General features: G+C 69.5%; 49 protein-coding genes, 5 pseudogenes and 1 riboswitch. Of the genes and pseudogenes, 26 read left to right on the top strand and 28 right to left on the bottom strand.

Annotated features, from left to right (window positions below; genetic code table 11):
• Positions 1–92 precede the first annotated feature (92 nt).
• The 3 genes and pseudogenes from ACZ6CZ_RS33760 to ACZ6CZ_RS33770 all read right to left on the bottom strand — a co-directional run.
• Entirely contained in the window at positions 93–1,091 is a 999-nt protein-coding gene (locus ACZ6CZ_RS33760) for a chymotrypsin family serine protease (protein WP_469029026.1), read from the bottom strand.
• An 85-nt stretch (positions 1,092–1,176) separates the two neighbouring features.
• The gene (locus ACZ6CZ_RS33765) at positions 1,177–1,581 is read right to left on the bottom strand and encodes a phosphatase domain-containing protein (RefSeq protein ID WP_469029184.1); all 405 of its coding nucleotides are present in this window, start codon (positions 1,579–1,581) and stop codon (positions 1,177–1,179) included.
• A 75-nt stretch (positions 1,582–1,656) separates the two neighbouring features.
• Positions 1,657–1,989: pseudogene (locus ACZ6CZ_RS33770) on the bottom strand (transposase family protein); the annotation flags it as partial.
• A 166-nt stretch (positions 1,990–2,155) separates the two neighbouring features.
• Between ACZ6CZ_RS33770 and ACZ6CZ_RS33775 the strand changes: the two are divergent.
• The 3 genes and pseudogenes from ACZ6CZ_RS33775 to ACZ6CZ_RS33785 form a co-directional block, all read left to right on the top strand.
• Positions 2,156–2,902 (top strand): hypothetical protein, encoded by a 747-nt coding sequence (locus ACZ6CZ_RS33775; protein WP_469029029.1) that lies wholly within the window; start codon positions 2,156–2,158, stop codon positions 2,900–2,902.
• Between the two features lie 231 nt (positions 2,903–3,133).
• A pseudogene (locus tag ACZ6CZ_RS33780) lies at positions 3,134–3,304 on the top strand (DUF6207 family protein); the annotation flags it as partial.
• A gap of 918 nt (positions 3,305–4,222) precedes the next feature.
• Positions 4,223–4,582 (top strand): annotated as a pseudogene (locus ACZ6CZ_RS33785) (SCO2400 family protein); the annotation flags it as partial.
• A gap of 101 nt (positions 4,583–4,683) precedes the next feature.
• Here the strand turns inward: ACZ6CZ_RS33785 and ACZ6CZ_RS33790 are convergent.
• Positions 4,684–5,037 (bottom strand): hypothetical protein, encoded by a 354-nt coding sequence (locus tag ACZ6CZ_RS33790; protein WP_469029186.1) that lies wholly within the window; start codon positions 5,035–5,037, stop codon positions 4,684–4,686.
• Positions 5,038–6,102: 1,065 nt separating this feature from the next.
• Here ACZ6CZ_RS33790 and ACZ6CZ_RS33795 point away from each other — a divergent pair.
• On the top strand, positions 6,103–7,104 hold the full coding sequence (locus ACZ6CZ_RS33795; RefSeq protein ID WP_469029032.1) for a YihY/virulence factor BrkB family protein: 1,002 nt from the start codon (positions 6,103–6,105) through the stop codon (positions 7,102–7,104).
• Between the two features lie 342 nt (positions 7,105–7,446).
• Here ACZ6CZ_RS33795 and ACZ6CZ_RS33800 read toward each other — a convergent pair whose 3' ends face one another.
• A complete protein-coding gene (locus ACZ6CZ_RS33800) occupies positions 7,447–7,893 on the bottom strand; it encodes an anthrone oxygenase family protein (protein ID WP_469029035.1) in 447 nt (148 codons plus the stop codon).
• A 91-nt stretch (positions 7,894–7,984) separates the two neighbouring features.
• On the opposite strand from ACZ6CZ_RS33800, the gene ACZ6CZ_RS33805 reads away from it, so the two are divergent.
• A complete protein-coding gene (locus ACZ6CZ_RS33805; protein WP_469029039.1) occupies positions 7,985–8,563 on the top strand; it encodes a TetR/AcrR family transcriptional regulator in 579 nt (192 codons plus the stop codon).
• A 401-nt stretch (positions 8,564–8,964) separates the two neighbouring features.
• Positions 8,965–9,170: pseudogene (locus ACZ6CZ_RS33810) on the top strand (IS5/IS1182 family transposase); the annotation flags it as partial.
• 24 nt (positions 9,171–9,194) lie between these two features.
• On the opposite strand, the gene ACZ6CZ_RS33815 reads toward ACZ6CZ_RS33810, so the two are convergent.
• A complete protein-coding gene (locus tag ACZ6CZ_RS33815; RefSeq protein ID WP_469029042.1) occupies positions 9,195–10,145 on the bottom strand; it encodes a GlxA family transcriptional regulator in 951 nt (316 codons plus the stop codon).
• Positions 10,146–10,677: 532 nt separating this feature from the next.
• Between ACZ6CZ_RS33815 and ACZ6CZ_RS33820 the strand changes: the two genes are divergently transcribed.
• From ACZ6CZ_RS33820 to ACZ6CZ_RS33840, 5 genes are all read left to right on the top strand, one after another.
• Positions 10,678–11,139: a hypothetical protein gene (locus ACZ6CZ_RS33820; protein ID WP_469029045.1), complete on the top strand. Its 462-nt coding sequence runs from the start codon at positions 10,678–10,680 to the stop codon at positions 11,137–11,139.
• Positions 11,136–11,438, top strand: a complete 303-nt coding sequence (locus ACZ6CZ_RS33825) for a DUF3817 domain-containing protein (RefSeq protein WP_469029047.1) — start codon at positions 11,136–11,138, stop codon at positions 11,436–11,438. The genes ACZ6CZ_RS33820 and ACZ6CZ_RS33825 overlap by 4 nt, the downstream gene beginning before the upstream one ends.
• Positions 11,435–11,875: a DUF6010 family protein gene (locus tag ACZ6CZ_RS33830; RefSeq protein WP_469029049.1), complete on the top strand. Its 441-nt coding sequence runs from the start codon at positions 11,435–11,437 to the stop codon at positions 11,873–11,875. Before ACZ6CZ_RS33825 ends, ACZ6CZ_RS33830 begins: the two co-directional genes overlap by 4 nt.
• 149 nt (positions 11,876–12,024) lie before the next feature.
• Positions 12,025–12,150, top strand: a complete 126-nt coding sequence (locus ACZ6CZ_RS33835; RefSeq protein ID WP_469029053.1) for a hypothetical protein — start codon at positions 12,025–12,027, stop codon at positions 12,148–12,150.
• A gap of 126 nt (positions 12,151–12,276) precedes the next feature.
• A riboswitch (guanidine-III (ykkC-III) riboswitch) is annotated at positions 12,277–12,344 on the top strand.
• A gap of 12 nt (positions 12,345–12,356) precedes the next feature.
• Positions 12,357–13,235, top strand: a complete 879-nt coding sequence (locus ACZ6CZ_RS33840) for an MBL fold metallo-hydrolase (protein ID WP_469029055.1) — start codon at positions 12,357–12,359, stop codon at positions 13,233–13,235.
• Positions 13,236–13,482: 247 nt separating this feature from the next.
• Here the strand turns inward: ACZ6CZ_RS33840 and ACZ6CZ_RS33845 are convergent, their stop codons facing one another.
• Together ACZ6CZ_RS33845 and ACZ6CZ_RS33850 are read right to left on the bottom strand one after the other, a co-directional pair.
• Positions 13,483–15,147 (bottom strand): ricin-type beta-trefoil lectin domain protein, encoded by a 1,665-nt coding sequence (locus tag ACZ6CZ_RS33845; protein ID WP_469029057.1) that lies wholly within the window; start codon positions 15,145–15,147, stop codon positions 13,483–13,485.
• Between the two features lie 101 nt (positions 15,148–15,248).
• The gene (locus ACZ6CZ_RS33850) at positions 15,249–15,854 is read right to left on the bottom strand and encodes a beta-1,3-glucanase family protein (protein ID WP_469029059.1); all 606 of its coding nucleotides are present in this window, start codon (positions 15,852–15,854) and stop codon (positions 15,249–15,251) included.
• A 735-nt stretch (positions 15,855–16,589) separates the two neighbouring features.
• Between ACZ6CZ_RS33850 and ACZ6CZ_RS33855 the strand changes: the two genes are divergently transcribed.
• Positions 16,590–19,091, top strand: a complete 2,502-nt coding sequence (locus ACZ6CZ_RS33855) for a glutaminase domain-containing protein (protein WP_469029062.1) — start codon at positions 16,590–16,592, stop codon at positions 19,089–19,091.
• Complete coding sequence (locus ACZ6CZ_RS33860; RefSeq protein ID WP_469029064.1) at positions 19,076–20,992, top strand: glycoside hydrolase family 76 protein; 1,917 nt, start codon at positions 19,076–19,078, stop codon at positions 20,990–20,992. Before ACZ6CZ_RS33855 ends, ACZ6CZ_RS33860 begins: the two co-directional genes overlap by 16 nt.
• A 340-nt stretch (positions 20,993–21,332) precedes the next feature.
• Here ACZ6CZ_RS33860 and ACZ6CZ_RS33865 read toward each other — a convergent pair whose 3' ends face one another.
• Complete coding sequence (locus tag ACZ6CZ_RS33865) at positions 21,333–21,785, bottom strand: VOC family protein (RefSeq protein WP_469029067.1); 453 nt, start codon at positions 21,783–21,785, stop codon at positions 21,333–21,335.
• Positions 21,786–21,906: 121 nt separating this feature from the next.
• Positions 21,907–22,839 (bottom strand): RNA polymerase sigma factor SigJ, encoded by a 933-nt coding sequence (gene sigJ / locus ACZ6CZ_RS33870; RefSeq protein ID WP_469029069.1) that lies wholly within the window; start codon positions 22,837–22,839, stop codon positions 21,907–21,909.
• A gap of 206 nt (positions 22,840–23,045) precedes the next feature.
• On the opposite strand from sigJ, the gene ACZ6CZ_RS33875 reads away from it, so the two are divergent.
• Together ACZ6CZ_RS33875 and ACZ6CZ_RS33880 are read left to right on the top strand one after the other, a co-directional pair.
• Entirely contained in the window at positions 23,046–23,624 is a 579-nt protein-coding gene (locus ACZ6CZ_RS33875) for an NADPH-dependent FMN reductase (protein WP_469029072.1), read from the top strand.
• A 52-nt stretch (positions 23,625–23,676) separates the two neighbouring features.
• Positions 23,677–24,522: a nuclear transport factor 2 family protein gene (locus ACZ6CZ_RS33880; protein WP_469029074.1), complete on the top strand. Its 846-nt coding sequence runs from the start codon at positions 23,677–23,679 to the stop codon at positions 24,520–24,522.
• 67 nt (positions 24,523–24,589) lie between these two features.
• On the opposite strand, the pseudogene ACZ6CZ_RS33885 reads toward ACZ6CZ_RS33880, so the two are convergent.
• Positions 24,590–25,307 (bottom strand): annotated as a pseudogene (locus tag ACZ6CZ_RS33885) (transposase family protein).
• Positions 25,308–25,480: 173 nt separating this feature from the next.
• On the opposite strand from ACZ6CZ_RS33885, the gene ACZ6CZ_RS33890 reads away from it, so the two are divergent.
• Complete coding sequence (locus tag ACZ6CZ_RS33890) at positions 25,481–26,197, top strand: helix-turn-helix domain-containing protein (protein WP_469029077.1); 717 nt, start codon at positions 25,481–25,483, stop codon at positions 26,195–26,197.
• Here ACZ6CZ_RS33890 and ACZ6CZ_RS33895 read toward each other — a convergent pair.
• Entirely contained in the window at positions 26,179–26,757 is a 579-nt protein-coding gene (locus tag ACZ6CZ_RS33895; protein ID WP_469029081.1) for a dihydrofolate reductase family protein, read from the bottom strand. The genes ACZ6CZ_RS33890 and ACZ6CZ_RS33895 overlap by 19 nt on opposite strands.
• Positions 26,758–27,170: 413 nt before the next feature.
• A complete protein-coding gene (locus ACZ6CZ_RS33900; RefSeq protein WP_469029083.1) occupies positions 27,171–27,647 on the bottom strand; it encodes a carboxymuconolactone decarboxylase family protein in 477 nt (158 codons plus the stop codon).
• A 70-nt stretch (positions 27,648–27,717) separates the two neighbouring features.
• Between ACZ6CZ_RS33900 and ACZ6CZ_RS33905 the strand changes: the two genes are divergently transcribed.
• Positions 27,718–28,602, top strand: coding sequence for a sigma-70 family RNA polymerase sigma factor (locus tag ACZ6CZ_RS33905; protein WP_469029086.1), 885 nt, complete (start codon positions 27,718–27,720; stop codon positions 28,600–28,602).
• Between the two features lie 34 nt (positions 28,603–28,636).
• Here the strand turns inward: ACZ6CZ_RS33905 and ACZ6CZ_RS33910 are convergent, their stop codons facing one another.
• The 5 genes from ACZ6CZ_RS33910 to ACZ6CZ_RS33930 form a co-directional block, all read right to left on the bottom strand.
• Entirely contained in the window at positions 28,637–29,329 is a 693-nt protein-coding gene (locus ACZ6CZ_RS33910) for a cytochrome b/b6 domain-containing protein (RefSeq protein WP_469029089.1), read from the bottom strand.
• Positions 29,277–29,999, bottom strand: a complete 723-nt coding sequence (locus tag ACZ6CZ_RS33915; protein WP_469029091.1) for a molybdopterin-dependent oxidoreductase — start codon at positions 29,997–29,999, stop codon at positions 29,277–29,279. The genes ACZ6CZ_RS33910 and ACZ6CZ_RS33915 overlap by 53 nt, the downstream gene beginning before the upstream one ends.
• A gap of 202 nt (positions 30,000–30,201) precedes the next feature.
• Positions 30,202–30,495 (bottom strand): hypothetical protein, encoded by a 294-nt coding sequence (locus ACZ6CZ_RS33920; protein WP_469029095.1) that lies wholly within the window; start codon positions 30,493–30,495, stop codon positions 30,202–30,204.
• Positions 30,496–30,805: 310 nt separating this feature from the next.
• Positions 30,806–31,114: a hypothetical protein gene (locus ACZ6CZ_RS33925; protein ID WP_469029097.1), complete on the bottom strand. Its 309-nt coding sequence runs from the start codon at positions 31,112–31,114 to the stop codon at positions 30,806–30,808.
• Between the two features lie 663 nt (positions 31,115–31,777).
• Positions 31,778–32,269, bottom strand: a complete 492-nt coding sequence (locus ACZ6CZ_RS33930) for a MarR family winged helix-turn-helix transcriptional regulator (RefSeq protein WP_469029099.1) — start codon at positions 32,267–32,269, stop codon at positions 31,778–31,780.
• 230 nt (positions 32,270–32,499) lie between these two features.
• On the opposite strand from ACZ6CZ_RS33930, the gene ACZ6CZ_RS33935 reads away from it, so the two are divergent.
• Entirely contained in the window at positions 32,500–33,345 is an 846-nt protein-coding gene (locus ACZ6CZ_RS33935) for an alpha/beta fold hydrolase (protein WP_469029102.1), read from the top strand.
• 152 nt (positions 33,346–33,497) lie between these two features.
• Here the strand turns inward: ACZ6CZ_RS33935 and ACZ6CZ_RS33940 are convergent, their stop codons facing one another.
• The 4 genes from ACZ6CZ_RS33940 to ACZ6CZ_RS33955 form a co-directional block, all read right to left on the bottom strand.
• Positions 33,498–34,145, bottom strand: coding sequence for a DsbA family oxidoreductase (locus ACZ6CZ_RS33940; RefSeq protein ID WP_469029105.1), 648 nt, complete (start codon positions 34,143–34,145; stop codon positions 33,498–33,500).
• A 226-nt stretch (positions 34,146–34,371) separates the two neighbouring features.
• Complete coding sequence (locus tag ACZ6CZ_RS33945; RefSeq protein WP_469029107.1) at positions 34,372–38,022, bottom strand: S8 family serine peptidase; 3,651 nt, start codon at positions 38,020–38,022, stop codon at positions 34,372–34,374.
• A gap of 796 nt (positions 38,023–38,818) precedes the next feature.
• Positions 38,819–39,940 carry an FAD-dependent oxidoreductase gene (locus ACZ6CZ_RS33950; RefSeq protein ID WP_469029112.1) on the bottom strand — a complete coding sequence of 374 codons (1,122 nt, stop codon included), beginning with the start codon at positions 39,938–39,940 and terminating at the stop codon, positions 38,819–38,821.
• Positions 39,941–40,502: 562 nt separating this feature from the next.
• Positions 40,503–41,321 carry an enoyl-CoA hydratase/isomerase family protein gene (locus ACZ6CZ_RS33955; RefSeq protein ID WP_469029115.1) on the bottom strand — a complete coding sequence of 273 codons (819 nt, stop codon included), beginning with the start codon at positions 41,319–41,321 and terminating at the stop codon, positions 40,503–40,505.
• A gap of 298 nt (positions 41,322–41,619) precedes the next feature.
• On the opposite strand from ACZ6CZ_RS33955, the gene ACZ6CZ_RS33960 reads away from it, so the two are divergent.
• Positions 41,620–42,081 carry a winged helix-turn-helix transcriptional regulator gene (locus ACZ6CZ_RS33960; protein ID WP_469029117.1) on the top strand — a complete coding sequence of 154 codons (462 nt, stop codon included), beginning with the start codon at positions 41,620–41,622 and terminating at the stop codon, positions 42,079–42,081.
• Positions 42,082–42,266: 185 nt separating this feature from the next.
• On the opposite strand, the gene ACZ6CZ_RS33965 is transcribed toward ACZ6CZ_RS33960, so the two are convergent.
• Both ACZ6CZ_RS33965 and ACZ6CZ_RS33970 read right to left on the bottom strand, forming a co-directional pair.
• Positions 42,267–42,845 carry an SsgA family sporulation/cell division regulator gene (locus ACZ6CZ_RS33965; RefSeq protein ID WP_469029120.1) on the bottom strand — a complete coding sequence of 193 codons (579 nt, stop codon included), beginning with the start codon at positions 42,843–42,845 and terminating at the stop codon, positions 42,267–42,269.
• 514 nt (positions 42,846–43,359) lie between these two features.
• Positions 43,360–43,944, bottom strand: coding sequence for a TetR/AcrR family transcriptional regulator (locus ACZ6CZ_RS33970; protein ID WP_469029121.1), 585 nt, complete (start codon positions 43,942–43,944; stop codon positions 43,360–43,362).
• A 178-nt stretch (positions 43,945–44,122) separates the two neighbouring features.
• On the opposite strand from ACZ6CZ_RS33970, the gene ACZ6CZ_RS33975 reads away from it, so the two are divergent.
• The 6 genes from ACZ6CZ_RS33975 to ACZ6CZ_RS34000 all read left to right on the top strand — a co-directional run bounded on the left by ACZ6CZ_RS33975 (position 44,123) and on the right by ACZ6CZ_RS34000 (position 50,349).
• On the top strand, positions 44,123–44,752 hold the full coding sequence (locus tag ACZ6CZ_RS33975; protein ID WP_469029123.1) for a cysteine hydrolase family protein: 630 nt from the start codon (positions 44,123–44,125) through the stop codon (positions 44,750–44,752).
• Positions 44,749–46,326, top strand: coding sequence for an aldehyde dehydrogenase (NADP(+)) (locus ACZ6CZ_RS33980; RefSeq protein ID WP_469029127.1), 1,578 nt, complete (start codon positions 44,749–44,751; stop codon positions 46,324–46,326). The genes ACZ6CZ_RS33975 and ACZ6CZ_RS33980 overlap by 4 nt, the downstream gene beginning before the upstream one ends.
• Before the next feature lie 62 nt (positions 46,327–46,388).
• Entirely contained in the window at positions 46,389–46,874 is a 486-nt protein-coding gene (locus ACZ6CZ_RS33985; RefSeq protein WP_469029130.1) for a lipocalin-like domain-containing protein, read from the top strand.
• 289 nt (positions 46,875–47,163) lie between these two features.
• Positions 47,164–47,724: an NADPH-dependent FMN reductase gene (locus ACZ6CZ_RS33990; protein ID WP_469029132.1), complete on the top strand. Its 561-nt coding sequence runs from the start codon at positions 47,164–47,166 to the stop codon at positions 47,722–47,724.
• A 772-nt stretch (positions 47,725–48,496) separates the two neighbouring features.
• Positions 48,497–48,865 (top strand): DoxX family protein, encoded by a 369-nt coding sequence (locus tag ACZ6CZ_RS33995; protein ID WP_469029135.1) that lies wholly within the window; start codon positions 48,497–48,499, stop codon positions 48,863–48,865.
• A gap of 371 nt (positions 48,866–49,236) precedes the next feature.
• Positions 49,237–50,349 carry an NAD(P)/FAD-dependent oxidoreductase gene (locus ACZ6CZ_RS34000; RefSeq protein WP_469029137.1) on the top strand — a complete coding sequence of 371 codons (1,113 nt, stop codon included), beginning with the start codon at positions 49,237–49,239 and terminating at the stop codon, positions 50,347–50,349.
• A gap of 445 nt (positions 50,350–50,794) precedes the next feature.
• On the opposite strand, the gene ACZ6CZ_RS34005 is transcribed toward ACZ6CZ_RS34000, so the two are convergent.
• The 4 genes from ACZ6CZ_RS34005 to ACZ6CZ_RS34020 all read right to left on the bottom strand — a co-directional run bounded on the left by ACZ6CZ_RS34005 (position 50,795) and on the right by ACZ6CZ_RS34020 (position 54,908).
• Entirely contained in the window at positions 50,795–51,493 is a 699-nt protein-coding gene (locus ACZ6CZ_RS34005; RefSeq protein ID WP_469029142.1) for a DedA family protein, read from the bottom strand.
• Positions 51,493–52,107: a hypothetical protein gene (locus ACZ6CZ_RS34010; protein ID WP_469029144.1), complete on the bottom strand. Its 615-nt coding sequence runs from the start codon at positions 52,105–52,107 to the stop codon at positions 51,493–51,495. Before ACZ6CZ_RS34010 ends, ACZ6CZ_RS34005 begins: the two co-directional genes overlap by 1 nt.
• A 369-nt stretch (positions 52,108–52,476) precedes the next feature.
• Positions 52,477–53,130 carry a mycothiol-dependent nitroreductase Rv2466c family protein gene (locus ACZ6CZ_RS34015; RefSeq protein WP_469029148.1) on the bottom strand — a complete coding sequence of 218 codons (654 nt, stop codon included), beginning with the start codon at positions 53,128–53,130 and terminating at the stop codon, positions 52,477–52,479.
• A 434-nt stretch (positions 53,131–53,564) separates the two neighbouring features.
• Positions 53,565–54,908, bottom strand: coding sequence for an epoxide hydrolase family protein (locus ACZ6CZ_RS34020; RefSeq protein WP_469029152.1), 1,344 nt, complete (start codon positions 54,906–54,908; stop codon positions 53,565–53,567).
• Positions 54,909–55,484: 576 nt separating this feature from the next.
• Here ACZ6CZ_RS34020 and ACZ6CZ_RS34025 point away from each other — a divergent pair.
• Positions 55,485–55,940 (top strand): MarR family winged helix-turn-helix transcriptional regulator, encoded by a 456-nt coding sequence (locus ACZ6CZ_RS34025; protein WP_469029155.1) that lies wholly within the window; start codon positions 55,485–55,487, stop codon positions 55,938–55,940.
• Positions 55,941–56,002: the final 62 nt, after the last annotated feature.

The following is a 56,002-nucleotide window of genomic DNA, read 5'->3' on the forward strand; positions in this document are numbered from 1 at the left end:
GATCCCACTCCGCATTCGTCAGGTCTCCGCGTCCCATGGAGTCAGCCTGCCCCCAACACCCCACCTAGGGAGAGAGATCCGAGAAACAGCGCCTAAGGCCACACCGTCGAGAACCCCAACTGGGCCTGGACGGTTTGGATTTCGGTGAAGTAGCCCGTTTTCCCGGCCGGCGCGAAGGCACTCTGTTTGTTGCGGCCCCAGAGCAGGCCCACCGCTGTCGGCCCCGTCTCCTCCAGGACCAGGGATCCGGAGTCGCCCTGATCGCAGAAGACGCCGTCACCCAGTACCGCGACCTGGTCGATCAGAAAGGCGTTGGGGCCGCCCGGCTCCCAGTTGACGGTCAGGAAGCGGTGGTAGGCCAGTCCGTTGGTAGGGCCGGTGGTGAATCCGCGTTTCCGTATGCGGTGCGGCAGCCAGCCGGGCGCGTTCAGGTCCGCCGTCGCGGTGACCGCCCCGACCAGGTTGGGCTGTCCCGGGCCCTGGTCGGCGATCGCCGGGGACGGGAGTCGTCCGGCCGCGGCGGCCACGTCGAGGTGGATCAGGGCCGCGTCGGACATCCCGGCCAGTATCGGGGAGAACGGCAAGGGGGTGGTCTGCGGGAAGTCGACCCGCTCCACCTCACCGAGATTGTCGTCCTTGACGATGCTGACTCCTACGGCGATCGGCGGGTTGTCGGGCTGCCAGATCGAGTGCGGGAACGCCTCGTGGGCGTCCCCGGTGACGTGGAAGCAGCTCAAGCCGAACCGCTCCAGGCTCTGCGCGTCCACCACCACCGCACCGAGCGTCCCCGTCCCCACGTGCGGTTTCCTGATCGCGATGCCGCCCCGCACGTCGGGATAGCGGGCGACGTCGGGGAAGCCGCAGGGCTCGACCGACCTCTCGACGATGCACACGCCCACATCGCCGATCCGTTCCGGAAGGCCGTCCGGCACCTGCGCCATGTCCTCGACGTAGATGACGACGGAAAGCTCGTCGAACAACTCGCCGTTCTCCTCGCGCATGCCGAGCCCCACCGCGTTCACCCCGGGCAGGGCGAGCAGGCCGAATTCCACGGCTCTCTTCGCCTCGACGAGTTCTGGAGGGATGTCCATGACGCCTCCTCTTGCCGAAGTGCCGGGTCTGACACTTCCAGGGAAACGCGCCGGTCCCCCTGCCGCGAATCGGGGCGGACGGCCCTCAGCGGTCCCCGGGGCCGAAGCGGCGTACGTACCGCTTCTGCCAGGGCGTCTCGACGGCGCGGCTGTCGCAGTGCCGGCGCACGTACGCCACCGCGTCCTCCGTGGGGACGCCGTCCAGGACCGCCAGGCAGGCCAGCGCCGTGCCTGTCCTTCCCCGGCCTCCGCCGCAGGCGAGCTCGACGCGTTCGGTGGCGGACCGCTCCCACGCCTCGCGCAGGACGGACCGGGTCTCGCGGTCGTCCGCGGGCAGCCGGAAGTCGGGCCAGCGCAGCCAGCGCGCCTCCCAGGGGACTTGGGGAGGCCGCCTGCCCAGCAGGTGGACGGCGAAGGCCGGTTCGGGACCGGTGGGGAGAGGGCGGCGCAGGCCGCGACCACGGACGAGGCGACCGGAGGGCAGCTTCATGACGCCGGGCGCGCCGTCGTCCCAGGTTTCGCTCACGTGTGCACCCTAAGGGCTGTCCGGCGGATCACTCACGGATCACAGCCGGATCGCGGCGACAGCGACCGTCCCGTGAGAGACGAACGCTCTCTTGTCGTACCGGGTCGCCCCGGCCCGGAAGCCCTTGAGCGCGTTGATCGTCCGCTCAACTTCGTTCCCGCGGGTATGGAGCGCCCGGTCGAACCCAGCGGGCCGACCGCCCCGGCTTCCGCGCCGCTGCCGGTTGGCCCGCTGGTCCCTGCGTTCCGGGATGGTGTGCTGGATCTGCCGTCGCCGCAGGTAGCAGCGGTTGCGACGGGAGCTGTACGCCTTATCGCCGCACAGATGGCCAGGGCGAGTGCGCGGGTGCCCGCCCGCCGGGCGTGGGACACGAGTGCCTCCTGAGCGTCGGTGCAGATGTCGTAATCCACACCAGAGATCGCCGAACTCGTCAACATTCCGCCGGCAGGCCGTGGACCAGGGCGAGTTGACCGGCTTGCCTGCGCGCCGCTATTGCTTTCGTCGGCCGCAGCTGTGCCGTCGCGAGAGGGGAGTACGCATGATCCTGATCGGGTGGGTCGTCGCCGTGGCGGCGCTCGCAGTGGGGTGGACGCTGTGGCGGCTCGTGCGCTATCCGGGCGGATGGGGATACGCCTTCCACGAGGAGCACCGTGCGGCGCGCGGGGCGCTGGAGGAGGCGCGCAGTGCCGTGCGCGAGCTGAGCGGGGCCGCCCGCCGCGAGCGGTGGCAGGCACTGGCCGGGGTGAAGCGGGCCGAGTGGGGTTACCGGCGTCGGATCAGACAGGCCGAGGCGGAGCTGGAGCGGCTGCGCATTCCGCACCGTGGGTCATGGGTCGGACAGCTGGGCGACATCAGCCTGTACGAGCACGCCGTCGTCGTCCGCGAGGATGAGATACCGCTCACGGGCCTTCGGATCCGCTTCGAGCTCGCCCGCTCGGCGCACCGCTCGTACGTGTACCTCACCCAGCCCGACGGGCGTGAACGGATGGAGAGCTACGAGGACCAGGCATACGCCGAGGACGCGGTGCGCCAGTTCGCGGTACAGATCCAGAACGCGGCCGCGGCGACGAACCGGCTGCAGCAGCGGCGCGCCGAGGAGATCCGTGCGTACGAAGCCGAACTGCGCGAGGCACAGGAGGCGACGGCACCGGTCGAGGCGGCCCGCAAAAGGCTGGAGGAGATCCACGCCCGTCACGACGCCGACGTCGAGCTGCCGCACGCACGGGCAGCCCTCGATGACGCCCGGACCGCATGGGCCGATCTGACCGGCCGCCGCCCGCTGTGAGCGGCTGGAAACTGAAAGCACCCTCCCACCCCCAGCCCTGACCGCGCCCGTCAGCAACCACCGGCAGTCGTCACTCGCTCTGGTGGTCTCCCGCCGTCCTCACAACCGGTCCGGCCAGGGTGTCGTCCGGGCGGGTGTGGAGCCCTGCAACGGCGCGCATGTGGCACGGCCGGGTCTGATCGTGTGGGACATGGCGGTCGGCCATGAACAGTCTCTCCGGCGTTCCAGGAGGCGATCGCCACCATGTGGGCCACCTCGACGAGCGAACACGTCATCCGTGATCCGGGTCAGTCCGGGATGAGGCTGCGCTGCTGTCTGGACCTGCACCAGCTCCTCACCACCGCACAACCGGCACCCCGGCCCTCTGACCCGGTGACGCCCTGCCCCGCACGTCTGCGCTGACGGCCGGGACCCTGGCGAGGCAGTCGGTGGTTCCCAGCAGAGGGGCGCGGCCGGCTGCGAGGGCCGGGGCCCCGTCTGCCGCGTCGCTGAGATGGCTGAGGGCCGCAGGGGAAGGCGTGCACGGCGACGTGGACGCTGCCGCAGCCCATGCTGAGCACTCCCCCGCCGAGCCCTGCCCCGCGGCCGGGCTGGGCGGCAGAGCAGGAGTGGGACGGCTTCAGGCAGGCCTGTCCATTCGGACGGCGGCCAGGTGGTGCTGCGCTCGAGGCAGGGCACCGAGATGGCGTTCCCGGAGATCGCCGCAGCAGCCACGCAGCTCCCGGTCGCATGCGCGTTGCACGGCGAGCTGGTCGTGTGGGATGCCGCGGGGCGGCCGGCGTTCGAGCGGCTGCAGAACCGGCTCACCCGGCGCGGCACCCGAGCAGCCCAGGCCGCGCGGGAGTGCCCGGCTCAGTTCGTCACTGGAGTTCACGCGGGTTCCTCGAGACGTACCGCAGTCGGTCCGTATGAGTGAGCAGGTCAGCAGCCTGCACCGGGCGAATCAGCGAGCGCCGAGGCTCTCGCACTCACGGGCAGATGTCGAGAGCGGATGACCTGGACCTCGGCCGGCATCGAAGGCGTCGTCCTCAAAAGGCTGGAGGGCGCCGCTCGCCCGCTGGCGAGAGGCTGGCCAGAAGTGCGAGGTCCCCGAGGCGACCGGAACGATCGTCGGCGCGGACCGGCTCCCTCTCGCCCTCAAGTTCCGGTGACCGTGATCACAGTCACGGACTCGCACGTCACCTGAAGTTTCGTGCACTGAGGCGGGGAATCCGCACAGGAGCGCCACATCGGCCCCACACGGTCTTTCGAAGGCGCCGTTAGCGTTACCTGCTCGATCCCACACTCGATCCCTCGTGCGAAACCGTCAGGAAGAAGCGGATGGACTACTGCTCCTCGTGCCGTCGGCACCTCAATGGAGCCCTGGTGTGCCCGGGTTGCGGCGCTTACGCCCCCGACATAGCGCCAGTGACCTCGGGCGGCCGCACCGTCCCGGCCCCGGCCGCCACAGCGCTCTGGCCGGAGGTGGCGGCGACAGCGGGAGCCGACGCGTACGGCGCTTACGACGACGCCCGCAGTGTTTTCGAGGACGTCGGCGGTGATGTCGAGGGCGCCGACAGTGAGACCGAGGTGCCCTCACCCTCACCGCAGGGGCGGGCGGGCCGGCGCCGACAGCGGGCCCGCTGGAAGAAGAACCAGCGTCGAGCCGTGGTCGCGACCGCCGTCGCGCTCGTCGGCGGCGGTCTGACCGCGGCATCGATGGAGGGCGGTTCCGGCCACCGCGCCCAGGCGTCGAGGGCCGACAACCTCCCGAGCATGGGGACCGACGAGCAGTCGGTGGATCAGACCGCCGAGCTCCCGCCGGCCGGCACGGGCAAGCACCGCAAGCCGTCCTCCACGAGCCTGCGGTCCTCCACGACCGGCACCTCGCAGCGGCGTTCCGAGGCCGTCGCGACCCACACGGACTCGGCGAGGGCGCGGCAGCCGCTGGCAGCCGCCTCACAGGCGAGGTCGGGGGCTGCCGCACAGCCGGCCGCGTCCGTACCGTCCGCCCACACCCGTTCCGCCGCAGACACGACGACTGCCGGCACCGGTACGTCGGCGGCCCAGTCGCCCGAGCCGGCGGCCACCGGCGGCACGGGGTCAGGAACCTCGGCGACTTCAGGCGGTTCGGGAACTTCGGGCACGTCGAGCACGTCGGATGCGTCGTCCTCAGGATCCTCGGGGACGTCCCAGTCGAACTCCGCACCGGCGGCGACCTCCCCGTCGGGGATCTGTGTGCTCGGGCTGATCTGCGTGAGCTGATCCCCTCCCAGGTCAACTGCTCACTCCCGCACGAACCGGCCCGGGCAGTGAGCGGGCGTCGTCCCGCGCACTGTCCAGCCCCAACGACTCCCAGCGAACGGTGGCGCAAGCATCCCACCGGGCGACGGTCGCAGCACCACCCCGCCCAGGCGGCCGGCCATACGGTCGGTGGCCCGCTCACCACGGCGCAGTGGGCGCGGGCGCGGCGGCGTCTCCGCCCGGTCCTGGCCCGCCCCCCCGGGCGCGGCTTCGCGTGTACGTGCCACCGAGGAGATCCGCGTCAGGCGCGGGACCGGTGACGGTCCCCCGGCCTCGACCTGTGTGCAGCCCACCCCTGTGCGGCCCATTCCGTGGCCAGGCCCATTGGCCGACGGCCGTGCACGGCTCATGAGACGAGCCGCGACCCGATCCTGGGCATTCGTGCAGTTTCACATGCCATAGCACGGATACTCGCAAGGTTCCTGAATGTGAACGCAGGTGCAAGGCGTGATGAGGCATCGCACCGGGCCGAGAACCGTGGCCGAGGGTGCGTGACGCTCACGCACGGTCTCTCACCCAAGCCGGGAATTGTCCACCTCGACCGAGCACACTGCCCGGAAGCGGGTACCGGCCACGGCCTGCCGAGGTCGGCCGAGCCGCCGACGCGGTGGCGGATACCGCGCCAGACAGGCAAGGTCGGTGAGCCGGTGGACAGACGGTGCGGCGGAGCCGGGAGGCATCTCGCCGGACGACTCCCCCGGCCCCGGAGTCTGCCGCCGCCTGGTGACACTGGCGGTCACCGGGCGGCGGAGGAGCAAGTGAATAGCCAGGCCGGGCGGGTCACGGGGAAGGCCAGTCCAGCCGGCAGGTAGCCGAAGAGGCCGGCAGCGACCCATCGGACCTCGTCTGCACCATCAGCGGCCGCTGCCCCGCCGCGTTCCTCCGGGGTGTGGCGGCACCGATCGGAAGGGGTGGCCATGCCCCGCCACCGCACAGACCGCGAAGACCGCACAGACCGCACAGACCGCGGAGAAACCTCCCGCGAGGAACGGCAGACGGACCAACCGGCGAAGAAGCCGACCGACCTGTCGAAGGGTTCCTGGGGAAGCGTCCTCAAACGCACCCTGAAGGAATTCAAGGAAGACAACCTCACCGACTGGGCGGCCGCCCTGACCTACTACGGCATCCTGGCGATCTTCCCCGCCCTGCTCGCCCTGGTCTCGATTCTCGGCCTGCTGGGCAGCTCGGCGCTCAAACCGATGATCGACAACCTCGGCAGCGTCGCCCCCGGCGCCGCTCGGACCATCCTCAACAACGTCCTCAAGCAGCTGCAGGCGAACCAGGGCGGAGCAAGCATCGCGTTCATCATCGGAATCGCGCTGGCCCTGTGGTCGGCCTCCGGCTACATCGCCGCCTTCATGCGCGCCTCCAACGCCGTCTACGACATCGGCGAAGGCCGTCCCGTCTGGAAGACCATCCCCACTCGCCTGGCCATCACCCTCGTCGTCGTGGTGCTGCTCGCCGCCATGGCCATCGGCGTGGTCTTCACCGGCACTCTGGCCAAGAAGACCGGCCAGGTCCTCGGCCTGGGCAACACCTTCGTCACGGTCTGGAGCATCGCCAAATGGCCCGTCATGATCCTGCTCTTCGCCGCGATCATCGCCCTCTTGTACTGGGCGGCCCCCAACGTCAAGCGCAAGCTCCGCTGGGTCAGCCCCGGCAGCCTTCTCGCCATCGTCATCTGGCTCATCGCCTCCGCCGCGTTCGCCTTCTATGTCGCGAACTTCAGCAGCTACAACAAGACCTACGGCAGCATGGCCGCGATCATCATCTTCCTGGTCTGGCTGTGGATCTCCAACATAGCCATCCTGCTCGGCCTGGAATTCAATGCCGAACTCGAGCGCGCCCGGGCCATTGACAGCGGCCACCCGCCCGGCGAAGAGCCCTACGTCGAACCCCGCGACACCCGCAAGCTCTGACGCGCCCCCGGGGCGCCGTGCCGATCGGGGAGGCGGTCCTCGGCCGTTCGCGTCCGCTACGTGGGCAGGGAGGCGATCCCGATCCGGCAGTGACCCGACGAGCGGCCAAGAGGCCGGTCGGCATACCGGCCGCGCGTCCGGTCTCGTCCGAGCAGGTGGTGGCGACCACGTTGTCCCTCGGGTTGCCCGCGTCCCACGTGCTCTGTCCGTCACGGTCAGTGCAGTCGAAGGTGATGTCGATGTCGGCCTCGACCTTGGCGTACTCGAGGACCTTCGCCGTGTGTGCGCCGACCTGGTCGTCCATGCCGCGGTTGTTGCTGCTTCCGGTGCCGGCCCGCGGGCTCAGGCGAGGGCGGCCGCCAGGCAGGCGAAGGCGGCGATGATGACGGCGACGCGGACGTAGTGGTAGCGGTCCCAGCGGCTCATCTGCCCCTTCCAGTCCTCGGGCCGGTTGTCGGGGGTCCACGTCTTGCCCCGGTTGTTGATCGGGACGAGCAGCAGGATCGACGCGATCACGCTGAGGGTCAGCAGTGCGCCGGCGGTGACGACGAGGCCGGTGCCGTGGTGGTGCCATCCGACGATGGCCCAGACCGTGACGAGGACGAGCGAGGTGATGTACCAGACCGGCATCACGGCGCCGAGCATCCGGCCCCCGTGGGCGCGGCCGAGTTGGCCGCTGTCTTCCGGGAGGGCGTTGAGGATCGGGTTGATGACGAAGGCGACGGAGAACTCCACCCCCACCATCACGCCGACGACCACGGTGGTGAACACCTCGAGTGTGTTGAGCATGCGACCCCTCCTAAAAATCTAGTGGCGCTAGAAGATGAGGCAACGCTAGTACTGCTGCCGCTCGATTGTCTAGCGATGCTAGGATCGGGTCATGTCGGTACAGGAACGCAAGCAGCGCGAACGGGCGGAGCGCGAACGCCTCATCGTGGCGACAGCCCGCGAACTCGCCGAGCAGCAGGGCTGGGACGCGGTCACCACCCGCCGACTCGCCGAGCGCATCGAATACAGCCAGCCCGTCCTTTACAGCCACTTCCGCGGCAAACGCGAGATCATCGGCGCCGTCGCCCTCGAAGGCGCCACCGAGATGGCCGCGGCGCTGCGGGCCACGACCTCCGCCGCAGACGACCCCCGCACCCGCGTCACCGCCCTCGCCCGCACCTACCTCGACTTCGCCGCACGCAACCCGGCGGTCTACGACGCCCTGTTCCAGCTCGACGGCGGACTGGCCTTCGCGAACGAGGACACCCCCGGGCCTCTGAAGGACGCCTTCGCCGCCCTGCTGGAAAGCCTCGGCGAGGTCGCCGGGGACGGCGTCCACCCGGGACTGTTCACCGAGGTGTTCTGGGCAGCCCTGCACGGACTGGCCACCCTGACCCGGGCGCGACGGCTCCCGCCGGAGGACACCGAGCGCAGGGTGGAGCTGCTGGTGGACCGGCTCGCCATGGTCTGACACGCCGCCCCGGCGGACACGCAGCCGGGGTTCCCGGACCCGCTGCCTGCCTGCGGCATCGCTTCCGGTCGCACGCCCGCACGGCGCCACCGCGGACCGCCGGGCCCCGTACCCCAGACGCCGCCGAAGCGGTCCTTGTGCTCGCCGGTGAACGCTACGAGCGTGTGGCGATCGGGGACTACGCGGACTGGGGCGAGTGATGTGGGGCCGGTCCCGGATTCGGTCAGCCGTCCAAGGTCAAGCGCAGGTAGGCCGGTCGCAGGGATGCAGCCGTCGGCGAGGTCAGGGCGGTACTGGTTCTGGTTCCGTTGCTTGCCGTCGGCGAGGTGACGGTTGCGGCCACCGTCACTCCGGCGTCCGTCTCCGGGGAGTGGGCCCACGGCGACGTCGAAACCCCGATCACCTGGGCGCACCGGGAGTCAGGCGGGATGACGTCGGCAGCGGACGCCGATGACGACCTCGACTGGACGGTGTCGGTGGATTCACCCGTCGCGCGGGCTCATCGGCACGGTGCCGGAGCGGCCCCGCCGGGGAGAGCCCGCTGATCACGCGCTGGGACACTCCCCGCGGCGGGCTGAGCACCAAGGTCCACACGTGCCACCCCGGACGGCCACCGCTCGATCCCTGGCCTTCACCGTCGAACCTGACTGAACGTACGCCGGTAGGTCCGCGGACTGACGCCGGTGGTGCGCTTGAAACGGTCACGGAAGGCGGTGGGGGAACCGAAACCGACCTGGGCGCCTACGCGTTCGACGGAGTGGTCGGTGGTCTCCAGCAGGTGCTGTGCCTGACGGACACGAGCCCGGTGGAGCCACTGGAGCGGGGTGGTGCCGGTGTGATCGCGGAACCGCCGGATCAGGGTTCGGGTGCTGGTTCCGGACCGGGCGGCGATGTCCGCCAGGGTGAGGTCGCGGTCCAGGTTGTCGCGCAACCAGGCGAGCAGCGCGTCGAGTTCCGATCCCTGTGGAACAGGCGCGTGGTCGTGCACGATGAACTGGGCCTGCCCGCCTTCGCGTTCGAGGGGCATCACGGACAGACGGGCGGCGTCGGCGGCGACCGCCGACCCGTGGTCGCGGCGGATCATGTGCAGACACAGGTCCATGCCGGCCGCCGCGCCGGCCGACGTGAGGAACTGGCCGTTGTCGACGTAGAGCACGTCCGGGTCGACGTGAACGCGCGGGTGCGTGGCGGCCAGCAGCCCTGCCGCGATCCAATGGGTGGTCACCCGCATCCCGTCGAGGAGGCCCGTGGCGGCGAGCGGGAAGGTGCCCGTGCAGATGGAGGCGATCCGTGTGCCCGCGGCGGCCGCCGACCGGAGCGCGTCGCGCACGCGCACGGGAAGCGGCGCCATGAGGTCGGCGACGCCCGGCACGACGATCGTGTCCGCGCTCTCCAGTCCCTCCAGGCCGAAGGGGGCGCGCAGGGTGAAGGCCCCGGCGTCCACCTCCTCCCGCTCGGCGCACACCCGTATCCGATAGGCGGGCCGGCCGTCGGGCAGCCGGGTGCGGGAGAAAATCTCGATCGGGGTGGACAGGTCGAACGGGATCACCCTGTCCAGTGCGAGTACGGCGACGGTGTGCATGGCGGGAACCTATCCCTTCACCGGTCCGGCAGCCACGGTCCGGCAGCCGGAGAACCCCATGTCACCAGCGCCTTGTGCCGTCCGACAGGGTCCTGGCAATATCCCGTCGAAGTCTGTCACTCGTGCCACTGGGGGATCACGTCCGGGACCGGTTGACTTCTGGGCGTCCAACGAGCCGACCCCGGAAGGCGCCATCCATGCACACCCAGACCGTCCCGCCGGACGGCCTCGACCCGCTGACCGGAGACATCGGCATGTCGGTCGAGGACGAGCGGGACACGTCCGTCACCGAACCCGCCGGACACGCCACACCCGCCGGTGGGCGGTTCACCGGGAAGCGGGCCCTCGCCGGCCTCCCGGAACCGCACTCGGCCCCCGACGTGACACCCGAACGCACCACGCCGACGGGAGACTCCGGAGCCGACCGGTGCCCGGCGTTCGTAGGACCCGACACGCGCCGGCGGACGAGGGGTACACGCTCCGGGCGACAGATGCGGTGCGCGGAGCCGGGGAGCACCCCGGAGCGCCGGTCGTGACCGAACTCCTGCTCTCGCTGCACGTCCTGGCCGCCATCATGGCCGTCGGCCCGGTCGCCGTCGCGGCGAGCATGTTCCCCGCGACGCTGCGCCGCGCCATCGGCGCTCGGGCGGGCGACGCCCTGCCGACCCTGCGGACGCTGCACCGCGTCTGCCGTGTCTACGCGGGCGTCGGCATCGCCGTCCCCCTGTTCGGCCTCGCCACGGCCGCCGAACTGGGCGTGCTCGGCGACACGTGGGTGGTCGGCTCCATCGTGCTGACCGCTGCCGCCGCAGGCATCCTGGCACTGCTCATCCTGCCCGCTCAGGAAAGACTCCTGACCGAGACGCAGAAGACGGGCCAGGCCCCGGTTCCGCCATCGCACCGTCTCGCGATGCTGACCGGCATCTTCAACCTGCTGTGGGCCACGGTCACCCTTGTGATGATCATCCGTCCCGGCTCCACGACGGGGGTATGACCATGTATCCGCGCCCACCGCGCCACCTGCGCGCCGCGGCCCACGCCGAACTGGTCTCGCTCGTCGTGCTGCTGTCCAACCTGTCGACCGTCCACCTGAAGCCGATCTCCTCCTTGATGGGACCGGCACACGGCTGCGCCTACCTGTTCGTCGTGATCGCGACCTGGCGCCTCGGCACTGCCACGACCGCCGCCAAGGTCCTGGCCGTCGTTCCGGGAGCCGGTGGGCTGCTCGCGCTGCGGCGGATCAACCGCCCCGACACCGTGCGGCACGAGACGGGAAGGGCCGCCGCTTCATGAGCCATGTGTCACCGGTCGTCGTCGGCGTCGTCTACTGCCTGCTCATGTCCCCGATCAAGGAGCCGCACCGGCGGCATTTCAACGCGATCATGGTCGGGGGTGCCGGTGCGGCGTACCTGAGCGGGGGCGGCGTCGGTCCGTGGGAACTGCCGTTCGTCGCGCTCATGGCCTACGTCGCCTACCGGGGCCTGGAGTCCTGGACGTTCATCGGCGTCGGCTGGCTGCTGCACACCACGTGGGACGCGGTCCATCACCTCACCGGCGATCCCATCCTGCCCTTCCTGCCCGACTCCTCGTTCGCGTGTGCCGTCTGCGACCCCGTGATCGCCCTGTGGTGCTTCTGCGGAGGGCCTCCGCTGATCGCGCTCCTCCGCGACCGGTTCGGGCGCCACCGCAGGGAGCACCAGGCGCACGATCAGCCGTCCGTGCCGACCTGACGGGACGCGGTGACCGCTCCCGCCGGCGGGGCGCCGGGCGGCCTCCCTGGCTGCGGCTGCGGAGTCCGGAGCCCCTGTCGCTCAGTTGTAGTCCGCGACCTTGTTCTCGGCACGGATCCCGCCTGCACCGCCTGAGCATCGTCCGCTCGATGATCGACGAACCGGACATCCTCTTCCTCGACGAGCCCGGCGGGCACTTCGCCGCCCGCGAGCACCCCGCAGTACCTCCGCTCGCCCCGACTTCGCGGCGGTTGGGCGACGTCTGCAGGCCATAGGCGAGGGCGGTGGGGACGTTCGCCCGCTGCATCCGTCGTACGAGTCGTCCCGGCGGGTGACACCCGTATCTGTTTCCTGGCTGCGACGGCCACCTGAAGCGACCCACTGCTCGTGTTACCGTCGCGGTGGAGGCTCGTATGTGCCTGCCCCGGACGAGATGTGCGCCGTACCCGGCTCGCCAAGACGACGCACTCCAGGAGCTGTCATGGGCGCGCGTACCTGCATGATCGACTTCACCGGACAGGCCCCCTGCACTCATGGACTGGACGTCCGGTGGATCCACGGCTCGCCCTCCGCCAAGCACAACACCGACCCGGACATACAAGTCCACGCCTACGACGAGCACACGTTCATCCTGCGGCAGAACATGGCGATCGACTATGAGGCGCCGTTCCTCTTCCTGCTCTTCGGCAATGCCCGGGCGGTGCTGATCGACACCGGGGCCACCGCATCGCCCGAGTTCTTCCCTCTACGCCAGGTGGTCGACGAGCTCATCGACTCCTGGCTCGCTCGTCACCCCCGGCACGGGTACCACCTGCTGGTGCTGCACACCCATCCGCACAGTGACCACATCGCGGGTGACGGCCAATTCACCGATCGTCCGAACACCACGGTGATCAGCGCGGAGCTGGCAACCGCCTGGCCGTACTACGGATTCGTCGACCACCCCGATGCCGTGGCCCGGATCGACCTGGCCGGCCGGGTTGTGGAGTGTCTGGCCACCCCGGGCCACCACGAAGCCGCTGTCACGTTCTACGACTCGTGGACCGGGTTCCTCCTGACGGGCGACACGGTCTACCCCGGCCGCCTCTACATCACGGACTGGCAGGCATTCAGCCGGACGATCGATCGCCTGATCGACTTCTGCGACCGCCGGACAGTCACCCACGTACTCGGCTGCCACATCGAGATGACCCGGCAACCGGGCGTGGACTACCCGATCCGCACCGTCTACCAGCCCGACGAGCCCCCACTGCAGATGACCACCGGCCACCTGCGCGACATCCGTGAGGCGCTGAAGGAGATCGGCGACCGGCCCACCCGTCGGGCCTTCCCACTGTTCGTCCTGTGCCCCGAGGCATGAGCAGCACGGACAGGACCACCTCATGTCCCGGCTCTGCGACGGCGAGGACAGCGAGCCGACTGCCAGTGTCGGGCAGAGGCCGTCGGGCAGGGCGGAGCCACAACCATCGGCGCCCGCAGGTGCGAGCATCGTTCATCGGATGTCGTCCGCGTGATGCCGTCAACGGGGAGGGTGGCAGCGCGGCAGAACGTGCGAGCTGCAATGGAGCGGGCAGGTACAGGTTCTGCCGACTGCCGGTCCTCCTTTCTCACGCCAGGGCGAACTTCTGGGCGTCCGCGCCGTTGCAGTCCCAGATCTGCAGGCGTGTGCCGTTCGCGGTGGCACCTGACGGCGAGTCGATGCACCGGCCGGTGGCCGGGTTGGACATCGAGCCATTGGCGTTGGCCACCCAGTTCTGGTAGGCGCCGCCGTTGCAGGTGGCCAGCTGGAGCTTCGTGCCGGCCGCGTTGAGACCGCCCGCGATGTCCAGACACCTGCCCAGCGTGCGGAGGGTCTGGCCGTCCCAGGTCCACTTCTGGTCCAGCGAGGTCGCCTGCTGGCAGTCCCACAGTTGGACCGCGGTGCCGTCACCGCCGGTGTCGTCGCCCGCCACGTCGACGCACTTGCCGCCCGGGCCGTAGATCGGGGTACCGATGGCGAACTTCTGGGCGTCCGCGCCGTTGCAGTCCCAGATCTGCAGGCGTGTGCCGTTCGCGGTGGCACCCGACGGTGAGTCGATGCACCGGCCGCTGGCCGGGTTGCGCAGCGAGCCGTTGCTCTGTCTCACCCATGCCTGGTAGCCGCCGCTGTTGCACGTGGCGAGCTGCAACTTCGTACCCCCGGCGCTGTTTCCGCCGGCGACGTCCAGGCACTTGCCGAGGGTCTGGAGGGTCTGGCCGCTCCAGGTCCAGTGCTGGTCCTTGGCTGCCGACTGGCAGTCCCACAGTTGCACCGCGGTGCCGTCACCACCGGTGTCGTCACCCGACACGTCCACGCACTTGCCGCCCGGTCCGGTGATCGTCTGGCCGGTCACCGAACCACCACCACCGCCACCGCCGCCGGATCCGGGATCCCTGTTGTAGACGGCGACCGAGTCGATGACCAGTTTGCCGCCGGAGACCGTGGCCGCGTTCGGGCCTCCGCCGAAGGCGTCCGGGAAGCCTCCGCCGATCGCCAGGTCGTAGATGATGAAGAAGGGGTGGTCGACCGCGTCGGACCAGGTCGCCGCGTCCACCTGGTTGGCGCTGACGGTGAAGAAGTTGTTCCCGTCGAGGTAGAACCTGATCTGCTCCGGCGACACCGAGCGGTCGATCTCCTCCGCGTAGCTGTGGAAGCCGGTCTGGCAACCTGGACAGGGGCGTTCACCCGAGCCGATGCCGGTCGGCTCGTTGCATGGCCCGCCTGGGTTCACGCCGCAGTGAAGGGTGCTGAAGTGGGAGCTGCGGCCGTTGATGTCTTCCATGATGTCGATCTCGCCGGACTTCGGCCAGGGCACGCCGTTGCGCAGCGGTGCGCCGAGCGTCCAGAACGCCGGCCAGTAGCCCGCGCCGTTGGCGGTCGTGACATCGGGCTGCTGGAGGACGGACTCGATGCGTACGACTCCGCCGGCCGGGGCGCCGAAGGACGCCGACTGAGTCTCTACCCGCCCGGACGTCCAGCCCCCTCGCGGGTCGGAACCGGAGTGATGAGCCTGGAGCACCAGATGCCCTTGGCCGTCGTAGTAGACGTTGGAGGTGCTGCTGGTCATGGTCTCGATCTCACCGGTGCCGAAATTGCTGCCCGGCCCCGTGTCGTACTTCCACAGGCTCTGGTCGATGCCTGCGCCGGACGCACCGTTGAAGTCGTCACTCCAGGTGAGCGTGAACCCGGACGGCGCGGGGGGCACCGCCGCATGAGCGTTCAGTGTCGCGGTGACGGTGGCTGCCACCGTCATCGCGACCACGGGAACCAGGGCGAGCGCTCTCTTCCACGCACCACGCCGTGGCCTTGCATGAGTTGTTCGCATCTGTCTGACCTCCCAAGAGGGGGTATCCGCTACGGAGCCGCTGGTGATCTCGACCAAGGCGTGAGCGGTACCGGAGCCTTGCGTCTCTGTATGACGGTGAACAGCCGACGTGCGGCATCGGGACTGCTCTGACAGGTAGACCCGGTCCGCCGGACCTTTGTCCCTGGGCAACGGGTGCACCATGGGCGGCGTCGTCCAGGACCAGTAGCCTGACCACGCGGTGCTCGGACGACAAGGTTTCGACGAGCGGGCGAGCGCGCCCGGCCTCGTGGTCTTACAGGAACTGCCACAGGTGGTCGGCGGTGCCGTTGTGGCGCCCAGGGTGACGCTCCATGAGGTGGGTGCTCCGTCCTGGATGTGTCCGTCGACGGGACCGAGCCGGTGGGACCGACGTCGTCGTAGGGGAAGGCGCAGCCGATGCCGGCGTACTCGTGGACGAGCCGCGCGTAGTGCTTGGTGATCGGGTCCTGGTAGTGCTGCGAGGCGTCACACCGTCGGGTTGGTTGTTCCCGCCCGGGACCAGGAGCGAGCTGCGGTTGAGCGCGGCGGCGAGCCGGGCCGCTATCACCCCGCGGGCGTCCGGCCCGGAGTTGTGGAGAGAGGGCCGGAGGCGCAGCCGAAGATGTGGACGGCACTCGGCTACCCGAGATGTACGCATAGACGCTGTCGTGTCAGGAGTTGTTCGCCAGCTTCACGGGAAGGGTCCCCCCGCAGCCGCGGCAACGGAGGCACGAGGTGAGAACAGGCTGAGCGTGGCCGCGGTGGTGGCGCCGACCGCGGTCAGGGAGGAACGACGGGATACCACAGGGGACCTCCCGGATGGATTGCCGCCTCGTCAACACGGTGACGGGCAGGGGGTGTTGAGCCATGTGGGGTTCTGTGCGGGGCTGACGATATTGGACTGTACCAATGTGGTCAAGAAGTTGCGCGCCCACAGTCAGGAAGTTGCGCACCGACCACGGCTTGGAAGCTTGGCCGCATGACTGGTCCTGGCCGGTGGATACGCGCGTCGGGCCGAAGCACCGCTCCTGTGCGTGATCATCGGCACGCGGTGCGGGAGTCGCACCCCGGTCGGCCAATCCTGTCGCGGGCATAGACATGACGGATCGGTCGTGGTCTCATGCCGCCTGAGGACGCCCTTTCCAACGTTGAAACCCCACCCTCGGGAATCCCTGCGTGCGCCCGCTTCCCGTCGGTCACAGGCAACCCAGCGGTCACAGCCGGGCGTCGCCGCCGACCGAGCTTCGCCTCGGCCTCCGATGAACATGCGCAACGGATCTTCGCCGTGCTCACCACACAGAGAACCGGATGACATGTCAAATCCCCCCACACCTGGACCCAGCCGTCGCGCACTCCTGCGGTGGAGCGGCGTGCTGACCGCCGCCGCGGCCACCGGCGGGCTGCTACCCGCGGGTACCGCGCGGGCCGCCTCATCAGCCTTCAGTCCCCTGCGCCCGCCCGCCGTCCCGCTGGCCGTGCGCTCCCCCTACCTCTCGACCTGGTTGCCTGCTGACAACCTCGTCGGGAACTGGGCCACGTTCTGGACCGGTCACACCACCGCGCTGTGCGGCCTGGCCACCATCGACGGCGCGGCCTACGTCTTCGCGGGAGCTCCCGCCGTACCCGGGGGCCCCACCCTCAACGCGATGCAGCAGCTCTCGCTCCAGCTCACCGCCACCCGCTCCATCTACACACTCAGCGGCGGCGGGGTGACCATCACCGTCACCTTCTTCTCCCCGGTGGACCTCGGCAACCTCCAGCGGCAGTCGGTTCCCCTCAGCTACGTGACCGTGCAGGCGGCGAGCAACGACGGGCGTGCTCACAGCGTCCACGTCCACGTCGACGTCTCCGGCGAGTGGGTGCACGCCAACAGCGCGACGGCCATCACCTGGGCGCAGCAGCAGTCCAGCGGCATGACCATCCTGAGCGCCCAGCCGGCCTCCCCGGCGGTCCTCCAGGAGAACGGTGACCAGGCCGCCTGGGGGCGGCTGGTCCTCGCCGCGCCCGCCGGCACCGACACCAGCTGGCAGATCGGTCAGGACACCGTCGTCCGCTCCGCCTCGGCGAGCAGCGGGCATCTCGCCAACACCGTGGACAGCGCCCGGCCCAGGGCGATAAACGACCGCTGGCCGGTGCTGGGCTTCAACCGGGACCTCGGCACCGTCACCCCCGCCGCCCCCTCCCCCGCCTTCACCCTCACCCTCGGTCATGTCCGCACGCCGGCCGTGAGTTACCTCGGTACCCAGCTGCAGCCTTGGTGGACCCGCTACTGGGACTCATGGACCGACATGGTCAGCTGGTTCGACGCCGACCACACCGCCGCGCTCGCCGCCGCCACTGCCCTTGACCAGCGCATCCACAGTGACGCCGCATCGGCTGCCGGCGGGGGCACCACGGGTGAGCACTACGCCGCCGTCTGCGCCCTGGCGCTGCGCCAAGCCGTGGGCAGCGCCGAACTGGTGGACCGCGGCGGCAACCCGTGGGCGTTCCAGAAGGAGATCTCCTCGAGCGGCAACATGTCGACCGTGGATGTCATCTATCCGACGTTCCCGGTGTATCTCCACCTCTCTCCCGCCTATCTGCGGATGCTGCTGGAACCGCTGCTGGACTATCCGGAGCACGGGCGGTGGCCCAACACCTTCGCGGAGCACGATCTGGGCCGGCTCTACCCCAACGCGGACGGGCACGACGACGGCAATGAGGAGTCCATGCCGGTCGAGGAGTCGGCCAACATGCTCATCATGTCGGCTGCGGTCGTCCAGCGGCTGCCCGCCGCCGACGCCTCGGCCTTCGCCCGCGCGCACTACTCGATCCTGCGCCAGTGGGCCGAGTACCTGGTCGGCAACGCTCTGGACCCGGGTTACCAGAACCAGACCGACGACTTCACCGGCTTCATCGGCCACAGCTCCAACCTGGCACTGAAGGGCATCATCGGCATCGGAGCCATGAGCGTCGTCGCCGGCGCGACGGGCAACACCGGCGACACGGCCCGCTACTCCGCACTGGCCCGCAGTTACATCAGCCGATGGACGACCCTCTCCGAGGACTCCTCGGGCAAGCACCTCAAGCTCGCCTACGACCAGGACGGGACCTGGAGCCTGAAGTACAACGGCTTCCCCGACCGACTGCTCGGGCTGGACCTGGTGCCGCTGGGCACCGCCGCCCGCGAAGCGTCCTGGTACTCGGCGCGCACCGGCACGTACGGGATACTCCTGGACCCGCGCAACGACTACACCAAGGTCGACTGGGAGCTGTGGACAGCGGCTTGGCTCGCCGACCACACCGCCACCCGGGACGCTCTGGTGAACGGCGTCTACAACTTCGCCGACACCACCGCGCAACGGGCTCCTTTCACCGATTGGTACGTGGTCGGCACCGCCGCCCAGCGGGGCTTCGCGGACCGGGCCGTAGTCGGCGGAGCCTTCGCTCTCCTGCTGCCTGCCGCCGCATCCGGCACGGTCTGGCGCCGGATCCAGAACCGCAACTCGGGGAAGGTGCTCGCCGTTTCCGGGATGTCGCTGGCCGACAGCGCCGAGGTCACCCAGTACGCGGACAACGGCACCGCCGACCATGTGTGGACACTGATCGACAACGGGGACGGCACCGTGCGCATCGTGAACCGCAACAGTGGCAAGGCCCTGGCGGTGCACAACCAGAGCCTGGACAACGGCGCCCACGTGCAGCAGTACCAGGACAACGGCACCCCCGACCACATCTGGCGCATCGTCGACAACGGCGACGGCTGGTCGAAGATCGTCAACGTCCGCTCGGGAAAGCTCCTCGCCGTCGACGGAATGTCCACCGCGGACGCCGCCCAGGTCACGCAGTGGGAGGACAACGGCACCATCGACCACTTGTGGCGGTTCCTGTGATCCCCCGGCCGGCGGAGGCGGACGCCGGTGAGTTGATCAGGCCGCTACCGCGCACGCCCCTGCGTCTGCTGCTGGTGCCGGCACTGATCATGCTGCTGCTCGCGGCGAGCCAGGCTCGCGCCGGAGCGGCGGCCCCGGACCGGCCATCGGCCTCGGCGACCGTCTGCGCGCTCTTCTGCGACACCCTCGACCCCTCGCAGGCGGCACAGGAGGCCTTCCCCGTGGCGACCATCTACCTCAATGGCCGAGCCCTGCGGTTGCACGTCGACGACACTGACGGCATGGCCTGGGCCAGCATCGACGACGGCCGAACCGGTGACGCCGTGTGGCTGGACCGGTCCTGGGACGGCGGCGCCACCTGGGACGGCCTGCTGGGCAAGGCCGCCGTTCCCGCCACCTGGACCGGCACCCGCACCCTCATGTACAACCTCTACGATCCCGGCAACCACCGTCGCGGCCTGCTGCGCGCCTGCGGTGACGCCCAAGGCGTGACCTGCACGGCGTGGGCTCACACCACGATCTGCGCCCCGGTGTGCGACGGCGGCGGCACCGCCGGCGGCGACACCCAGCCGGTCGCCTCCACCAGTCTCGCCGGGCGCATCATCGCCCTGCACAACGACAGCACGGGCAGGAGCTGGGCCACGCTGCGGGGCGGCCGGGCAGGCGACGAGGTATGGCTGGACCGGTCCTGGAACGGCGGCGTCAGCTGGCCCGACGGGTCCTCCCTCGGGCGGCTCGCGGTGCCCACCGGGGCGAGCGGTGTGGGCACCGCCCGATACAGCACCACCGACAGCCTCGGGCACCTCTACGGCGGTACGGTGCGGGCGTGCGGCCGGTCCGTGGAAGGCCAGAACGGCAGCTGCACCGCCTGGGCCCGGCCCGTGACGACCCGCACCGCCGGCGCGGCCGATGCGCTCATGTACTCCTACGATCCGGACTCGGCCTACTGGCCTCACAGTTGGTGGAACTCAGCGGTGACACTGACCACCATCATCGACTACCTGCGGCAGAGTGGCGACACCCGGTACACGTGGATCATCGACCGGACCTTCCGGGTCAACCGGGGCACCTTTCCCGCCGGGACACGCAGCTCCGACCCCATCGAGGGGCACTTCATCAGCCGTTCCACGGACGACGCCGAGTGGTGGGCGCTGGCCTGGATCGACGCCTACGACCTCACCCGCGACCGCCGCTACCTCGACGAGGCTGTCACCATCACCCAGTACGTCGGCACGCTCTGGGACGACGGCAGTTGCGGTGGCGGCGTGTGGTGGGACCGCGAACGCACCTACAAGAACGCCGTCACCAACGGCCTGTACGTGCGCCTCACCGCAGCTCTGCACAACCGGATTCCCGGAGACACGGTCTGGCTGGACCGCACCACCACGGCCTGGAACTGGTTCCTCGGCAGCGGCCTGATCAACGCCTCCGGACTGGTCAACGACGGACTGACCAATGGCTGCGCCAACAACGGTCAGACCGTCTGGAGCTACAACCAAGGTCTGGCGATGGGCGCCGCGGTGGAGATCTGGCGGGCGACCGGAAGCGCCGCCGCGCTCACCACGGCCCGCCGCCTCGCCGACGCCGCCATCGGTTCACCTGCCCTCGTGCGAAACGGCATCCTCACCGAGAGCTGTGACGCCCCAGCCTCTGACTGCGATGACAACGCCGAACAGTTCAAGGGCATCTTCATGAGGTACCTCCAGGACCTGGACACCGCCACCGATGACGCCTACCTGCCCTTCGCCGCCCGGCAAGCCGAAAGCGTCTGGTCGACCGACCGCGACAGCCTCAACCGGTTCGGCGAACGCTGGGCCGGCGGCACCACCACAGCGCACCCCAACACGGTGGACTGGCGCACTCAGGCCTCAGCCCTCAGTGCGCTCCTGGCAGGTAACTGATGTCACGGTGAACCCGAACCCGGACCCGTCAGCTCGCACCTCGCCGTGACCAGGAGACGGATCGCGATCCCGCAGGCAGCGCTGCCATGCCTCACGAGGGGGATCGGGGCATGGACGTCCTGCACGAACGCTGCGACGGCGCGGGCATCAGTAAGAAGGACGCCAAGGCGTGCGTCCGCCGAGACCACCACCTGGACCTCAGTCTGTAGCTGGTCCTGGGGGCGCTGGGAGGACAACCGATGTCGCCCCGCCGGTTCGTGGCCATCGTCGGGCCAAGGAGTACTACCAGTCGGACTATGCGGCAGTGTCCCTCAAAAACGAGCCGCCGGCACCACAGCGTTCAGCCCGCGGTGAGGCCGGAGAATGCTTCGGTCGTGAGCTCCTGGAGCTCGGCGAGCGGGACGTCGCGGAGATGCTGCGTGAGCCCCCACCGATGACCGAAGGGGTCGAGCAGCTGACCTTCTCGCTCGCCCCAGAAGGTGTCGCTCAACGGGCGAATCACGGTGGCCCCGGCATCGACGGCCCGCTGCCAGGCGTCATCGACATCGTCGACATGCAGGTAGATGGCACCGTACGTGCCGCCGAAGTGCTGGGGCCCGACAGACTCCATCTCGGGGAACTCGTCGGCCAGCATCAGGGTGAGCGTCCCGATGCGGACCTGGACGTGGATCAGCCGGCCGCCGGGTACCACCAGCCTGGTGAGCTCCGTGGCTGCGAAGGCTTGTTGGTACCAGGCGGATGCCTCGTCCGTGCCGCGAGCGGTCAGGTGCAGGGTATGGGAGCTGAACGACATCGGTGCTTCCCTTCTGAGATCTGGGTGCGACCGGTTCGAGCACGGCATCAAAGCGCGCCGGCGGACCGACCGATCGACAGCCTGGCAACGGGAGTTGTCAGGCTCGAGGTCGACGCGCGCCTCAGCTGCCCCATGACTGCAGCTTGTCCGGGTTGCGAATCGCCCAGATACGTCGGATGTGGGACTCGTCGATGTCGAACGCGTACACGGTCAGCACCTCACGGCCGTTCACCGCGACGAGGCCCGGTTGGCCGTTGACGGTCCGCTCAAGGAGGTCGAGTCGGCCCGCGAGGCCCGCCAGGTGTACCAGGAACTCCGCAACCCGAAGCTGGCCCTGGACCGGCACCGGCGAGGCCATCGCGCGACCGCCACCGTCGGCGATGGCGACGACTGACGGGTCGAGGAGTCGTACCAGGGCATCAAAGTCCTTGGCCTGCCACGCCTGCCGGAACTCACCGACGAGGGCGGAACGCCGCCGCGTCCGTGCACCGCGGGTGCGGGCAGCAGCCACTCGTCGACGACCCGACGAGGCGAGTTCGCGGCAGGCACCCGGCGTGCGGCCGACGATCTCTGCGACCTCGTTGAACGGCACCCGGAAAACATCGTGCAGCATGAAGGCGACGCGCTCGGCGGGCGTCATCGAGTCGAGCACCACCAGGAACGCCATCTCGACGGACTCGTCCAACGTGATGTGGTCGGCGGGATCTGTCGCCGTCGATCCGTGGGACAGCGTGCTCCACTCGGCCCGCGCCGGCAGTGGCTCTGGAATCCACTCACCGACGTACCGCTCTCGGCGCATACGCGCCGAGCGGAGCTGGTCCATGCAGATTCGGCTCACGACAGTGGTCAGCCAGGCTGCGGGATTCGCGATAGCGGCCCGGCGCTCGACAGATTGCGCGAACCAACGGGTGTACGCCTCCTGGACGGCATCCTCCGCTTCGGTCAGCGAGCCGAGCAGTCGGTAGGCGATATTGGCGAGGTTGCGTCGCTCCGCCATGAGCGGGTCGTCCGCAATGCGCGCCGGAGCGTCTTCGTTTCCGCCTGTGATGTCCATTCGGTCAGAGCCTTTCGCTCGCCACGTATTGATCCTCCTGCGAGATACGACGGGTCAGGGCCCGCAAACGTCAGCGGGCGACCACGGCGGCCCGTCTCCTGACGATCGAGGCCACCACCGCGTCGGTGTGGGCGTTGGCACAGCGGTGGACCACAGCGGCGTCCGCGTGCCCATGGTTGCCCTAATTCGTGACAGGAGAACGCATCATGACCAAGATCGGCATCATCATCGGCAGTACGCGTCCGGGACGGCTCGGCACGCAGGTCGCCGGGTGGGTCCACGAAGCCGCGGCGCGGAGGTCCGACGCCGAGTTCGAGCTCGTCGATCTCGCCGAGTTCCGGCTTCCGCTCTTCGACCAGCCGGTTCCACCCGCCATGGGCGGAACCGGAGGCCCCGAGGCGCGAGCCTGGGTGCGCACGATCGACAGGCTCGACGGATTCGTGTTCGTCACGCCGGAGTACAACACCCAGCTCCCCGGCGCACTCAAGAACGCCATCGACTTCGTCTACGCCGGCTGGGCGAACAAGGCCGCCGGGATCGTCGCCTACGGCGTCGTGGGCGGCGCCGGATCCGCAGCCCAGTTGCGGCAGATCTGCGGTCTGCTCGGGCTCGCGGACGTGCCGGCCCAGGTCTCCCTTCACCTGGCCACGGACTTCGAGAAATTCACAGTGTTCACTCCTGGTGAGTCCGCGGCGCGCTCGCTGGAGGAACTGCTCGACCGTGTCGTCGCCTGGACCGCGGCACTCGAGCCCCTGCGAAGTGCCCGCGCGGCGTCCATCGCCTGAGCTGCCTCCTGTGAGGGACAACCGGTGGAGACCAGAAGGGAGAGGCCCGACCATGCCTCATCTCACCGTCCACGCTCTCGAGCCGCAGATCACCGGGCACGAGAACGACCTCATCGCCCGGCTCACGGACGCGGTCACCTCCGTCTACGGAGAGTGGGCTCGCAACCTCGTGGTCGTACAGCTCGCGGGACTCCCGGTCGGCCGCTGGGCCGTCGGCGGGGTAGCGCGCCCTGAGTTGGCGCCGACCGTGACGCTCGCCATCCGAGAAGAGGCGCTCAACCGGGCTGATGGGTCGCAGATCGCGGCCCGGCTCGTCGCAGCAGTGACGGACGCAGTCGCCGTGGCGCTCGGCGAGCACCATCGCGGCAGGACGGTCGTCGACCTGGTCGCCACACGCGACGACCGCACCGCCGTCGGCGGCCGGCTCATGAACGAGGCGGTGATGAGTGAACCGGACGCGCTGAGGGACCGCGTCGAGATCGAGGCGCTCCGCGCGGAGTTCACGGACGCGGCGATGATGAATGACCACGATCGACTTGCCTCACTCTTCATGCCAGACGGCGTTGTCCGAATCCCGGACGCCGGCATCGAGGCCGTCGGCCGCGACGGCATTCGGGGTCTCGGGCAGCAACGTGAGGCCGGCTTCGAGGTCTTCGTCCAGACGACCCACCCCGGGGTCATCTCACTCTCAGGAGACACCGCGACCGGCCGCGCCTATCTCTCCGAAGTCATCCGGATTCGTGGTGGCGCCTCGCACCTCAATCACGCGATCTACCACGATCGCTACCAGCGCACCCCAGACGGCTGGCGCTTCGCTGAACGCGCGTATGAGATCCGTTATCTGGACTCGACGCCACTCGCCGGGAGTCCTGGTGGCTCCGTCGCGGATCACGGATAGTCGCGTTCCGCGCAGGGTTCGTCACTGAGGGGTTGAGCGGCGAGGACTGGTCGGCTGGTCTGGCGTCTCATACGACGAAGGCGAGGTTGTGCATGCGGGCGACGGCCTGGACAGCGCAGTGAAGGCCGTCGCCACGTTGCCGGCAGTCACTGAGGATCTTGTAGTTCTTCATGCAGGAGAAGGCGTGCTCGACGCGGTCGCGGGCCTTGCGGTGGGCCGCGTTGTCCTCCTGCTCGCCCCTGAGCAGGGACCGTCCGGGGCGTTTGCGGTGCGGAACGATCAGGCCGGCGTTGACGTAGGCGCCGTCGCCGAGGACCGTCACGCCTTGGCCGTGTGTGGCCAGGCCGGAGTCCCGCCAGGCCTTGGCGTCCGCCGTGTTGCCAGGTACCGGCCGGGCCGCGGCCACCACCAGGCGGAACTCGGCATCCACGATGACTCGTACGTTCACCGAGAACCGGTAGCTTCGCGAGCACGCTCCGACCGCGCGGTCGCGGACCGGAATGAGGGTGCCGTCCACGATCCAGCCGCTCGACTGCTCCCCCGGAAGCACGGGCGGGCTCCAGCGCGAGCAACGGACCGAGCCTTTGGATCACCCGGCACACGGCCGCGGGCGAGACGCCGAACAACGGGGCGAGCTGCCGCATGGCGAGGTTCGTGCGGTAGTACACGGCCGCAACTCCGCAGACGGGCGCGAGCCGCGAACCGATGAGAGCGCGGACGTCACGGCCCGTGCCGACGAGTCCCCGCCCGCGAGGTCGCCGGGCTCGCTTGACGACCTTCGTCATGTGACCGGAGCAGCTTCGTCACCGGTACGGAACTCTTCGCCGACGGCGTCCCTCAAGCACATCCAAAGCGGGTGCGCGGCGAGGCGCCCGCCCTCGCCAACGCCTCGCGAACCCGCAGACACTGTCGCTCGGCCACCCCTATGCGGCCGTCCGACACGGCGTATCATCCGCCCATGGCACTGCGGTTCGAAACGCGCCGGTCCGACTCGCCGTGGCTGGACACCGTGTGGACCTGCACGAGCGAGCAGGTCGCGGTGATGACGTCTGTCGCAACGGTGCGCTGGGGCCTGGTGTTCTGGGAGCAGGACGGCCGAGCGTACGCGGGCATCACCGGCCCCGAGACGCGAACCGGCACGGCGCCGGTGCCGCAGGGCGCGACCTTCACGGGCATCGATTTCGCAGTGGGCACCTCGTTGCGGGACATGCCCACGCCGACGCTGGTCGACGGCGGCGTCGAACTCCCCGACACCACGCGCCGGACCTTCCGGCTGGACGGTGCACGCTGGGAGACGCCTGGCCCCGACGACGCCGAGGCCCTGGTCGAGCGTCTCGTCCGGGTCGGGATCGTCCTCCGGGACCCGCTCGTCGCCGAGGTGCTGCGGGGTCACCGCCCGGCCGTCTCGGGGCGCACCGTCGAACGTAGGTTCCGCGCCGCGACCGGGCTGACGCCGGGCGCCGTCCGGCAGATCGAGCGGGCTCGCACGGCGGCGGGGCTGCTGGCGGCCGGCGACTCGGCCGCCGACGTCGTCGCCAAGCTCGACTACTTCGACGAGCCGCACCTGGCCCGGGCGCTGCGGACCTACGTCGGACGCACTGCCAGACGGCTGCGCGAGGGCGTCGGCGGCGCGATCGCCCTGGATCTGGAGCTGGATCAGCGCTTGACCTCGTAGACCAGCTTCAGAACCCCGTTCGAGTAGCTCTCCGAATCCCGCAGTACCAGCATCTGTTTGTCGCGGTCGGCCCGGCCGAACAGGCCCTTCCCGGCACCGAGCAGCACGGGGAAGACGAGCAGGTTGTACTGGTCGATCAGGCCCGCGTCCGACAGCCGCCGGGCCAGCTCCGCGCTCCCGTGGATGAAGATCGCGCCGCCCTCACCCTCCTTGAGCGCAGCGACGTCCTCGGTCGACCGCAGGATCGTCGTCGGCCCCCACCCTTCGACGACGGCGTCGTCGGACAGCGTGGTCGACACCACGAACTTGGGCAGCTCCTTGTAGCCGGCGTGGTCCTCCGAGCCGGGCCAGACCGGCGCGAACGCCTCGTAGCTGCGGCGGCCGAACATCAGCGCCGTCGTGTCGGCGAGCTCCTCGCCCTTGAGCGACCAGGCTTCGGGTACGAACGCGAGGTCCTTGACCACCCATCCCCCGCTGCGGTGCTCCTCGCCCGGCCCACCGCCGGGCGAGTCCACGACGCCGTCGAGCGACATGAAACCGGTGTAGACCAAGGTACGCATTGTGCTGTCTCCTCATGGTCGGGCGAGCTACTGGGTCCACGCTAGATCACGGCCGCGGCGACCGTCTTGGACGGAAACGACAGCGGTCCACTGAGCGTTTCGTTATGGGTGATCTCTGGTGTGGGGGTTCAGCTCCGCGCCAGTCGAGGGTGGACGGCGGCGCAGGCGGCGCCGGCAGGCCGCGCCGCAACGGCTGACGGCCGGCAGGGCCCAGGGGCGTGCCGGCCGGGCTGCCGCGCCTCCTTGGTCCTTCGCCGTTTCCCGGACCATGACGCCGGTGCGGCTGCCCGGCCGCACCGTCGCGTGCTGCCGGGCCCGGTCCGTCATGCCGCGCGCCGAGGTCTGAGCGGGCGCTCCTACTCGCCGCCTCGGACGCGATGCGCTTCGCGCCCTGACCAGGTCAGCGGCGCAGGTCACCAGGTGGTGCCAGCGGGCTCCTCAATGGTGGTGTTGATGCGGTTGAAGAAGTTGGTCAAACCGATCATCAGGATGATCACGGAGAGCTGCTCCTCGTCGAAGTGTTCCGCGGCCTCGTCCCACACCTCATCGGGGACGGCCTTGCCGGAGCGGTCGGCGATCCGGGTGGCGGCTTCGGTCAGGGCCAGGGCCGCGCGCTCCTCGTCGGTGAAGAACGGCGCCTCGCGCCAGGCGGCCACGGCGTGCAGGCGTTCGTCGCTCTCGCCGCGCTTCTTCGCGCCTGCCACGCCGGCGAACACGCAGGCGCTGCAGCCGTTGATCTGGCTGCCCCGCAGATGGGCCAGTTCCAGGATCTGCGGGGAGACGCCGCCCTGGTGTATGGCCTGGTAGATGTTCTGGATGCCCTTCATGGCGTCCGGCAGGACCAGGGCGGGGTTCTTCATCCGGGCAGTGGCGGTGTACTCGCTGGTCATCTGATGCTCTCCTGGTGATCCGTTAACGTCTGTCACTGGACCGACGGATCCGGACACGGGGGTGTGACAGGTGAGCGGGAACTTTTTTCTGGCGGATCGTTTCGAGGCGGAGCGGCCCGCGCTGCGGGCGGTGGCCTACCGGATGCTGGGATCGCTGACCGAGGCGGAGGACGCCGTCCAGGAGGCATGGCTCAAGCTCAGTCGCACCGACGTGAGCGACGTGAAGAACCTGGGGGCCTGGTTCACCACGGTCGTGGGCCGGACATGCCTGGACATGCTGCGCTCGCGTACTTCGCGACGCGAGGACCCGCTGCCCGAGCAGGACGGGTCGGTCCGGCTGCCGGACCCGGTGGTCACCGCGCTGGCCCGCGCGGACCCCGAGCAGGAGATACTGATCGCGGACTCGATGGGCATCGCCCTCATGATCGTGTTGGAACTCCTCTCCCCGGACGAGCGACTCGCCTTCGTCCTTCATGACATGTTCGACGTCCCCTTCGACGACATCGCCCCCGTCCTCGGCCGGACCACGGTTTCCACCCGGCAGCTCGCAAGCCGCGCCCGCCGACGCGTTCAGGGCGCCGCCCCGGCGGCCGACACGGACAACGCCCGCAAACGCGATGTCGTCAACGCGTTCCTGACCGCCTCCCGTGGCGGTGACTTCGAAGCGCTCCTGGCCCTCCTCCACCCCGACGCGGTCGCTCGTTCCGACGGCGGCACGCTCGTCCCGAGCATCCTGCGACGCGGCGCGGGCGACGTGGCGTCCCAGGCGATCACCTTCGCCCGCTTCGCGGCGAACGCGCGTCTGGTGCTGGTCAATGGCACGCCCGGTGTTGTCTCGTTCGCCGGGGACCGGCCCTTGTCCATCATGTCGTTCACCATCCGGGCGGGCCGCATCACCGGGCTCGACATCCTCACCGACCCCGACCGCCTGACCGGGCTCGGGGTGACCGACTGAACGATGCCGGCCAAACGTACCGTCCGATGACGGGTCAGCCGCGACTCGGTTCGTCGGCGGCGGCATCCGTGCGTTCATCCGGCAGCCATCGGGAGTGGTGCCGCGCGGCCCAGGACCTGCTCACCCAGCCCGTACGCATCCCCAGCCGCGCCTCGGGGTCCTGGAACGCCTTGCGCATGTGCCCGATCACGACGATGGCGATGGCCCAGGCGAGGCAGTCGTGCACGAAGATGGCGCTGGTGCGCGAGATGAGCGGCAGGAATCCCATGAACCACATCAGCAGACCGGTGAACATCATCACCAGAACCGCGCCCGCGATCCACCCTGCGTAGAGTTTCTGTCCCGCGTTGAACTTGCCGGCAGGGCGTGCTGTCGGTCCTGTCCGCCGCCGGCGGACCGCCCTCAGCCACTGCCGGTCGTAGACCGCGAAGCGGTTGAGCCTGCGCAGGTCCGCCCGGAAACTCGGGGAGAGCAGCCCCAGCAGGGACGGAACCGGCAGACCGATGCCCGACCACTCGTGGACGGTGGCCACGATGTGACGGCGGCCGACCACCTCGGCCAGGGGGCTGAAGTAGAGGCAAGCGGCGGTGGCCAGACACAGCAGCATGAGCCAGCCGGTCGCCCGGTGAATCACCCGTTCCGCCCGGCTGAACCGGCGAACATGACCGGACCGCTCAGGCAGCTCCATCGCTCCGGTCGGCACCGTCGAGCCAGCCGTCGACCGCATAGCCACGCTCCTCCCAGAAACCGGGGATGACCTTGTCGGTCACCGTGATGCCGGACAGCCACTTGGCCGACTTGTAGAAGTACATCGGGGCCACGAAGAGGCGCACCGGTCCCCCGTGCTCATGGGTGATGGGTTTGTCCTGCATGTCGAGCGCGACGAGGACGTCCGAGCGGCGCGCCTGCCCGAGCGTCAGGCTCTCGGTATAGGCGCCGTCGAAGCAGGTGAACCGGATGGCCGCGCCTTCGGAGCGCACCCCGGCGGCGTCCAGGAGGTCCGCCAGCCGTACGCCTTCGAAGGGCGTACTGTCCACCCGCCACCCGTCCGTGCAGAGCACGTCGTGGACCACCCGTGTCTGGGGCAGGGCGCGCAGCTCGGGCAGCGTGTAGGTCCTCGGGCGGTCGACCAGGCCGTCGACGGTCAGCTCGTAGGTGGCGTCGTTCTTGCGTGGCACCGAGCCGACGACGCTGTAGTAGCGGAAGCCGCCTGGGTTGGGCAGCAGTCCGCTCAACCCCGTGGCGTCCACTTGGGAGGCGGCACCCAGGACGCCTTCCCAGCCGCGCTGCAGGTACGGAGCGGCGGCGAGGCCCGCGGCGCCCGCGCCGAGCATGCCCAGCAGCGCGCGTCTTCCCACAGGTGCGCCGTCGGCGCTCCGCCTCGGCTTCTCTGCCATGTTCAGTCCTTCTCGGAGAGTCGGTGACGTTCCGCTCCGGGGTGATCGACAGTGGTGGTGGCTCCGGGCGTCCTGGACGACGGCGACGGCGGCGACACCTCAGCGTCGATCCCGGCGCTGCGCCCGATCACCTTCGGGCGAGCACGCGCGTGCCCGGCGCCGACTATGCCGGACCACGTCGAATCGCCCACGGCCGGTACGGTCACAGCCCCAGATCCCACGCGAGGCAGGAGAAGTGGTTCCAGGAGGCCTCCGGATCGTATGAGGCCGCCTCCGCACCGCTCGGTCCCGCCTGCTTCTCCTCGACCATGTCATGGAAATGGATACGCTCCGGCAGTTTGCCGAATCGCGCGTGCCGCACCGCCGCCTCGACTTCTGTAGCGGACTCGTTTTCCATCACGGCCTCCCTTTCGTCGCGCCGGGTCGCTTCGTCCCATCCGGCGACCTCAAGACTGCACCCGAATGAGTAACCTGTCAAGGTGGTGACGACCGTCATGCGACCGGCTACGGTATGCGGTTCCACCTCGCAAGGAGAGCCGGCATCGAGCCACCCGATCGACACGTATGTCGGATGGCGATTGTTCGATCGTCCCACTCTGCCGCGATCCCGTCCTGCCGCACAGGTCATGTACCACCCGTGAGTCGACGGTACGGGTGTCTTCTTCCGGGGCTGGATGCGTATCGGCCTGCGACACCGGTCTCAAGACAGATCGTCGCCCTGATCACGTCGGGGCGCGGACGCCACGAGTTGCGGAAGGACCTCGCCCCACGGGTGCGGGGCGAGGTCCTTTCACGGCGTCATGACGTCACACGCTGGCCCAGTTACCGCACGCGTAGCCGGTCCCACCGTCGTAGACGCATATCGCGATCCTCCAGACGTCGAAGCTCGGCTCGGTGGTCGCCGTCTGACCGGCACCCAGGTAGAGCTTGTACTGAGTGCCGTTGTAGTCCTGGTACTTCACGTAGGCCTTGGCGTACGGGCTGTATCCCCAGACCCAGCTCGCGGCTCCGTCACCCGGGCTGTTGTCGAACTGCGCCCTGGCATCTCCGAAGTATGCCGTCACGACCGTGCCGGCGGGTGCGGCCTGAGCGGGAACGGAGGCTCCCAGGGTCACCCCAGCGAGTAGTGCGGTGCCTGCGGCAGCCCGGAGCACGTTCTTCATACGCATGATTGCGTTCATCCTTCTTTCGAGCAGGGAAACGCCCAAGGCGCGCGAGCGCGGGGCGTGAGGGAATGCCAAGGTCGGGACAGCGGTCCAACTACTTGTCGCATCAACCATACGGACGGACAGGAGTGATCGTCAACAACTGCAACCGGCACACACGTACCGTCGATGTCGGGCAGACGCGTGCGGACGTATCAAGGTCAAGGACACCGTCTGGTGTATACGTTGGGCCTGTCGGTTGCAGGGCGGCGGTGACTTGTCCTCAGCTCCGTCAGAGCCCGCTTGACACCCACCGAAGGCAGCCAAGTTGCTGGCACGTCCCGTCAGCGCGGCGTCGCGCGCGCGGTGCCGGGACCGCGTGGAACTGCCGGAGCACGGGGCAGCATCCGCGAGGCACGCGCCGTGACACCCACGCCGACATTCGGCCAACGCGACGGCCCCGAAACCCGCAACTCGCGGTCAAGCGCCATGACTCCTCGTCGACACCTCAGAGCCGGCGCCCGAGCAGCCCCGCACGGCCGAGTGAGCTGCGGTCCGGTCGCGACGGGTCCAGGTACACGCTTGCTGGACGGTGCGGGAACAGGGGTCCAGCCGGCGCAGGCGGCCGAGCGGTCAGGCCCTTCCGCTCGCCGGGGAGCCGGCGTTGTGACGGTTCACGTTGGCCGTCAGGCGGCGCACGAGGGTCTGGAGGGTGACGATCTCATCAGGCGTCAGCCCCACCGCGTCCCCGATGGCGGGCGGGACGCTGGAGAGGTGCCTGTGCACCGCGAGACCCTCAGCGGTGAGGGCGACGTGGACCACCCGCTCATCGTCCGCCTGACGCTGCCGCTTGAGCAGGCCGTTCGCCTCAAGCCGCTTGATCAGCGGGGTGACGGTCCCGTAGTCCAGTTGCAGGAGGGCCACCAATTCCTTGACGGTCACCGTGCGGTGCTCTCCGAGGACGACCAGCACCAAGTACTGCGGATAGGTGAGGCCGAGCGGCTCGAGCAGGGGCCGGTAGGCACTGGTGATCGCACGTGAGGCCGCGTACAGCGTGAAGCACAGGTGATCGTCCAGGAGTGGAACGGCGTCGCGCGGCTCGGTCGCGCTGCTGTGGTCACTCATCGTCGGCTCCTAGCTCTCCAGGGCGTCGTGCCGCCTGGCGTGACAGTGGCAATCCGGGACATTGCCTCACCTACTACAGGAACACTATACGCTGGCTCCCTTTTATCTTGCGCACAAGAGACTTGCGCACAAGATAAAAGCGGGCTAGGTTTCTGGTCATCCCCACCGGGCGGAAGACATCGTCCGGTGGCTGTCCCAGCCCACCGCCTCTCACCCCGAGGAGACCTGCCATGAACGTCTCGCCCGCCTTCCGCCCCACTCGCAAGCGCGTCGCCATCGCCGGGGCCCTGACCGGAGTGGCCGCCCTCTCCCTCGCCGCCGTGGCACCGGCGGACGCCACGGCCGGACACGACCCGTCGGACAAGCCCACCGTCGTCCTGGTGCACGGCGCCTTCGCCGACTCATCCAGCTGGAACGGCGTGATCGAGCGCCTGCGCCACGACGGCTATCCGGTGGTCGCCCCCGCCAACCCGCTGCGTGGCCTGACCAGCGACGCGGACTACCTCAAGAGCTTCCTCGAGAGCGTCGAGGGGCCCGTCGTGCTCGCGGGCCACTCCTACGGCGGCGCCGTCATCAGCGAAGCCGCTGCGGACAACCCGAACGTCAAGGCACTGGTCTACATCGCCGCCTTCGCTCCCGAGAAGGGCGAGACCGCACTGGGGCTGTCCAACAAGTTCCCCGGCAGCACGCTCGGATCGGTCCTGAACCCCGTGGCCTACCCGCTGCCCACGGGCGGAACCGGGACCGACCTCTACATCAAGACCGACAAGTTCCACCACCAGTTCGCCGCCGACGTCCCCAAGCGCGTCAGTGACCTGATGGCCGCCACGCAGCGCCCCGTCGCCGCATCCGCCCTGGAGGAAGAGGCGACCCGAGCCGCCTGGAAGACCATCCCCTCCTGGAACCTCGTCACCACCCAGGACCTCAACATCCCGGCCGCCGCACAGCGCTTCATGGCCCAGCGCGCCCACTCTCACACCACGGAGATCAAGGCCTCCCACGCCGTCTCGGTGTCCCGGCCGGGCGCAGTGACGCGCCTGATCGAGCAGGCCGCACGTTCCACCGCGGGCCGCTGACCCGGGGCCGTCCAGGCCGACCGCCAAGTTCCGTCCGGCGCGCCCAGCGCACCAGCGGACCCCGCGAACGAGGAGCTCGCCGTGCGGCCGGCGGGGATCACGGGACGACCCTTGGCCGAGCCCGGCCCGTCGGCCACCTCCGCGGAGGAGCGCTACGCAGCGGGGCGATCCGCCCACGCCTGCTCCAGCGCCCGGGTGAACGCCTCGGGCGGCTGGACACCGCTCATGCCGTAGCGCCGCTCCAGTACGAAGAACGGCACGCCGCTCGCGCCCATGTCGACCGCGAGTCGCTCGTCGGAGCGCACTTCCGCGGCGAAGGCGTCCGGATTCCCGAGCACCTCCCGCACCTCGGCCTCCTCCAGGCCGGCCGCTACGGCGAGACCGACCAGGGTCTCCTCGTCGTAGATCGAGGACTCGTCCGCGAAGTTGACGTGGAAGGCCTGGTCCAGTAGTTCGCCCTGTCGGCCGCGGGTCTTGGCGAAGTGGGCGAGACGGTGCACGTCGAAGGTGTTCCCGAAGACGCGTCCGCCGACGCGGAACTCCAGTCCCACGGCATTCGCCATGGCCCTGGCCTGTTCCTCCCTGGCGATCTGCTGTTCGCGGGTGCGTCCGTACTGCGCCGCGACCGCGTCGATGATCGGGACCGTACCGTTCTCCGCCTGGGGGTTCAGCTCGAAGGAACGGTGCACGACCTCCACCTGATCACGGTGCGCGAAGGCGGCAAGTCCCTCGGCGAAGTGTGCTCTGCCGACGTAGCACCACGGGCAGGCGACGTCCGTCCACATCTCGACTCGCATCATCTCGACCATCTCCATTCGCGATACCGGCGGCCTCGCCCACGAGGAAACGTCGGGGCTGCCGACCCAGTCGATCCCAATCTCCGCTGGGCGTTTCCTGAACAGTAGACGACCGATCGTCTATATCCAAAGTAGCAGGTCAGATGCTAGATAAGGCGAACGGGGTGCCAGGGGCAGACACCCCTGGCACCCCGCGCCTCAGCGCCGCGGTCCGCGGCGTGGACGGCGGCTACTCATGCGCTCCCGGGTGGAGATAGGCGCGCCGGACGGTCTGCCGGACGCGGTTGCCGGAGTCGTCGGTCGCGGTGATGCGCAGCGTGACATACGCGTCCTGGTGCACGTGGGCCGGCCGCTCGACAACGGCGGTGAAGCGGTTGCCGTGGCCGCACCGCGTGGTTCGTGCCGTATTCCAGGTGACGCCGTCGTCGTACGACGCCTCGGCCGTCACCGAGACCCCACGCGGGGCGGCCATGCCGTCCTGCATGCGGACGGACAGCCCGACCTCGTGCGTGCGGGACCGGCCCACCGCGTTCAGCGCATCGACCGGTATGTCGTAGTCGACCTGGAGCAGAGGCAGCAGTGTCGGGTGGGGCGTCGTGCCGGAGCGCAGCGTCCAGGACGTGTGCGTGCTGGTGCCGAAGTGCCATTCGTCCGCGGTACGCCCGGTCGACAGATCGAGCCGGTAGGTGGCGTTGCCCGCCGGGATCCTGAAGTCGCCCCACGCGCCGTTGTCGGACGTGGCGACCAGGGTGCCGTTCCGGTACAACTGCGCCGTGTCGAGATCCTTGACGCTGTCGAAGCTGCCGGACTCGGCGAACGACCAGTGGCCGGCACCCGAGTCGTTGAATTCCGGGACGTAGATCGACATGGTGTCGCCGTCACGTACCGACGGAAGGTGCTTTCCCTCGGGAATGGAGGGACGGACCACCGAGCCGAACCACCGCTCCGTGGTGTGCTGGTGGGGTCCGTAGGCGTGCGGGTCGTCGTGCATGCCACCCTGCAGCACCTGGTCGCTGGCTTCGATGACCCGGTACTGGACGACGTGCTGCCACTGAGTACCGACCTCGGCGCTCACGTACTCGGTGCGCTCGCCTCCCGTGGGTACGAGACGGTTCAACTGGTTCCAGGCGGTGTCCTGGTAGGGCCGCCAGGCGAAGCGCTGTTCGCTGGCCCACCCGGAGGTGCCGGTACGGTGGTAGGCGGCACGAACCACCGCGGTGTCCCGCTCGGAGACGGTATGGACCGGGTTCTTCGGAATGGCATCCCAGACGGCCATCACGTCGTACAGGTAAGGACTGCGCACCGTACCGCTGAACGACACCCTTCGCGTGCCGGTCGCCATGGCCTTCAACAGGGCGGCCCCGTCGGTCGAGGAAGTGCGGACGAAGGGCAGTGCCATGCGCTCACCGGTCGGCCACCAGTCGGTCCAGACGGGGAACCGTTCGGGCAGCACAAGGAGCACGCCCTTCGTCCCGGCGGCTCTCGCCGCACGGGCGAGCGCGTAACTGTCGTAGCCGTCGGAGCCGTCGTCACGCAGAACGGCCAGCCTCCCCCGCGCGGCGCGGAAGTCCGGTGCCTGGGCAGTGCCGGCGACCACCGCGGTCAACCGGGCACCGCGGTCCCCGAAGACCGGGGAGAACCTTTCGTAGTACGGCCGGAACGTCGCCGACCCGCCGGAGGTCTTCGCCTCCAGTTGCGGAGCGCGCAGCTGCGTGCGCAACGTGTATTCGAACTCGCCATCGGTGACGGGGGTGGTCGAGTTGGTGTACATCCGGTCGCCGCCGTACACCATGGTGGTCTGGAAGAGCTTCCTGCCGTCGATCTGGCGGTAGTACGTGGGGCTCATGATGCCGAAGCGCTCGGCCGGACGCGGCGTGCGTACCCTCACTTCGCGGGCCTCGGCCGCGTTCAGCGTGACCGTGGTGTCCTTGGTGACCTTCACCTCGGGAGCGATGACGTTGCCCGTCTCGGAGTAACCGTCGGCGGCGTAGTCGGTGAACGATCCGCTGACGTAGTACGTCCCCTCCTCCACCATCGCCACCCCGGCCTCGCGGTCCGTGTAGTCCGCGAAGCCGTCCGCACCGAAGATCGTCCCGAGCCAGCCCGGCTCGATCCGACCCTGACGGTTGCGGTAGACGACCTTCAGCTCGTGCTGGGGAGCGTGCACCACAAGGGAGACGATGGTGTGAACGGCCACCGTGCCGTCGGCGGCCACGGCGGTGAGGTATCCGTAGTACGTGCCTCGCGCAGCGCCCGCCGCGGAGTCCGTGCGCAGCGGTACCTCCGAGGTGGCACCGGGGGCGATCTCGACGGTACGGGACCCGACGCCGACCACCCCCTCGGTGAGTACCCGTCCGGTGTCGGTGGCCAGCTTGAGGGAGAGCGACAAGGTGACGGGGCGGTCACCGGTGTTGGTGTAGCGGACGGTGGTCTGCCGCTGTTCCCGTGACCCGCCGGTGGTCAGCGGGTCGAGCGTGACGGAACCGGTGGCGGTGACCGGACCTATGGCCGCGGCCAGGTCGACGCGCCCGCCGCCCTGCGCGGTCACATCCGTGCCGGGTACCGTGCGGGCGGTGCTGGTCAGGGTGTCCTTGAGCCGGCCGGCGCTCCAGTCCGGATGTTGCTGGGCCAGCAGTGCGGCGGCGCCGGCCACGTGCGGGGTGGCCATGGAGGTCCCGGACATCTCCGTGTAGTCGCTGTCGACCGGAGTGCCCAGGGCGGTACCCGCCGCGCGGGCGGCGACGATGCCGACGCCGGGCGCGGTCACGTCGGGCTTGACCGCGCCGTCGCCGAGGCGGGGCCCGCGGCTGGAGAAGGACGCGAGGGAGTCGTCCCGGTCGACGGCGCCCACGGTCAGGGCGGCGTCCGCGACTCCCGGTGCGTTCAGTGTGGTCCGGCCCGGGCCGGAGTTGCCGGCCGCGACGACGAACAGGGTGCCGCTCGACGCGGTCAGGGAGTTGACGGCCTGGCTCAAGGGGTCGGTGCCGTCGGACTGGCCGGTCGATCCGAGACTCATGTTGACGACCTTGGCGTGTTCGCCGACCGCCCACTCCATACCGTCGATGATGCCCGACTCCGAGCCGTAGCCGTCGTCACCGAGCACCTTCCCGATCAGCAGGTCCGCCTTGGGCGCCACGCCCCGCCGGGTGCCGCCGGACGCAGCACCGGTTCCACCCACGATGGCAGCGACGTGTGTGCCGTGCCCGAAGTGATCCTCGACGTTTCCGCTGCCGGAAAAGTCCTCCGCTGCCAGAATCCGGCCGGACAGATCGGGGTGGTGGGCGTCGGCGCCGGTGTCCAACACGGCCACCTTGACACCCTGCCCCTCATAACCGGCTTTCCAGGCGGCGGGAGCGTTGATCTGCGCCGTGCTGCGGTCGAGCAGTGCCGTGACCTTGCCGTCCAACGAGATCCGTGGGGTCCTCGCGGCCCGTGAGGCGTCCGGGTTTCTGCCGGGGGCGAGTGTCTTCCAGAACGTGCCCAGGTCCTTGTCGGCGACCAGCAGGGAGCGGGCGCCGATACTCATCAGGTCGCGGGACGGTGTGCCGGGTCTGTTCAGCACCATCAGCCGGTCGGCGGTCTCGGCGGCGGCTCTCGCCTCCCGCGCGCCGGCCCTGGCCCCGTCGCGTGACGGCTTCGGCGTCGTGGAGATGATCAGTGGCAGCCCCGAGCCGTGGGCCTCGTCGTATCCGTCGGCGATCAGTGCTGACACGTTGAACAACCGCCGGTCCAAGGTTCCGGCGAGGACGAGGGACTGGGCGTCGAACGGCACGACGTCGAGGGCCTTGTCGTCCTCCTCCGACGTCTGGAAGGAGATGTGCTCGCGCCCGGGTCCGGGCTGCACCGACACGGTGCGGCGCCCTCCGGGCAGCGACGTCACGGTCACACGGTCACCGGTGATCAGTCGTACGGTCGCGGAGTGGGGCCTGGGTGCGCCGTCGTTGCGGGCCGCGGTACTTCCAGCGGTCTGCGTAGCTCGCGACGCGAACGCGGCAGGCGTGACTCCGGTGACCAGAGCGATACCCGTTGTTATCGCCGCCATCATGCGAGTGTTCAGCATTACTCGCAACACCTCTCATGCGCCAAATGCGCAAACATAAAAACCGCCAAAGGGATGTGTGGATAACTAGTTACTTACCTCGTCAAGTTCTTCGAGAATGTATCCGACTCGAAAGGGTCTCTCAACACCCAATCGCCTGACGCCCCGTCACCACTCCCCCGCAAGCCGGTGGTTGCATCGTTCCGTAGGGGGACTAAACACCAGAAGATGCGCTTTTCCCGACGGGATCAGATGTCTTCCGTCCGGCGAATGGGCAAGGAAGGCGTCACAGACGGCCGGACGCGCGATGCTCGATAAGGGAGCTTTCGTGTCATCTGTCCCACACGGACCAGACGCTTGAGAAGTTCGGCCAGCTGCCGGTCAGTTCTTCCGCTCGACACTCGACAGCGGCCCGAACAGGTAGGCGCGGGCGGTCGCTCGGGGCTCCACCCACCCGAACCGGCCCGCGATCCGGGTCATGACCTGATCGAGCATCGCCCGCCGACGGACAGGTTCTATGCCATGGCCCGCGGCCACCGCACGATTTCAGGAGTCCACACAACCCCGGATGATCACGCGATGGCCGTTCCCGTTCCCCGCCGGGTCCGCGGCAAGGTCGCGAACCCGGACTGAGGTGTCAGGAGTGATCGAACAGAGTGACTACGCTCTGCGGTGCTTCCCGGCCGAAAAAGATCTCCAGGTTCTGCGCCGAGCGGCCGGCGGCGTCGCTACTACGCGGGAACAGCCGCTCTTCGTAGGCGGTGAGCGCGACCTCGACGTCGGGTTGCTCAACCAGCTTGCTGGCCAAGTCTGCGCCGTCGTACATGGCGAGGTTCGCGCCCTCGCCGGCGAAGGGCGACATCAGGTGCGCGGCGTCGCCGACGAGCGTCACGCCGGGCACCCTGTCCCATATGAGCCCGACGGGAAGGGCGTAGATGGGTCGGGGCCACGGTTCCGCGTCGCTCTCTGTCACGAAGGCGGTGAGCAACGGCGACCAGCCGTCGAACTCGACGGCAACGTGGCGGAGGCCGGCGGACGGGTCGCCGAAGTCGATCGACCTCATCCACTCCTCGGGCTTGTTCAGCGCCACGTATCCGCGCACGTGCCCGTCGGCGTAGCGATGGGCGATGATCCCTTTGCCCGGTGCGACCGCCATCAGCGTGCCGCTGCCGATCGCAGCCACGCTCGCCCGACAGTTGTGGCCGCCCGAGGTGAGAGCGATCTCGATGAAGCAGGTCCCGCTGTAGAGAGGCTTGGCGGGGGTGAGCAGAGGACGCACCTTCGACCAGGCACCGTCCGCGCCGATGACGATGTCGGCGCGCGTGGCGGAACCGTCCGCGAAGGTGAGGACGCAGCCGCCCTCCGGACGGTGCCGGACCGAGGCGAGCTTGTGACCCCACCTGATCGTCCCGGGCGCCAGCGAGTCGATGAGCAGGCGCCTGAGTTCGCCACGATCCACCTCAGGACGGGCCGAACCGGGGTCCGCAGGCATGTCGAACCGGATCGTGCCGTGGCGGTCGACCACACGCTTGGCGTCCTCGCCCGGGCGGACCAGAGTGAGGAACTCGTCGTACAGACCAGCTGCGCGAAGCGCGACCTGTCCGATCTCTTCATGGATGTCGAGCAGGCCGCCCTGCACACGGGTTGTCGCCGAAGCCTCACTCTCGTAGATCGTCGCGGCGACGCCGTGAGCCTGAAGCACCCGGGCGAGCGTCAGCCCGCCCAGTCCCGCTCCGACGATGGCGATGGTCTTCCGCATGCTGCGCTCCTCTGTAGCGCCGACACGCGTCGGCGATGGTCAGCGCCGTGAGCGGACGGGACGTCCGGTCTCGGCAGGAGACGCTCACCGACAAGAACCATCTGATCGATGTACGAGCGATGCCTGGCGGGTGGACCCGCGAGACACCGTTTTTCGCGACGCTGTGACTATAGCCCGGCATCCACCTCGCAGCGGCCGGGGCCGCTCACGCTGCGACGCACCGCGCCCGCCACGTTCATCTCCGACAGCCGCCTCGACCGGCTCGGCGGTGTCGTTGGGCGTGGTTGTCCGAGTGCTGCCGTGTCCACGGCCAGGCTGCTGCACTGGTCCATCTGGCGCCGACACCACCAGGGCGACAGCCCAGCGCAGCCACTACCGACGGCGCGGACGGGAGTGGGAGAGATGCGGCCGACGTGCACCCGGGCTCGCGCACACGGCTCCCGGAGCTCCGGCGCAGCCTCAGCCTGCCCTCGCACGGAACGTCCTCACCTCGTACGGGCGCTCGCGTGCCGGACGCCGGGGGGCGTGCGCGATGCCGAGCCTCGGCGAAGCCGTCGCCCGTTCACTCCGCCAGGCGACGGCCGAGGTCGAGTTCCACACCGTCGGGCCGCTGGAGGCCGCGGTCGAACAGAGAACGGACGCGGTCGGCGTTCTCCGGACGGCCCGACGTCTGGAAGAAGGCAAGGAGACTGGCGCCGTAGGACTGGTCCGTGGGAAGGGATTCCACGTCCACCAGCGCCTTGGTCCGGGTGACGGCCGTCTTGTCGAAGCCTGCGACGCGGCGGGCGAAGCCGTCGACGAACTGCTCCAGTTCGTTTCCCGGCACGACACGGTTGACGTAGCCGTACTCCGCCGCGAGGTCGGCGGGAAAGTCGTCGGCGCCGAGCAGGATCTCGAGTGCCCTCCCGCGGCCCACGAGATGAGGAAGCCGTCCGGTGGGGTTGCCGCCGGGGACTGATCCGACGCCCACCTCGAACTGGCCGAGGACGGCGCCGGGTCCGGCGAAGCGGATGTCCGTCGCGAGGACGAACTCACTGCCGGCACCGCGGGCGCGTCCGTCGATCTCACTGATCGTGACAGCGGGGACCTTACCGAGCCGGTACAGGTTGTCCGCGAAGGGATGCAGACCCGAGGCGGCCGGCTTCATGGCAGCGACGCGGGACCGGTCGGCAAGCATGTCCCAGTGCGCCATGAAGAAGTCGGGGTTGGCGCTGCGGAAGACGACCGCGGTCAGTGCGGGTGCCTCTTCGATGCGGGTGACCAGCTCGGCGAGCTGCTCGATGGTGTCGGGGTCGATCAGGTTGATCTCTCCGTTGGAGAAGGTCACCCTCCAGTAGGACGGGCTGACCTCGTCGACGGCGAACTGCTCGTTGGCGCTCATGAGTACTCCTTGTTGTGCTGCGGTGCGGTGGTTGCGGTGTGGTGGTGCGGTCCGAGGTCGCGGTGAAGCCGTCTCGTGGAGGGGAGAAGCGGCCGACGGGGCCGAGCAGGCGGTCGGCGATCCGCCGGAACCACCGAGGCAGGACGCACGGCCGACCTCGGCGTCCGTCCCGCCGGGCGGCCTCGTGACGGCACCCGGACGACCGATCCGGGCCTGAGTCCGTGCGCGACCGACCTGAAACCTGTTTTCCAATCTAGCACCTGGATTGGAAAAAGCGTCTCAGCGGTAGGCTGGCAGCATGCCGAAGCGAAGCCAGGGACCTTCTACAGGTGACACACGCTGTTCCATCGGCCGCGCGCTGGACGTGATCGGCGACCGCTGGAGCCTGCTGATAGTGCGCGAGGCACTCAACGGAGCGACCCGATACTCGGAGTTCAGGGACCGGTTGCCCGTGGCGAGCGACGTGCTCACCCAGAGGCTCGGGGGCCTGGTGGAGGCCGGGGTGCTCGACAAGCAGCCCTACCGCGACGCCGGAGCCCGGTCACGCATGGCCTACCACCTGACGCCCGCGGGCCGCGAACTCGTGGTCGTCTTCGGCGCCCTGCAGCAGTGGGGCGACCAGTACTGCCCGCACCCCGAGGGCCCGCTGGTCCGCCGCACCAGCAGGACGAGCGGCACCCCTCTGCGCGTGGCGTTCGTCAGCGCGGACGGCCACGAGACGCCACTCGGCGACGTCGACCTGGGTACACCGGTGGGCTGACCTCCGCTCGGCCCACCGCCCGGCCCACGTCTTCCCGCAGTGAGGGCACGACCGCCTCCTCGTCGGCGACACGTGCGGCGCGCCCGACAACGGGACGCTCACGCGACCGAGCCGCCTTCCCGGCCTGCGGAACCGCGCGTCGACGCTCTTGACGCCGAAGCCCGCGGACGGCGCAGGCCGGCATTTCAGAACGTGCCGCCCTCCGGCCGATCCGCGCCCACCCATGCAGTGAGGGACTCATCCAGACGGAGCCTGCCGCTCTCCGCTCCTGCCGCCACCTCGTGCAGCATCCGGTCGACGAAGACACGAAGCGGCCGGGCCGGCACATCCAGGTCGGTGGTCCCGTCGGGCGAGCTGATCCGTATGCGCACGGTACCCCCGCCGGCCTCCAGGTGATGCGCCCTGCGGGGGGCGGGCCAGATCTGCACGTCCCCGAGGCCGGCCGGTCTGTGCAGCCCGTCCGTCAGCAGATCGCGCGCGAAGACCCATTCCACCGGCGGCGTCGAACCCGTGTGCACCACCATGCGCACGCTGTAGGGCTCGTCGGCGGCGTAGTGGAAGGCCATCGTCACGGGCAGGGAGATCGGGTCGTCCAGCAGCACTGCCGCTTCACACCGGCAGCTCACGTTCGCGGCGGAGGAGGAGGACGGTCCTGCCCCGGAGGAAATCGGGTGGTTCATCGCGCTCGTTCGCTTCCGTTCGGCGCCAATGGAGCGGTCACAAGGCGATCGGCCCGCGACCTCGTCATGCGGAACGTCGCCCATCACTTCAGTAAACAAGACGATCGGTCCACTTATTCCGTTTCCCGTTGACCGCACCATATGCAGAACACGCCTCTCGGCTCGGGAACAGGCCGGGTTCACGGGGACCGCCTCGGCCCGATCGGGCCGAGGCTTGTCGACGAGCGGTCCCTTGCCTCCACGACCAGCAGGTCGCGCGCCCCGGCAGGCCGCGGCCGTCGGGAGCCGGGCCGGTCGAGCCCGAACGTGCGGAGCGCCTCGCCCCTCCCCCGCAGATCTCGGTTCGACACCTCGCACCTCCACCCTGACCAGCCCTGTCATCGCGCCGGGACGCGCCCGCTCCTCCAGCGTGGACCGGCGAGGTTCACAGGAGGACGGTCACTGGACGGCAACGAAGCGGCTGCGGGCCGGCAAAGGAAGGACCCTCCGCCCGTCTTCCGTCAGGTGGCAGCCGGGCCTGCGTCCGGTTCCGTCGGTACAGGTGTCATCGGCGAGCACTGATGCTCGCCGGTGATTCGGCCCGGCACCGGGGCTCCCTTCAGGCGGACGCGGAGCGCGAACTGCGGCGCGCCAACCGGGCGTTCACCGTGTCCAGCAACTGGTCGGAGAAGTGCTTGTCCGCCACGGCCCGGGACATGAGGACCGCCCCGACCATCGCACTGAGTGTGAGCATGGCCTCGGCCTGGGAGTCCTCGGTGTCGTCGTCCAGGCCGGCGATCAGGTCCAGATAGGTGCGGACCTGGTTCTCGTACGCCTCCTTGAACTGCTGGTCGCCGCGCCCGGCAGCGGCGCCCAGTGTCACGAGCGCGCATCCGGTGGCCGGTCCGTCCCGGTGCTGCTGCGCGAGGTAGGCATCGATGAGGCCCGCCCGCGCGTCCTGGTCGTTCTTGTGTGCGGACCGCTCCATCTTCGCCGTGCCTTCCGCCAGCGCGAAGGCGGCTGCCTGGGCGATCAGGTCGTCACGCGAATCGAAGTGCTTGTAGAAACCGCCGTGGGTCAGGCCGGCTTCGCGCATCAGCTCGGCGACGCCCGGGCGGCTGACGCCGTCGGTTCGGATCCTGCGCGACGCAATCCGCAGAACGCGTTCGCGGGTTGCCGCCTTGTCCGCCTGCGAGTGGCCCATGACCACACTGCCTTTCGTGGGACGGAGCCGTGCGGAACCACACACGACTGGATGACACCCATCATACAGCTATGTCCGCGATGGCGGGATCTCCCCATTCCGCGCTTGACTTTCAGGATGATGGACGTAATCTACAAATCCTCAAGATGATGTGCATCATCCAGATTGGAGTGGGCCCATGACTCAGCCCTACGACCCAGGTCGCACAGCCGTGCTGCTGGTCGACCCGTTCAACGACTTCCTGTCCGAGGGCGGAAAGATCTGGCCGCGCCTGGAGGCGATGGCGAAGGAGGTGGGACTGCTTGACCACATGTGTTCGGTGGTGGCCGCCGCACGCGACGCCGGAGCACCCGTGGTGTTCGTCCCCCACCGGCGCTGGGAGCAGGGCGACTACGAGTCCTGGGACCACCCCAACCCCACCCAGCTCGGCATCATGGAACGGCACACTTTCGCCCGCGGAACCTGGGGCGGCGAGTTCCACCCCGACTTCCAGCCACGGCCCGGCGAGGTCGTCGTCGCCGAGCACTGGGGGCAGAGCGGTTTCGCCAACACGGACCTGGACTTCCAGCTCAAGCAGCACGGCATCACGCACGTCGTGCTCATCGGCCTGCTCGCCAACACCTGTATCGAGTCCACCGGCCGCTTCGCCATGGAACTGGGCTACCACGTGACGCTCGTGCGGGACGCCACCGCCGCGTTCCTGCCGGAGATGATCCACGCCGCACACGAGCTGAACGGGCCCACCTACGCCCACGCCATCACCACCACCGACGAACTCGTCCACACGTTCGAGGGAGCACGCTCATGACACTCACCGGAGAACTGCTCATAGGCGGAGTCGGCGTATCCGCCACCGCGGGATCGATGAAGGCGTTCGCCCCGGCCACGGGAACCCTCATCGAGCCGGAGTTCGCCTTCGGCGGTCCCGCCGAGGTCGACCGCGCCCTGCGTATGGCCGACGACGCCTTCGACAGCTACAGCCACACGGGGCTCGCCGAGCGGGCCGCGTTCCTCGATCTGATCGCGGACAAGCTCGAAGCGGTCAAGGACGACCTCGCCGCCCGGACCTCTCTGGAAACCGGCCTGCCCGCCGCCCAGTTCGAGGGCGAGACCGTCCGCACCGCCGCGGTCTTCCGCAAGTTCGCGACCGTCGTCCGCCAGGGACGCTTCCTCCAGACGGCCATCGACCCCGCGCAGCCGGACCGTCTGCCCACACCCCGCCTGGACCACCGCCTGCAGAAGGTGGCTCTCGGACCCGTGGCGATCTTCGGCGCCAGCAACTTCCCGATCTCCTACTCCGTCGCGGGCGGTGACACCGCCTCCGCCCTGGCCGCCGGCTGCCCCGTCGTACTCAAGGCGCACAACGCGCACCCCGGCGCCTCCGAGATCCAGGGCCGCGTCCTCCAGGAGGCCGTCACCGAGGCCGGACTGCACCCGGGCGTCTTCTCCATGGTCCGCGGCCCCGGCAACGAGATCGGCGAAGCCCTGGTGGACCACCCGCTGGTCAGGGCGGTCACCTTCACCGGCTCGGAGGCCGGCGGCATGGCGCTCCACCGCCGGGCCCAGCAACGCCCCGACCCCATCCCGGTCTTCACCGAGATGACCAGCGTCAACCCGACCTTCGTGCTGCCCGCCGCCCTCGCCGCCCGCGGCGCCGAGATCGGCACCGCTCTGGTGCAGCGAGGCATGTACAACGTCGGACAGGCCTGCCTCAAGCCCGCCGTCCTCCTCGCCGTCGACGGACCCGGTTACGCCGAACTGCGCGACGCGGCCGTCGCCGAGGTGGAGAAGTGGGCCGCGCGCCCCATGCTCACCCCTGGCATCCACGGCGCCTACGTCCGCAACGCCCAGCGCCACCAGGACAACGGCGCCGCCCTGCTCGGCAAGGGAGCCGCCCCGGCCGGCGAGGCGGACGGCCAGGCCCTCCTGCTCGAGGTCACCGGGGAGCGACTGCTGGCCGAACCCACCCTCCGTGAGGAGGTGTTCGGCCCCACGCTGCTGCTGGTCAAGCTGACGAGCGCGGAGGAACTGTTCGAGGCGGCCCGCGCCTTCCGCGGACAGCTCTCGGCAACGCTGCACGCCGACGCCGCCGACCGCACCGCCGCCGAACAGCTCCTGCCGGTCCTGGAGCGGCGCACCGGACGGATCGTGTTCAACGCCTTCTCGATCCCCCAGGAGGTCTCCTACGCCTCCACCCACGGCGGCCCGTTCCCCGCCACCTCCGACAGCCGCTTCACGTCTGTCGGGATGGGCGCGATCGAGCGGTTCCTGCGTCCGGTGACGTACCAGAACTTCCCCGACGACCTGCTGCCACGGCCCCTCCGCGAGAGCAACCCGCTCAACCTCTGGCGGCTGGTCGACGGAGAACTCACGCAGCGCTGAGCAAGCACCACGGCCCGCCCGCCGGGCGGGACCGATCGTCCTCGACAGAAGGGAGCACTCCTGTGCCCGCCAACGAACCGGCCGCGGAGGGCGACGAAGCCGGCGTACGTGACGAGGTCCGCAGACGGTTGCTCGGCGCGTGGCAACTCGTCTCGTACACCGCCAGTAGCCCCGACGGAGAGATCATCCACCCCCTCGGACCCACCCCGTACGGACTGATCGTCTACACCCCCGAGGGATACATGTCCGCCCAGCTGGGACGTGGCGACCGGCGCCCGCTGACCACCCCGCGGCTGGAAGAGGCGGCGACCGACGACCTGGCCCGGGCGGCCGCCGGGTACGTGGCCTACGGCGGACCGTTCGCGGTGGTCGGTCCCCGCACCGTGGAGCACCACGTCACCACCAGCCTCTTCCCGAACTGGATCGGCCTGACCCAGGTACGCACGGTCGAGTTCGCGGGCTCGTTCCTGCGCCTCGGTGTCACCAACCCCACCCGGCTCTGGGGGGCGGACCGTACGGCCGAACTCACCTGGCACAGGCTGGTATGACCTGAGTCATCACTCCGCGGGCGCCCGGTGGGCCGCGTACCGGGTCGCACGTCCCTCCGGCGCGCGCCGGTACCCGGTCCGTCGGGCCGTGGGTGAGAACACCGGCGCTCGGACCGGTCACACGCACTCAGCTCACGGCACGGCACACCACTGAGCGCCTCCTGGGCCATCCTCGCCCTCGACATGCTTGCGCATCCAAGTTGCTTGACTCGACAACTTCTATGGTAAGTTACTTGTAGAAGCAATTAACTCGGGGCGGCTACGGGCTGCCCTTGCGAAAGGTTCTGGTATGACCAAGATCGGTATCATCCTGGGCAGCACCCGTCCCGGCCGTAACGGCGAGGCCGTGGCCCGCTGGGTGCTGGATGTCGCCTCGAAGCGCTCGGACGCCGAGTTCGAGCTGGTCGATCTCCTCGACTACAAGCTTCCGCACCTCGACGAGGCGCTGCCGCCCTCGATGGGCCAGTACGCCCAGCCTCACACCCAGGAGTGGGCGCGGAAGATCGCCTCCTTCGACGGCTTCATCATGGTGACGCCCGAGTACAACCACTCGACGTCCGGCGTGCTGAAGAACGCGATCGACTACCTGTTCGCCGAGTGGAACAACAAGGCGGTCGGCTTCGTCAGCTACGGCGCCATGGGCGGCGCCCGCGCCGTGGAGCACCTGCGCCTCGTCGCCGGTGAACTCCAGATGGCCGACGTACGCGCCCAGGTCGGTCTCTCGCTCTTCCACGACTTCGAGAACTTCAGCGTTCTCAAGCCCGGTGACTTTCAGGTCGACGCGCTGAACACCACCCTCGACCAGGTCCTGGCCTGGAGCCGCGCCCTCGCCCCGCTCCGCGCCGCGTAACGGACCGCCTCAATCAGGAGTAGCCGCCACTCCGGCGACCGCCGCACGCGAGCCGGCGCCATCGGCCCCGCGGCCGGCGGTGGCACTCCGGCGCGATCAGTATCCGCTCGCCCCGCACTCCCTCGGGCCCACCGGTAGCCCGCTCCCCCGGGCCCACCGGTAGCCCGCGTCTGCCGCGGACGGTGGCCCAGACAGGACGGGAGGCAGGGCGAGAGGGAACGCGGGGGGCGCTCGAGGGCGAGCGCCCCCCGCCTCACGGCGGTCCGGGACGCCTTGGCCGTCGTCGGGCACCCGTTGTTCTTCGTGCCTGATGTCATGTCCGGAGCGGCCCCTGTCTCACGGCATCGCGCACGGACAAACGGGGCGAGGCCTGGCGGTCCCCGCACCCGTCAGGTCAGTCCCCCGCCGCACGGCGCGCCTCAGGCTCACCGACGGCGTGCGCGGATCGGCCGAGTCCAACCGGTCGGCCCCCTCCTCCCCCACCGCGGCCGAGCGGACAACGCGCACCATCTGGATCCCTCAACGGACGGCGGTGGCCGGCGCGGCAGGACGGCGCACCCGGTTTCTCCCGTCCTGACGTGCGCCGGTCACGCGTGGCCGCACCCACGCCGCTCAGGCGCCGTCCGCCACCACGGCGCGCCACGCACCCTCGCCGGAGCACGGACGGCAACCCCACCAGGGCCACGTGCCGGACGGCTCACGTACGTCACACCCCGATGCGGAGCGCGCCGCACCGCCCCCTCACCTCTCCAGTCTCCGAACAAGGACGATCGTGTACATCGCTGCTGTCATCCTCAGTGCTCTCCTCGCTCTCTTCTCCCTCGCCGCAGGCGCGCCGAAGGCACAGCTCAAGGGCGACGTGCCCGAAGGCCTCGTGGCGAAGGGACTCAGCTCCGGCCTGGTCCGCTTCATCGGTCTCTCGGAGGTGGCCGCCGCGGTGGCCCTGGTGGCGGGAATCTGGTGGCAGCCCCTCGGCATCGCCGCCGCCACCGGCATGGTCATCCTGCTCCTCGGCGCGATCACGTATCACGTGAAGTGGGGCGACTACGCGGACAGTTCGTCCCGCAACGCCGCCATGGCGCCCGTGGTGTTCTGCCTGCTCTCGGTGGCCACGGCCTGCACCCTGGCAGCCTCCCTGTGAGATCCGACCACCGCTGCCGTACTCACTGAGGAGTCCCGCGGCGGTGGTCGGGCCGAGATCCGCGATCGTTCGCGGTACCGCCCGTGACGAGGCCCGCCCGCCGCTCACCTCGAGCGTCGGGCGACAGTCATGCCGCCGTGGACAGCGGCACCCGGTGCGCCGGAGAGGACTCCGTCGCCGCGGACCGCCGTGCACACGCACACGCCGTCTTCACGACGGTGCCCGCACGTGGAGGTTCGGTAGCAGCACCGTCCTACCGTGAACCGAAGGGGTCTCCCCGGGGGTTCAACGAACGGTGCCCCCTCGTGGTCGCGCCGCATCACCGATCCACCCGGAACACTCGAGCACGAACGGAAAGTTGTGGGCTGATCATGGCCTCGAACACGCGACAAGTCGTCATCGTCGGCGGAGGGTACGCCGGTGTACGCCTCGCACGGGAGCTGGACAAGGAGGCCGATGTCACGCTGATCGACCTCAAGGAGGCGTTCTTCCACCGGGTCGCGTCACTGCGGGCGAGCGCCGACGAGAGATGGACGCACGCCCCTTTCATTCCCTACGACTCGCTCCTGACCCATGGCCGTGTCGTGATGAACAAGGCCGTGCGCATAGAGCCCGACAGGCGCCAGATCGTTCTCGTCACCGGGCACCGCGTGCCGTACGACGTACTGGTGCTCGCGACCGGCGCCGACTACCAGGAGCCGGCGCGCTTCACCGGGAACACGGTGGACGAGGCGGCAGCGGCCTTCCGGCACCACCAGCGCCGGACCGCGACTGCTCGCAGCATGCTCGTGATCGGGGGCGGTCCCTCCGGCGTGGAACTCGCGGCGGAACTGCGCCGGGCGAACCCTCGCGCCGCGGTGACCCTCGCCCACTCCGGTCGGAACCTGCTCTCCCACAACGGCACTGGCCGGATGGGCCGTCGAGCGCTGACCTGGCTGGAGGGAAACGATGTGCGTGTCCTGCTGGACACCTTCGTCTCGTCCGGGGGCGGTGTCGGTACCCGGCTGCGGGACCAGGCGGGTGGTTCCCTCGACGCCGACGTCGTGTTCTGGACCACGGGTACCACTCCCAACACCCTCTGGCTGCGGCTCGCGGGACTTGGGTCCTGGCTGGACGGGAGCGGCCGCGTCATGGTGGACGACCACCTCAGAGTGCGTGGCCGGCGGGACATCTTCGCGATCGGCGATGTCAACGACGTGTCGGAGGCGAAGCTCAGCCCGTCAGCCGTCGCGCAGGGCGAGGCCACGGCCCACAACATCCGCGCGTACCTCGAGCAGGGCGCACAAGGGCGCATGCCCCGCCCGTACAAGCCGGCGCCGGTGCGGGCCTTCTCCGTGCCCTTCGGGCCCGAGGGCGGCACCACCTTGCTGCCGGCGCTCGGCCGGGACGTCCTCGTCCTCGGCAACAGGGCGACGTCCAGACTCAAGAGCAAGCACCTGATGGTGCCGATGATGCGCAGGCTCCTGGGCCACACGGAGGGGTAGGCGGGCGGAGATCCCCGCCCCGGACCCGTCGGGCGCTTGCGGGTGCCGGACCCCTCCTCGGCCCGGCACCGGGAGCGGCCTCTGCCGCGCCCCCGTCCGGGAGTTGCAGGATGTGCCGGTGACCGGTGGTGCGTCCCGCCCGTGTCCCACGTGCGCTCGCAGACGTGCGGGCTCGTGGCCCGGTCCGCCGGTCAGACCCCTCCGCTCAGCACCGCACGGGCGCGATCGTCCGATGGGTAGGGGCGTCCCGGCCGCCCGTCCGGCACGCGTCGCATCGCCGGACTGTCGTAGTGGCCGGTATGTCTCCCGGCGTCCTCGCAGCGGGAGAGCACCGCACGACCAGCGTCTCCCGGCCCTCGCCCGCCGGGCCGGAGACCGCCGGCATCGCGCAGCCTCGTCTGCGGCGAGGGCGTTCGCGGCGCGTTCGGCGGGCCCCGGAGCATGGCTACCTTTCCCGCTCGTGCGGGAGGTTGACCGCGGGCTCCCGCGGTGAGCGATGCCGCGGCCCGCCCGATGCCACGACGGTGGACTTGGCGGTTCGCGTTCGGCGGCGGGCGCGGATCCGCAGGACGACGAGGGCCGGCACGATCGCGGCGGCCAGGGCCGTCACGCCGACCAGGCCGGCCGTGTGCAGCAGCCCGATGGCGGCGGCGCCGGCGAAGCGGCCGAGCAGGACCGTGGCGATGCCCCAGACCACCGACGCGGCAGTGCTGTGGAAGACGAAGCGCTTGTACGGCATGCCCGAAGAGCCGGCGGCGTAGGGCAGGAACGTCCGGGCGAATCCGATGAACTTCCCCGTGAACAGGGCCGCCCCTCCGTGGTGGGCCAGGAAGGCCGTTGCCCGTCCGTCACGGTGTCGCCCCGGCACCTTCGGCGTCCGGCGGCGGCCGGGCCGTCGTGCGCACCGGCGGCCCAGGGCGTAGCCGAGGTTGTCCCCGGTGATGGCGCCCGCGACCACGACGGTCGCGAGCACCGGAGCGTCCAGGTCGCCCCGGCCCGCCGCGGCCGCCGCCAGCAGGACGGCTGTCTCCCCCGGTACCAGCACTCCGAGGAAGGCACTGGTCTCGGCTGCCGTCAGGGCGAAGACCAGGGCATACGACCACCATCCGGCCGCCTCGATCACGGCGTCGAGGTTCATGGCCATCAGCCCGCCTGTTGTGACGGCGCGGGCCGCCGTGCGGGGACTCCGGCCGGGGTGCGGGTCCGGAGGGAGACCACTTCTCCCTGAGGATCCCAGGCGTCGGCGGGCCGGCGCCGCGCTCGCTGCCCCGGAAGGCGGCCCACGACCAACAGCGCCAGCAGGGGTACTCCTGCCGCGAACGAGGCAGCGGTCACGGGGTGGGCGGACGTCAGGACGGAAGTGACGACGGCGCCCGGACCTGCCGTCATGAGGAGGGCACGTACGCGGGACGACGCGACCGCGCCCGCCACGGCGAGGGCCGTCAGCAGGTACCAGCCGGTGACCGCGCCCGGCACCGCCACGTACTCCCGGAAGAGGCTTCCCTCGTGTGCCGGAAGGTCTTCGAGGTGCGCCCAACAGGTGTAGCCGAGCCCTGCCGCGCTGGTGAGCAGCAACGCGAGCGCGGTACGGGCGTACAGCACCGGCTGCCGGTGCGCCAGCCACAGCAGTACAAGGGCGGTCAGCGGCCAGGGAGCGAGCACGAAGAGGGAGGTCGTCCCCTGCGCCGAGTAGATCTCCGCGAGGTCGGGGTACGGCTCGCCACGCCTGGAGACACCGAGGACGGCGGCATCCAGCATCGCGACCGCCGCCGCCCCTGTGGCCAGGTGCCGAAGGACTCCGGGCAGCCGCGCCTGACGTGCGGCAGTGCCATGCCTGGTCCCGATCAGGTGAACTGGCGCCCGGGCTGCGGCGCCCGGCGTCGTCCTCGCATCAGTGTCCACGATTGCCCCTCAGTAGTTGACGAGGCAAGCATATGCGTTACTTGATGCGTCAAGCAAGTAAAGTAATGACTGCCTCCACCAACGCGACGGGTCCTACGAGTGGTTCGCCGAGTCGCGCGTCCGGTCGGCGCAGGCCCCCCGGCGTGCGGCCGGGCTCCTGCGTGCGGAAACCTCCGACGTCCGGAAGGGAAAGCTCGCCCCGTCCCTCAGGTCCGCGCACGCGGGTCAGCTGAAATCGGGACCGCTGGTGCGCGTGCGCTTGATCTCGTAGAAGCCCGGCATCGAGGCCACGGTGAGGACGCCGTCCCACAGCCGGGCGGCGTCCTCCCCCTTCGGAGTGGGATTGACGACAGGACCGAAGAAGGCGGTGGGATCGCCGCCCGCCTCCGGACCGGGAACAGCGATGATCGGGCTGCCGACGTCCTGGCCGACCAGCGTGATGCCCCTGCGGTGGGACGCCCGCAGCTCTTCGTCATAACGGTCCGTCTCGCCGGCCTCGGCCAGATCCGCCGGGAGCCCGGTCTCCCTGAGGGCGGCTTCCAGAGTCGCCCGGTTCCTGGGCTGCTGCTCCAGGTGGTAGCGGGTTCCGAGAGCGGTGTAGAGGGGTTGGAGCACCTCGGGCCCATGGGTGAGGCGTGCGGCGGTCAGTACGCGCACAGGCGCCCACGCCTCCCCCATCAGCGTGCGGATGCGTTCGGGCAGCTCGTCCAGGCGGTTCTCGTTCAGGACGGACAGACTCATGACATGCCAGGACACCTCGACGGGCCGGTATCTGGCGACTTCGCACATCCAGCGGGAGGTCAGCCAGGTCCAGGGGCACACGGGATCGAACCAGAAGTCGACGGTGGTCGGGGACGCGGGTGCTGGGGATGCGTGCACGGGAACTCCAATAGTCACCACGGCTTGGTCGTTGCCGACCGGGCGGATCGACTGGATCGGCGGGAGTGAAGAGACGCCAGTGCAACGGTACGCACGCCCGCCGCTAGCGTGCCTGTTACCGGCACTGTCCCGACCTGTTAAATTCTCGACCGGTCGTCTACAAATTAGGCGGTCGCATCACCGGTGTCAAAGAGGCGGCCCGCCACCTCATTGGCCCCGAGATCGACAATCGCGGCCTGACGCACCCCACTCCACCTCGCAGCCGGGGAGGCCGCGGGTGACGGTCCAGCTCCCGGATACCGCCACCCGCCGAACCGGTCTCCCGAGCACGGCACACGTGAGCGCCGAAGGCCGAGCCGCCTGGTGCGCGTTCAGCTCGCCGCACCATCGGTCGGCCCACGGCAGGCGTCGTGCCCAGCGCGTCGGGCGAGCCGCTAGCGCAGTGATCGGAACGCCGTCCGGATCTCCCGGGACAGCAGTTCCGGCTGTTCCCAGGCGGCGAAGTGACCGCCCTTGTCGACCTCGTTCCAGTGCACGAGGTTCCCGAAGGCCCGTTCACCCCAGCTCCGGGGAGCGCGGTAGATCTCGCCCGGGAACACCGTGACCGCGACCGGGAGAGTGGGGATGTCGAAGGCGTCGAACGGCCCGCCACCGGCCTGCGCGCCTTCCCAGTACAACCGCGACGACGCCGCACCGGTGTTGGTGAACCAGTAGAGCGAGATGGCGTCGAGCATCTCGTCATAGGTCAGGACCTTCTCCGGCTTGCCACCGGAGTCGGTCCACTCCGCGAACTTGTCGTAGTAGTACGCCGCCATCGCGACCGGGGAGTCGGCCAGTGCGTAGCCGATCGTCTGCGGACTCTGGTTCATCATCGCCGCGTACCCGAAGCCGTCGCGGTAGAAGTGCAGCAGCCGGTCGTAGGCGATCTTCTCGCGATCCGACAGGCCCCGGGGCGCCGGGTCGAAGTTGCGGAGGTGCCGCAGGACGTCCTGCGGCACCGTTCCGGGCATGTTGACGTGGATGCCCAGGAGTCCCTCGGGACGCTGCACCGCCAGCAACTCCGAGATGATGGCACCCCAGTCGCCTCCCTGCGACACGTACCGCCGGTAGCCGAGGCGTTGCATGAGTGCGTGAAACGTGGTCGCCACCCGAGCCGGGTTCCATCCGGTCGACGTCGGCTTGCCCGAGAAGCCGTAGCCGGGCAGTGTCGGAAGCACCAGATGGAAGGCGTCCTCGGCGCGCCCCCCGTGTGCGGTCGGATTGGTGAGCGGTCCGACGACCTTGAGGAGTTCGATGATCGAACCCGGCCAACCGTGCGTCATGAGCAGCGGCAGGGCGTCGGCATGGGGCGAGCGGATGTGTGCGAACTGGATGTCCAGTCCGTCGATCGCAGTGATGAACTGCGGCAGCGCGTTCAGCCTGCCCTCGACCTTGCGCCAGTCGTAGCCGCTGCCCCAGTACTCGACGAGAGGACGAAGCCGGCCCAGTTGGGCGCCCTGAGACCGGTCGCCGACCGTCTCCCGGTCGGGCCAGCGCGTCTCCTTCACCCGGCGCCGGAGTTCGTTGACGTCCCGCTGCGGAATCTTGACGCGGAACGGGCGGACCCCGGGAATCCGCTCCACCGGACCGGACGCGGCACCGTCGGATGCCGTTGCGCCCGCCGCCGCCTGCGCCTGGCCGGGCAGGCCGATCTGGGTGGCGGCGACGGCACCGGCGGCGAGGCCGAGGAACCGGCGCCGGCCGGTGTTGTGCCGCCCGGCGCCTTCGATCGTGCTCATAGGGAACTCCTCCAGTCGTTGTGGGGCATGGCTCGTGTCACGTGGCGATGACAGGGCGAAGGGCCGGTGGTTCCCGGGACCGACGCGTCCAGCTCGGTGCCCGCCCCTGGCGGTCGCCCGCTTCGAGCTCGCCGCTCCGGCGGCACCCGTTCACCGATGCCCAGCGTGGCGGAACACCTGGCGAGCGAACTGCAACGCCGGTTCGCCCCGAACTCTGCTCAGTGAGCCAGGCGGGGCGCCCGGATGATCACTGATGCCGCGCCCAGGCCCATGTGCGACACGTGTCCATACTCATGGCGCGTGTGCGTCATTGCCGGAATCGCCGCCACCAGGACCACCGGTCCTCATGCGACGGCGCTTACGGCAATGATCGTGACACCACATGCGTCACCAGTCAAGCCGGTGACGTCGCGTACGGCACTCAGTGCGATCGAGGGTGGCCGTCGGGGCGGCCGGGCCGCCTTCGTGAAGGCGCAGGAATGGCTTCCGTGTGTTCGTACACCGGTCGGTCCTCACAGCGCTTACGCGCGACGAGGACGGTCAAGCAGGGCCGATCCCAACACCTACACTGAGCCCATGGCAGACGCGACGTCGATCGATCCGCTCAACTCCGACGAAGAGGCCTTCCTGCGGGCTCTCGGCAGAGTCATTGCGTTCTTGCCCCGGGCCGTCGATGCGGACATGCTCGCGGAACACCCGATCTCCAGTGTCGAGTACACGGTCCTGGTGCACCTTTCCGAGGTCCCGCACCATCAGATGCGGATGAGCGAGTTGGCCACCATGTGCGGTCTCTCGCTGAGCGGCATGACCAGGGTCGTGAACCGTCTGGAAAGGCAGTCACTGGTCGTGCGCCAGAAGTGTCCTGAGGACGGCAGGGCGTGGCTCGCCGTCCTCACCAACCCGGGGTGGAAGATGCTGAACCAGGCGTGGACCACGAACCTGGCCAGTGTGCGCCGGCACATCTTCTCGCGTCTGGAGGGCTGCGACGTCGCCGCGGCCGCTGAGGTGCTGGAGCGCATAGCAGCCCCCTGACCTGCCCTCTCGGTGGTCGCCGGAGCGTCAACGCCGGCAGGGCGGCCCGAGGCCTCCGTCAA

The sequence above is a fragment of the Streptomyces sp. NPDC041135 genome, from assembly GCF_055592085.1.

Bases quoted from the DNA above. Each gene is read 5' to 3' on its own strand.
- ACZ6CZ_RS33760 (WP_469029026.1), bottom strand. From the start codon at position 1,091: ATGGACATCCCTCCAGAACTCGTCGAGGCGAAGAGAGCCGTGGAATTC.
- ACZ6CZ_RS33765 (WP_469029184.1), bottom strand. From the start codon at position 1,581: ATGAAGCTGCCCTCCGGTCGCCTCGTCCGTGGTCGCGGCCTGCGCCGC.
- ACZ6CZ_RS33775 (WP_469029029.1), top strand. From the start codon at position 2,156: ATGATCCTGATCGGGTGGGTCGTCGCCGTGGCGGCGCTCGCAGTGGGG.
- ACZ6CZ_RS33795 (WP_469029032.1), top strand. From the start codon at position 6,103: ATGCCCCGCCACCGCACAGACCGCGAAGACCGCACAGACCGCACAGAC.
- ACZ6CZ_RS33800 (WP_469029035.1), bottom strand. From the start codon at position 7,893: ATGCTCAACACACTCGAGGTGTTCACCACCGTGGTCGTCGGCGTGATG.
- ACZ6CZ_RS33805 (WP_469029039.1), top strand. From the start codon at position 7,985: ATGTCGGTACAGGAACGCAAGCAGCGCGAACGGGCGGAGCGCGAACGC.
- ACZ6CZ_RS33815 (WP_469029042.1), bottom strand. From the start codon at position 10,145: ATGCACACCGTCGCCGTACTCGCACTGGACAGGGTGATCCCGTTCGAC.
- ACZ6CZ_RS33825 (WP_469029047.1), top strand. From the start codon at position 11,136: ATGACCATGTATCCGCGCCCACCGCGCCACCTGCGCGCCGCGGCCCAC.
- ACZ6CZ_RS33830 (WP_469029049.1), top strand. From the start codon at position 11,435: ATGAGCCATGTGTCACCGGTCGTCGTCGGCGTCGTCTACTGCCTGCTC.
- ACZ6CZ_RS33835 (WP_469029053.1), top strand. From the start codon at position 12,025: ATGATCGACGAACCGGACATCCTCTTCCTCGACGAGCCCGGCGGGCAC.
- ACZ6CZ_RS33840 (WP_469029055.1), top strand. From the start codon at position 12,357: ATGGGCGCGCGTACCTGCATGATCGACTTCACCGGACAGGCCCCCTGC.
- ACZ6CZ_RS33845 (WP_469029057.1), bottom strand. From the start codon at position 15,147: ATGACGGTGGCAGCCACCGTCACCGCGACACTGAACGCTCATGCGGCG.
- ACZ6CZ_RS33865 (WP_469029067.1), bottom strand. From the start codon at position 21,785: ATGTCGTTCAGCTCCCATACCCTGCACCTGACCGCTCGCGGCACGGAC.
- sigJ (WP_469029069.1), bottom strand. From the start codon at position 22,839: ATGGACATCACAGGCGGAAACGAAGACGCTCCGGCGCGCATTGCGGAC.
- ACZ6CZ_RS33875 (WP_469029072.1), top strand. From the start codon at position 23,046: ATGACCAAGATCGGCATCATCATCGGCAGTACGCGTCCGGGACGGCTC.
- ACZ6CZ_RS33880 (WP_469029074.1), top strand. From the start codon at position 23,677: ATGCCTCATCTCACCGTCCACGCTCTCGAGCCGCAGATCACCGGGCAC.
- ACZ6CZ_RS33890 (WP_469029077.1), top strand. From the start codon at position 25,481: ATGGCACTGCGGTTCGAAACGCGCCGGTCCGACTCGCCGTGGCTGGAC.
- ACZ6CZ_RS33895 (WP_469029081.1), bottom strand. From the start codon at position 26,757: ATGCGTACCTTGGTCTACACCGGTTTCATGTCGCTCGACGGCGTCGTG.
- ACZ6CZ_RS33900 (WP_469029083.1), bottom strand. From the start codon at position 27,647: ATGACCAGCGAGTACACCGCCACTGCCCGGATGAAGAACCCCGCCCTG.
- ACZ6CZ_RS33910 (WP_469029089.1), bottom strand. From the start codon at position 29,329: ATGCGGTCGACGGCTGGCTCGACGGTGCCGACCGGAGCGATGGAGCTG.
- ACZ6CZ_RS33915 (WP_469029091.1), bottom strand. From the start codon at position 29,999: ATGGCAGAGAAGCCGAGGCGGAGCGCCGACGGCGCACCTGTGGGAAGA.
- ACZ6CZ_RS33920 (WP_469029095.1), bottom strand. From the start codon at position 30,495: ATGACGGTCGTCACCACCTTGACAGGTTACTCATTCGGGTGCAGTCTT.
- ACZ6CZ_RS33930 (WP_469029099.1), bottom strand. From the start codon at position 32,269: ATGAGTGACCACAGCAGCGCGACCGAGCCGCGCGACGCCGTTCCACTC.
- ACZ6CZ_RS33935 (WP_469029102.1), top strand. From the start codon at position 32,500: ATGAACGTCTCGCCCGCCTTCCGCCCCACTCGCAAGCGCGTCGCCATC.
- ACZ6CZ_RS33940 (WP_469029105.1), bottom strand. From the start codon at position 34,145: ATGATGCGAGTCGAGATGTGGACGGACGTCGCCTGCCCGTGGTGCTAC.
- ACZ6CZ_RS33950 (WP_469029112.1), bottom strand. From the start codon at position 39,940: ATGCGGAAGACCATCGCCATCGTCGGAGCGGGACTGGGCGGGCTGACG.
- ACZ6CZ_RS33955 (WP_469029115.1), bottom strand. From the start codon at position 41,321: ATGAGCGCCAACGAGCAGTTCGCCGTCGACGAGGTCAGCCCGTCCTAC.
- ACZ6CZ_RS33960 (WP_469029117.1), top strand. From the start codon at position 41,620: ATGCCGAAGCGAAGCCAGGGACCTTCTACAGGTGACACACGCTGTTCC.
- ACZ6CZ_RS33965 (WP_469029120.1), bottom strand. From the start codon at position 42,845: ATGGGCGACGTTCCGCATGACGAGGTCGCGGGCCGATCGCCTTGTGAC.
- ACZ6CZ_RS33970 (WP_469029121.1), bottom strand. From the start codon at position 43,944: ATGGGCCACTCGCAGGCGGACAAGGCGGCAACCCGCGAACGCGTTCTG.
- ACZ6CZ_RS33975 (WP_469029123.1), top strand. From the start codon at position 44,123: ATGACTCAGCCCTACGACCCAGGTCGCACAGCCGTGCTGCTGGTCGAC.
- ACZ6CZ_RS33980 (WP_469029127.1), top strand. From the start codon at position 44,749: ATGACACTCACCGGAGAACTGCTCATAGGCGGAGTCGGCGTATCCGCC.
- ACZ6CZ_RS33990 (WP_469029132.1), top strand. From the start codon at position 47,164: ATGACCAAGATCGGTATCATCCTGGGCAGCACCCGTCCCGGCCGTAAC.
- ACZ6CZ_RS34000 (WP_469029137.1), top strand. From the start codon at position 49,237: ATGGCCTCGAACACGCGACAAGTCGTCATCGTCGGCGGAGGGTACGCC.
- ACZ6CZ_RS34005 (WP_469029142.1), bottom strand. From the start codon at position 51,493: ATGGCCATGAACCTCGACGCCGTGATCGAGGCGGCCGGATGGTGGTCG.
- ACZ6CZ_RS34010 (WP_469029144.1), bottom strand. From the start codon at position 52,107: ATGCTGGATGCCGCCGTCCTCGGTGTCTCCAGGCGTGGCGAGCCGTAC.
- ACZ6CZ_RS34020 (WP_469029152.1), bottom strand. From the start codon at position 54,908: ATGAGCACGATCGAAGGCGCCGGGCGGCACAACACCGGCCGGCGCCGG.
- ACZ6CZ_RS34025 (WP_469029155.1), top strand. From the start codon at position 55,485: ATGGCAGACGCGACGTCGATCGATCCGCTCAACTCCGACGAAGAGGCC.